Raw genomic sequence first — 52,616 nt, forward strand, 5'->3', positions numbered from 1 at the left:
TCACCGCCGTCCCGCTCACCCCCGTGGCCTCCGCCGCCGCGCCCTACAAGGGGGCCAACACCGCCGCCGTCCAGGACGACTTCAACGGCGACGGGTACCGCGACCTGGTCGTCGGAGCGCCCGACGCCGCCAACGGGAGCGTGGAGGCGGCCGGGGCCGTGGTCGTGCTGTACGGCTCGTCCGGCACGGTGAGCGCCTCCCGCCGCACGGTGATCACCCAGGCGACGGCCGGCGTTCCGGGCGACCCGGAGGACCACGACCTCTTCGGTGAGACGGTCGCCGCCGGCGACCTGGACCGGGACGGTTACGCCGACCTGATCGTCGGCACCCCGCACGAGGGGGTGGGCGCCAAGGCCGCACGGGGTTCCGTGACCGTCGTGTGGGGCGGGCCGAACGGGCTGAAGGGCGCCACCAGCGTCGCCCCGCCGGCCGGATACGGGGACGACAGGACCTACTGCCGCTTCGGGATGTCCCTGGCCACCGGTGACATGAACGGGGACGGCGCACCCGAGCTGGGTGTCGGCTCCGGCTGCGACGCCGCCTCGTACACCGGCCCGTTCACCCGCACCGGCGCGGCGGCTGCCGTCTCCCGGCAGGCGACGATGGGGGACGCCCGGGGCGTCGTCATGGGCGATGTGAACGGTGACGGACGCGCCGAGCGGTTCTGGCTGGCCGGTCCCACGGACGGCGACCTGCGCGGCCCGGTCTGGGCGGACAGCGGCAGCGGCGCTCCCGCCAAGCTCCCCTACGCCGACGGCCACGCCGGCCGGATCGGCGACCTCAACGCGGACGGCTACGGCGACCTGGTCACCGGCATCGCGGAGGACGAGTCCCTCGCGAACGAGGCCGGGGCGGCCCACCGGGGCGGCGAGATCCAGGTCCTCTACGGCGGCCCGCAGGGCATCACCGCCGGCCAGCACCCCCAGGTGTTCCACCAGAACACCGCGGGCGTCCCCGGCACGGCGGAGGACGGCGACGAGTTCGGGCAGTCCCTCGCCGTCGGCGACGTGAACGGCGACCGCTACGCGGACGTCCTCGTCGGCTCCCCCGGCGAGGCGGTCGGCACGCGGTTCCGGGCCGGGACCGCCGTCCTGCTCCGCGGCTCCGCCTCCGGGCTGACCACGGCCAAGGCCGTCGGCTACACCCAGGACACGGCCGGTGTGCCCGGCGCCGTCGAGACCGGCGACACCTACGGCGCCGCCGTCCACCTGGCCGACCTCGACAAGGACGGCAGGGCCGAGACGGTCGTCGGCGCGCCCACCGAGAACAGCGACGGCTGCGTCTGGGTCGCCCGCGGCTCGGCCTCCGGGCCCGTGCCGAGCGGCTCGCTCGACATCTGCGGCAGGAGCGCCGGCATCAGCACGTACGAGGTGAAGGGCTACTTCGGCGCGGCGACCACCAGCGCGCACGTGGAGATGTGACCCGCGCGCGGCGCCGCCCGGCTGCGCCGGGCGCGCCGCAGGGGCACCATCGACCCATGGACGCGACTGTGCACCTCGCCCAGGACCCCGAGGCCGACGCGCTGCTCGGCCGCAGCCCGCTCGCCGCGCTGACCGGGATGCTGCTGGACCAGCAGGTCCCGATGGAGTGGGCGTTCAAGGGCCCGGCGACCATCGCGGGCCGGATGGACGCCCGGGACCTGGACGCCCACGAGATCGCGGCCATGGACCCGGAGGCGTTCGCCGCGCTGCTCTCCGAGAAGCCCGCCGTGCACCGCTACCCCGGCTCGATGGCCAAGCGGATCCAGCAGCTGTGCCAGTACCTGGTCGAGCACTACGGCGGTGACGCCGAGGCCGTCTGGCGGGACGCCGGTGACGGGCCCGCGCTGCTGAAGCGGCTGGAGGACCTGCCCGGGTTCGGCAGGCAGAAGGCGCAGATCTTCCTGGCGCTGCTCGGCAAGCAGCTGGGTGTGCGGCCCACCGGCTGGCGGGAGGCCGCGGGGGCGTACGGGGAGGAGGGGTCCTTCCGGTCCGTCGCCGACATCACGGGGCCCGAGTCGCTGGCCAAGGTACGGGCGCACAAGCAGGAGGCGAAGGCGGCGGCGAAAGCCGCCAAGGCGGCGAAGACCGCGGGGAGGTAGACCTCAGCCGGATGGTCCCGCCCGGGTGGCGGGACCGCCGGGGACGATCCGAGCATGAACCATGACCGAGGCACCCAGCGGCGGCCCCTCCTGGGACCGTGAGTACGACGACCGCAGCGTCCACGGGGGCCACGCCCCGCAGGGACACCACGAGCCCGAACCTCCCCTCGAAGGGCCCCTGCACGCCCTCTCCCGGGCCGCCTGGCAGGTCGTCCTGGGCACCGGGATCGCCTCGCTGATCCTCGGCATCCTGGTGCTGATCTGGCCGGGCCCCTCCCTGCTCGTCGCCGGGGTGCTGTTCGGGCTCTACCTCGTCGTCAGCGGCGTCTTCCAGCTCGCCGCCGCCTTCGGCACCCACCAGCGGACCTCGCTGCGCGTGCTCGCCTTCATCAGCGGCGCCCTGTCGATCCTGCTGGGCCTGTTCTGCTTCCGCGGGCCGATGCAGTCCTCCCTGCTGCTCGCCCTGTGGATCGGCATCGCCTGGGTGATCCGGGGCATCACCCAGACCCTGGCCGCCGCCTCCGACTCCCGTATGCCCGCACGGGGATGGCAGATCTTCCTCGGGATCGTCACCTTCGTCGCCGGCATCGTGCTGATCGACTCGCCCTTCACCTCGGTCGCCGTGCTGACCCTGGTCGCCGGATGGTGGCTGGTGATCGTCGGCATCGTGGAGATCGTCACCGCGATCCGCGTCCGGGGCATGGCCCGGCAGGTCCCGCGCACGGTGTGAGGCCGGCGGTACTCCGAACGGGCGTATCCCGGGCGGCGCGCGATGCGGCGGGGTCGCCGGGCGGGCACAGACCCGGTGTGAGCAGGTCCGCGCGCATCCCCCGCAGCCGCACCTGGCTGCGGGTGCTCGTGCTGCTCCTGGCGGTGTGGGTGCCCGGCGCCCACGTGCAGGCCCAGCCGGCGCCCGCCCCGGCCGCGTCGGCCGTCACTTCCGAGCACGACCACCTGGACACCCTCCCGCGGCCGCCCGCCCGCGTCTCCCAGCCGGCCGGGACCCCCGAACGCCCCTCGCCCCTGCCCGGACCGGCGCCCGCCCCCGCGGCGGCGCCCCCGTGCCCCGCCGTGCCACGGCCGCCGGGCGCCGTACCCCTGCTGCGGACGGTGGTCCTGCGCTGCTGACCGGGCCCTTCCCCCAGCCCAGTCAGCTCTAGGCGAGGAACGACCATGCCCACAGACTTGTACGCGGTCCTGCGCGCCCTGCTGCGCGCGGAGGCCAGGCGCAGCGCGCCGGCCCGGCCGGAGGAGACGAACCCGCGACCACAGGGACCGGCGAAGGAGGACGGCCGCTGATCAGCAGGCGGAGGCGGTCACCGCCTCCGCCGTGCGGTACCGAACAGGGAGCGGGTGATCTCGCGGCCGATCTGGGTGCCGACCGAGCGGGCCAGTGACTTGAACATCCCGCTGCCCACCACCTGTTCGACCAGCGACGGTTCCTCCTTCGGCGCCTTCGCCTCCGGGCTGCGGGCGGCCTCCGGGGCCCGCGCGCTCTCCCGGGCGCGGCCCGGCGCCGCTGCCTCGGCCGCCGGCCGCTCGATCAGTCGCTCGTACGCCGACTCGCGGTCCACAGCCTGTGCATAACGCCCGTGGAGCGCGGACTCCCGCACCGCCCGGTCCAGCCCCGGCCCGTCCACCGGGCCCATCAGGGACTCCGGGGCGCGCAGCCGGGTCGCCGCGACCGGGGTGGGGGCACCGGTCTCGCTGAGCACGGTCACCACGGCCTCGCCGGTGCCGAGCCCGGTGAGGAGTTCCTCGAGGTCGTAGGCGGAGTCCGGGAAGGTCTTCACGGTCGCCTTCAGGGCCTTCTGGTCGTCGGGCGTGAAGGCCCGCAGCGCGTGCTGGACGCGGTTGCCGAGCTGGCCGAGGACGTCGGACGGCACGTCCTTCGGGGTCTGGGTGACGAAGAAGACGCCGACCCCTTTCGAGCGAATCAGGCGCACGGTCTGCGTGATCGACTCGAGGAACGCCCTGGAGGCGTCGCCGAACAGCAGATGCGCCTCGTCGAAGAAGAAGACCAGCTTGGGCTTGTCGGCGTCGCCCACCTCGGGCAGGTCGTGGAAGAGGTCGGCCAGCAGCCACATCAGGAAGGTGGAGAAGAGCTGCGGTCTGTCCTGGACGGCGGGGAGTTCGAGAACGGAGACGACGCCCCGCCCGTCCGGCGTCGTCCGCAGCAGCTCGGCCGTGTCGAACTCCGGCTCGCCGAAGAAGTCCGCCATGCCCTGGGCCTCGAAGGCGGTCAGCGAGCGCAGGATCACCCCGGCCGTGGCGGTGGACAGCCCGCCGATGTTCCTCAGCTCGGCCCTGCCCTCGTCCGAGGTCAGGAAGGCGACCACGGCCCGGAGGTCCTTGAGGTCGACCAGTTCGAGGCCCTTGGTGTCGGCGTAGTGGAAGATCAGGCCGAGGGACTGCTCCTGCGTCTGGTTGAGCCGGAGCACCTTGGACAGCAGCACCGGCCCGAAACTCGTGATGGTGGCCCGCACCGGGATGCCGTGGCCGAGCCCGCCGAGCGCGAGGAACTCCGCGGGGAAACCGGCCGGCGTCCAGCTCTGGCCCACCTCGGCCGCGCGCCCCCGGACCCGGTCGTTCGACACGCCCGGCCGGGAGATGCCGGAGAGGTCGCCCTTGACGTCCGCGAGGAACACCGGCACGCCCTGCGCGGAGAGTTGCTCGGCGATCAGCTGGAGCGTCTTGGTCTTACCGGTGCCCGTGGCGCCCGCGACCAGTCCGTGCCGGTTGAGCATGGGCAGCGGGATGCGCACCGGCGCCTGAGGGAGGCACCGTCCGTCCCAGAGCAGGGCGCCGAGATCCAGGGCGGGGCCGTCGAAGGCGTATCCGGCGCGGATCCGCTCGGCCTCGGCCGGGGGCGCCTCGCTGTCACTCATCCGCGACCCCTGTCTCCGATAGCACCCGTTATGAGCCTCTTCGCTCCGGCATTTCCAGCCTCGCACTGCGGCGCCATGGCTGCGCCCGGAACGTCTGGACCGGTAGGCTTTCCGTGTGATCTTCAAGCGCATCGGAAACGGCCGGCCGTACCCCGACCACGGCCGGGAAAGCACCCGGCAGTGGGCGGACGTCGCGCCGCGCCCGGTCCGCCTCGATCAGCTCGTGACCACCAAGCAGCAGCTCGATCTGGAGACCCTGCTCGCCGAGGACTCGACGTTCTACGGCGACCTCTTCGCGCACGTCGTGAAGTGGCAGGGCGACCTCTACCTGGAGGACGGCCTCCACCGAGCGGTGCGCGCCGCCCTCCAGCAGCGCCAGGTGCTGCACGCGCGCGTGCTCGAACTCGACTGACCCGCACGCCACGGCGGTTGCCCCTTTCGGGTTCCGCTGAGCGGCGTCTGCTGATCATCTAATAGGCATCGCCGCTCAGGCGCACTACGCTGCGTTCATGAGCATGCTGACTCCCCCGGGCATGGGCGGCCAGTACCGGATCACGGGGGACAAATACCCTCGGATGCGCCCTCCCCGGCGGCGCGGCAGGCTGGTGGCCGCCGTGACGGCGTCCGCCGCCGCGCTCGGCCTGATCGGCTGGGGCACCCTGCAGCTCATCGACGTCTTCACCGGGGGCGGCGACAGGTCGGCGGCGTCCGCCACCAAGGCCGGGTGCCCCGTCGCGAAGGCCTCCGCCGCGCCCGCCAGGGCCCTGCCCGAGCCCCGCGCGATCACCGTGAACGTCTACAACGCCACGACCCGCAGCGGCCTCGCCAAGGCCACCGCGGACGAGCTGAAGAAGCGCGGCTTCAAGATCGGTGACGTGGGCAACGCGCCCAAGGAGTACGACAAGAAGGTCAAGGGCGCCGGGGTGCTCCTCGGCCCCGCCTCCGCGCTGGACACCTCGCTGCCGGTGCTCGCCACCCAGCTGACCGGCGCCGAGCGCCGTACCGAGGCCGGCCGCAAGGGGGCCGGCCTCGACCTGATCATCGGTGACAAGTTCGGCAGCCTGACCGCGCGGGCGGCCGCCGACCAGGCCCTGGCCCGGCTGAGTGAACCGAAGCCGCCGACCGCCGCCTCGAAGAAGGGCTGCTGAGCCGTACAGGGCCCTACTCGGCCGCGCCGTACAGCCGGTCGCCCGCGTCCCCGAGGCCGGGGATGATGTAGCCGTGCTCGTTGAGGTGGTCGTCCACGGCCGCCGTGACGACCGTGACCGGGGTGCCCGCGAGCTCCCGCTCCATGACCTCGACGCCCTCCGGCGCGGCGAGCAGCACCACGGCGGTGACGTCGTCGGCGCCGCGCTTGATCAGCTCCTGGATGGCCGCCACCAGCGTGCCGCCGGTCGCCAGCATCGGGTCCAGGACGTACACCTGGCGGCCCGAGAGGTCCTCCGGCATGCGCGAGGCGTACGTGGAGGCCTGCAGCGTCTCCTCGTTGCGGATCATGCCCAAGAAGCCCACCTCGGCGGTCGGCAGCAGCCGGACCATGCCGTCCAGCATGCCGAGACCCGCCCGCAGGATCGGCACCACCAACGGGCGCGGCCGGGCGAGCTTGACGCCGGTGGTCCGGGCGACCGGCGTCTGGACGTCGACGGCCTCGGTGCGCACGTCCCGCGTGGCCTCGTAGGCGAGCAGGGTGACCAGTTCGTCGGCGAGCCGGCGGAAGGTCGCGGAGTCGGTGCGCTGGTCGCGCAGCGTGGTGAGCTTGTGAGCGACCAGGGGGTGGTCGACGACGTGGAGACGCATGCCCATAACAGTAACCGCGCTCGGCCGCGCTCCGCGCTGGCATCAAACCGGCCGTACGAGGGAAAGTGGGAGGGACGGACCCGGGGTGGTGTGACTGTGCCTGACCTGCCTGATCATGAGACCGACGCCCCCGTGGACGCCAGGAGCGCGACAGGCCCCCGGCGCACCGAGACGGACGCCGAGCGCCGGCGCCGGCGCGCCCAGTTCCTGCGCGACCTCGCCGAGGCCCGGGCACTGCGCGACCGTGTACAGCCCCGGCGCGCCAAGGCGGCCCGGTTGCGCCACGCCATGCGGATGCGAACCTTCCGCTGGTAGGGGGATTCCGTCGTACGGTCGGGTGGGAAGAGACCCGTGGGAAGACAGCCGGTGGGAAAGACCGGCGAACGCACCGGTGTTGCCCGGGTGGACGTGCGTGAGCGCCGGTGGGGCCGCGTACGATCCGCAGGTGGCGGCAACGGACGCACACGTGGGCCGGTCACGGATCCACGATCAAAACTGGCGGACACAGGGAGCCGAAGACGTCCCCTGAGCGTCTTGTTTCTGCCACGATTCCGAGTGGGCGGGGCCCGGAGCCCAGCTCCATCCGCCCAGAGACCTCCGCCGGGGGGACCCCCAACCGGCACGCCTACGACCAGTGGGAGAGTCACGGTGTACTTCGCCGCACTGCTCGCGCGCACCGAAGACGGGTGGGAAGCGAGCGACACAGAGCTCGACGATGTGGAGACCCTGTCGGATCTCGCCGACCTGGCCCGGGAAGCCTCTCCCGAAGAGGACACCGTGCTCGTCCTGATCGAGCAGGAGGACGCCTGGTTCGGCGTCGTCCGCGTGGACGGCGAGGACGACCCCCGCATCTACGTCTCGGACGCGGCCGCCGCCGCCCGCAGCGCCTACGGCGAGCTACTGCTCACCGATGAGCTGCTGGGCCGGGAGCCGGGCGCCGACGACGGCCCGGACCTGGATTCCCTGGACCTCGACGGCACGGAGGACGGCGAGTCCGACGGCGACGAGGACGACACGGAAGGCGTCGCCGCCGACGCGGTGCCGCACAGCCCGGTGGGTGACAGCGAGATCCTCGACGACCTGGGTATCGGCGAGAAGGAGCTGCGCACCCTGGAGGCCGACGACGCGCTGGGCACGATCGCCGAGGCCCTGGGCGCCTCGGAGGTGCTGGAGACCGTCCGCTGAGCACCGAGGACGAGACCGGCGCGCCCGACCCGGTTCGCGACCCGTGGCGCTCCGCGATGCGGCTCGCCCTGGACGAGGCCCGGCTGGCGGTGGAGGGCGGCGACGTCCCCGTCGGCGCCGTCCTGCTGTCCCCGGACGGCACGACGGTGCTGGCCGCCGGGCACAACGAGCGTGAGGCCACCGGCGACCCGACGGCGCACGCGGAGGTCCTCGCGCTCCGGCGGGCCGCCGCGATGCTCGGACAGTGGCGGCTGGCCGGCTGCACGCTGGTCGTCACGCTGGAGCCCTGCACGATGTGCGCGGGCGCGCTGGTCCAGTCCCGGGTGGACCGGGTGGTCTACGGCGCCCGGGACGAGAAGGCGGGAGCGGCCGGCTCACTGTGGGACGTCGTGCGCGACCGGCGGCTCAACCACCGCCCCGAGGTAGTCGAGGGCGTCCTGGCCGAGGACTGTGCCCGGGTGCTCACGGAGTTCTTCCGGGACCGCTGAATTCCGATTTCAAACCTTGCCCCACCTTGCTGTAGGGTCTCCCTCGGTAGCGTGTCCGAGCGGCCGAAGGAGCTCGCCTCGAAAGCGAGTGTGGCGCAAGTCACCGAGGGTTCAAATCCCTCCGCTACCGCTCCGAACGAGAGGCCCGGTCCAATGGACCGGGCCTCTCGCGTTTTCCCAACTCCCCGCGCACCGGACCGCGTTCCCGGTCCGCCACGACTCGCACACAATTCCCCGGCCGGAACACACGAGCGGGCGGATAAACTCACCGCCGACAACAGGGCACCGAAGAGTCGCAGCAGGTACAGGGGAGGCCGCGGTGGCGGTGAACGCCAAGAAGATCGCCGTCTACGTGCTCGCGGTCTTCGCGCTGTACGTGATCATCACCGACCCGGCCAAGGCGGCCGACTACGTCCAGATAGGCTTCGAGGGCATATCGGACGCGGCCAAGGCCATCGGCGACTTCATGACCTGGGTCGCCAACGGAGCACAGAGCTGAGGTACACCCCATGATCCGTCACCTGGTCCTCTTCAGGCTCAACGAGGGCGTCGAGCGCGACGATCCGCGGGTCGTGGCGGGCGTGGAGGCCTTCCGGGCGCTGGGCGGCCGGATCGAGGAGCTGCGGTTCTGGGAGTGCGCCTGGAACATCAGCGACCGGCCCATCGCCTACGACTTCGCGATCAACTCGGCGGTCGAGGACCAGGACGCGCTGCGGCGCTACCTCGAGCACCCGGCCCATCAGGCCGGCGTCGCGCTGTGGCGCGAGTTCGCCACGTGGGTGATCGCCGACTACGAGTTCTGACCCGCACACACGGAGAGCCCCCCACGGGAAAGATGGGGGGCTTTTCCGTGTCCCGGGCCCCGAACTGGGCGCCATTCGGCCACAACACGGCGTTATGCGGTGCTTGCACACAGTGCACATGTCTTGTGATGCTATGACCGCTTTTGACGGATGACTGACCGATGAAGAGGTGGCGTTGACCGTGTCGGCCAGTACTGCGCCGCCCCAGGACGAGGTGCCCAGCCCCTCCCCTCCGGCCCCCGAGAAGCGCCGCGGCGCCGACACCCGCGCCCTGACCCAGGTGCTCTTCGCCGAGCTGAAGGATTTGACTCCGGGCACGCCGGAGCACGACCGGGTGCGCGGAGCGCTGATCGAGGCCAATCTCCCGCTGGTGCGCTACGCGGCGGCCCGTTTCCGCTCCCGCAACGAGCCGATGGAGGACGTGGTCCAGGTCGGCACCATCGGTCTGATCAACGCCATCGACCGCTTCGACCCCGAGCGGGGGGTGCAGTTCCCGACCTTCGCGATGCCGACCGTGGTCGGCGAGATCAAGCGGTACTTCCGGGACAACGTCCGCACGGTCCACGTACCGCGCCGGCTGCACGAGCTGTGGGTGCAGGTCAACAGCGCGACCGAGGACCTCACCACGGCCTTCGGACGCTCGCCCACGACCGCCGAGATCGCCGAGCGGCTCAGGATCAGCGAGGAGGAGGTGCTCTCCTGCATCGAGGCGGGACGCTCGTACCACGCCACCTCCCTGGAGGCCGCGCAGGAGGGCGACGGAATGCCCGGCCTGCTGGACCGCATCGGCTACGAGGACCCGGCCCTGGACGGCGTGGAACACCGCGACCTGGTCCGCCATCTCCTGGTCCAGCTCCCGGAACGGGAACAGAGAATCCTGCTGCTGCGCTACTACAGCAATCTGACCCAGTCGCAGATCAGCGCGGAACTCGGGGTGTCCCAGATGCACGTATCCCGGCTACTCGCGCGTAGCTTCCAGCGGCTGCGATCCGCGAATCGCATCGAGGCATAACCGGCGCACGGGAGCACACTCCGGAAAACGCCAGCCCACGGCGGATCGAAAGCGGGATCGATCACTCACCGGTGAGAGCGAATCGCCCACCGGGGCGGTTCCCGACAGTTGTGCGTCGAAAGACCGTCAGACCCCTTCTTTCCAGGGCCGATTCAGGGCTGGCATGTCGACATGTCACTACAGCGTGTTGCCGACATGTGACATTCTGCGGGAAGCGCGTTTGCCGGAGCTCCGGCTCCGGTATTCAGGTGAGGGCTGCGTTGCTCGAAAGGCAGCGCCGCCGCGACCGTCCCGCGACCCAAAGGGGGTGGCATGTCCGCAGACCAGGGCAGCTCGAAGGTCCTCACGCCCACGAGCGAGGCAGCGCCCAAGGAGCTCCACGCTCTCGACGTCCTCGACGGCATCGAGGGCGTCACGGCCCTCGAAGCCGTGCCGGCCCAGGCCGACCCGGCCGCCGCCCCTGCCCCGGCCCCGCCGGTCGCGGCGGACATCGACACCCGGACCCTGTCCCGGTCCCTGTTCCTGCGGCTCGCCGCACTCGACGAGAGCAGCCCCGAGCGCGCCTACGTCCGGGACACCCTGATCGAACTCAACCTCCCCCTCGTGCGCTACGCGGCGGCCCGCTTCCGCTCCCGCAACGAGCCGATGGAGGACATCGTCCAGGTCGGCACCATCGGCCTGATCAAGGCGATCGACCGCTTCGACTGCGAACGGGGCGTGGAGTTCCCGACGTTCGCGATGCCGACGGTCGTGGGTGAGATCAAGCGCTTCTTCCGCGACACCTCGTGGTCGGTGCGCGTCCCGCGCCGGCTCCAGGAACTGCGCCTGGCCCTCACCAAGGCCAGCGACGAGCTGTCCCAGAAGCTGGACCGCTCCCCGACGGTCACGGAACTGGCCGCCGTGCTCGGCGTCTCCGAGGAGGACGTGGTCGACGGCCTCGCGGTCGGCAACGCCTACACCGCCTCCTCGCTCGACTCCCCGGCCCCCGAGGACGACGGCGGCGAGGGCTCCCTCGCCGACCGCCTCGGTTACGAGGACAGCGCGCTGGAGGGCGTGGAGTACCGGGAGTCCCTGAAGCCGCTGCTGGCCAAGCTCCCGCCCCGGGAGCGCCGGATCATCATGCTGCGCTTCTTCGCCAACATGACCCAGTCGCAGATCGGCGAGGAGGTCGGCATCTCCCAGATGCACGTCTCCCGGTTGCTCACCCGGACGCTGGCCCAGCTGCGGGAGGGCCTCATCTCGGACTGACGGGCTCACGGACAGGGCCGCCGAGGCGCCGTTGCGGCAGCGTCGGCGGCCTTCGTGTGTCCGGACGGCGGGGTGTCCTACTTGAGCGCGAGCCAGGCGACGGCGGCGACGACGACCACGGCCGCCACGATGCCGATGATCAGGCCGGCCCGGGGTCCGGAGGAGGCCGGCTGCTGCTGCTGGCGCCCCTGGGGGCCCTCGTCGACGAACGCGCGGAACATCTGGGTGCTGCCTGCGGGGTCGTAATTGCCCTGGGGGCCCTGGGTGTTAGCCATGGCCCGAGACACTAGCGAATCCGGTGGGGCGACCCAAGTGGGGGTCCACCGGGACAGACGTGGTGCGGGCGGCCACTCCGACCAGCCCATTTACGATCGCAATACTTGCCTTTGCCAAGTTTTTGCGTCGACTGGACCCCGGTTGTTTGCCTGCAGCAACCAACCTCCCTTATGGTTGCCCTAAGCAACGAATACGGGAGGTGTGATGGCCGAGCAGGCGCAGTACGAGGAGCTGGTGCGTCAGTTCAGCGCCTTCGGAGCCGTGAAACGGGACCTGGGGCGGATCCTGCCGTCCGAGTGCCCGGCCGGCTCGGCCGCCGTGCTGACCCTGCTCGGCCGCCACGGCGACATGCGCATGAGCAAGCTCGCGGAGCTGCTCTCCGTGGACATGTCGGTCACCAGCCGGCATGTCGCGCACGTCGCCGCGCGTGGCTGGATCGAGCGGCACCCGGACCCCGCGGACAAGCGTTCGCGCATCCTGCGCCTGACGCCCGACGGCCTGGAGCAGCTCGACGAGCTGTCCCGGCGGACCACGCACCTGCTGGCAGAGCGGCTCGCCGACTGGACCGACGAGGAGGTCGGCCGGCTCATCGAGCTGATGGCCCGCCTGCGCGCGTCCTTCGGCGACTGCCGCTCGACCCCGGCCCGGATCCCCGCGCCCGTAGTCGAAGAGACCACCCGTACACCCGCAAGCACGTAAGCAAAGGAAGCCCATGGCAACGACCACACCAGCCGGTGTGCGGGCTCACGCCAAGCACGGGGGAGGCCCAGGTCACGCCCCGATGACCCACCGGCAGATCATGGAGGCCCTGTCCGGGCTCATGCTCGGCATGTTCGTGGCGATCCTGTCGTCCACGATCGTCTCCAACGCCCTGCCGGAGATCATCGGCGACCTCGGCGGCGGTCAGTCCGCCTACACCTGGGTGGTCACGGCCGCCCTGCTGTCGATGACCGCGGCCACTCCCCTGTGGGGCAAGCTCGCCGACCTGTACAGCAAGAAGGCGCTCGTCCAGATAGCCCTGATCATCTACGTCGTCGCATCGATGGCGGCCGGCCTGTCGCAGAACCCCGGCATGCTGATCGTCTGCCGTGTGGTGCAGGGCATCGGCGTCGGCGGTCTGTCGGCCCTGGCCCAGATCGTCATGGCGGCGATGATCTCCCCGCGTGAGCGGGGCCGTTACTCCGGTTACCTCGGTGCCACCTTCGCCGTCGCCACCGTCGGCGGCCCGCTGCTCGGCGGTGTCATCACCGACACGTCGTGGCTGGGCTGGCGCTGGTGCTTCTACGTCGGTGTCCCGTTCGCCGTCATCGCGCTGATCGTGCTGCAGAAGACCCTGCACCTCCCCGTGGTCAAGCGCGAGGTCAAGGTCGACTGGGGCGGCGCGTTCTTCATCTCCGCCGCCGTCTCCCTGCTGCTCATCTGGGTCACCTTCGCCGGTGACAAGTACGACTGGGTGTCCTGGCAGACCTACGCGATGGTCGGCGGTTCGGTCGTGCTCGGCGCGCTCTTCGTCCTCGTCGAGGCGAAGGCGAGCGAGCCGATCATCCCGCTGCGCCTGTTCCGCAACCGCACCATCACCCTGGCGTCGCTCGCCTCGCTGTTCGTCGGTGTCGCGATGTTCACCGGCACGGTGTTCTTCAGCCAGTACTTCCAGCTGGCCCGCGACAAGTCCCCGACGATGTCGGGCGTGCTAACCATCCCGATGATCGGCGGACTGTTCATCTCCTCGACCGTCTCGGGTCAGTTCATCACCCGCACCGGCCGCTGGAAGGGCTGGCTGGTCAGCGGTGGCCTCCTGGTGACGGCCGGCCTGGCCCTGCTGGGCGGCATCCGGTACGACACCGACTACTGGAAGATGGCCATCTTCATGGCCCTGCTGGGTCTCGGCATCGGCATGATGATGCAGAACCTGGTCCTCGCCACGCAGAACCAGGTGGCGCCCTCGGACCTCGGTTCGGCCAGCTCCACGGTCACCTTCTTCCGCTCCCTCGGCGGTGCGGTCGGCGTCTCCGCCCTCGGCGCGGTGATGTCCCACCGGATCACGCACTACGTCATGGACGGCATCGGGGCCCTGAGCCCCAAGTACCAGGCCGCCATGGCCGGCTCGGGTTCCACCGACACCATCCCGGACATGGACAAGCTGCCGCTGCCCATCCGGACGCTGCTGGAGAGCGCCTACGGCCACGGCATCGCCGACGTCTTCTACATCGCGGCCGCCCTCGCCGCCGTCGCCTTCCTGATCACGCTGTTCATCAAGGAGGTCCCGCTGAGGACCAAGGGCGCGCTGGCCCAGGCCGCGGACGCCGAGGCGGCCGCCCTGGACCCCGCCGCCGCGCCGGTCGTCGCCGAGGCGCAGCCGGCCCCCGCCGCGGTCGTCGCGACCACCGGCACCGGGTCCGAGGGCACCGCTGCGGCGGCCACCGCCCAGCAGGTGACCGCGGTCGCCACGGTCGCGGAGCCCGGCACGGGCGGCGGCACTCCGGTGCACGGATTCGTCCGCGGCGCCGAGAGCGCCCCGGTCCCGCAGGCCGCGGTCACGCTGATCTCGCTGTCCGGCCGCCAGCTCGGCCGCTCGGTCGCCCAGGCCGACGGTTCCTACGCGGTGGACGCGCCGGGCACCGGCTCGTACGTCCTGATCGCCTCCGCCGACGGCTTCCAGCCGCAGGCCTCCACGATCGTGGTGGGCGAGGAGCCGCTGTCCTACGACATCCTGCTCAGCGGCACCAGCGGACTGACCGGTGTGGTCCGCTCGACCGGGAGCGCACTGCCGGTCGAGGACGCGATGGTGATCGTCACCGATGTGCGCGGGGACCTGCTGGCCACCGCCGCCACCGGTGAGCAGGGCGAGTTCGCCTTCACCGACCTGGTGCCGGGCGCGGTGACCGTCGCGGTCAACGCGAGCGGGTTCCGGCCGCGCGCGCTGCCGGTCGAGGTCGCCACGGCCGGGGTCACCCGGATCGAGGTCGGCCTGGACGCCGGCGCCCGGCTGCAGGGTGTCGTGCGGGCCCCGCACGGCCCGCTGGCCGACGCCCGAGTGACCCTGGTCGACCAGGCGGGCAACGTGGTCGGCACGGCCACCACCGGGACGGACGGGGCGTACGCCTTCACCGACCTGGACGGCGGCGACTACACCGTCATCGCGACGGGCTACCCGCCGGTGGCGACGGCCCTGTCGGTGAACGGCACCGGAGTCGACGGCCACGACATCGAACTCGGCCACCCCGGCGAGTAGTTCGATCCCCGGCCCGTGACGGCGCGCCCTTTGAGCGGAGACGCGCCCGTCACGGGCCGGTTTCATACGACCGATTTATCTGGCTTTTCAGGGAGAAGACGGGATGGGACTGACCGCGAGGATCCGTACCCGGGACGGATGGGCCGTGTCGCACGCGGTCGTCACGATGACCGACATGACCGGAACGCAGGTGCTGCGGGCCGATGCGGACGCCGAGGGTGCCGTACGGGACGGCACCGAGCTGGCGCCGGGGGCGTACACGGTGATCGTGACCGCCGTCGGCTACGCGCCCGCCGCCTCCAGCGCCATCGTCACCGCGAGCGGGCGGGCCGAGGTCGGCACCGTCACGCTGGCCCGGCAGGGCGGCACCGAACTGCCCCCGCCCGGCCCGTGGACCATCGACCCGGCGCACTCCTCCGTCGCCGCCGTCGCCCAGCACCTGGGGATCTCCAGTGTGCACGGCAGGTTCACCGAGTTCGGCGGGACCATCGAGATCGCCCCGGACGACATCACCAAGTCCCGCGTGGAGGCGGTGATCCGGGCGGCGTCCGTCGACACGGGCAACGGCATGCGGGACACGCACCTGCGGTCCGCGGACTTCCTCGACGTCGAGCGGCACCCGGAGATCGCCTACCGCTCCACGGGCGTGACGGTGGCCGGCCCGGACCGCTGGACCGTGCACGGCGAGCTGTCGATGCACGGCGTGGTCCGGCCGGTCGACCTGGACCTTGCCTACCTCGGCACCGGCGCCGACCCGTGGGGCGGCACCCGAGCGGCCTTCCGGGCGACCGCCGAACTGCACCGCGAGGACTTCGCGATGAACTACAACCAGGTCCTCCAGGCGGGCATCGCCGCCATCGGCACGACCCTCAGGGTCGAGCTGGACATCCAGGCGGTCCAGGGCGAGTCACTGCCCGGCGCCTGACGGCAACGGCCGACGGCCCGCCGCCACTCCACGTGGCGGCGGGCCGTCGGCCGTTCCCGGTGGCTCAGTTGTCGGTGGCGCCTACAATGCGCCGGGCCAGGTCCCGCAGTTTGACGTTCTCCCGCTGGGAGGCGCGCACCAGGCTCTCGAAGGCCGCCGCCGCGTCGATGTCGAGGCGCTCCATGAGGATGCCGGTGGCCTGGCCGATCAGGTCCCTGGTGTGCATGGCCTCGGTGAGCTGCTCCTGGACGGTCACCGAGTTCAGGGCGAGGCTGACGTGCGCGGTGAACAGGCGGCCGAGGCGGGCGGCGGTCTCGTCGAAGGCGCGCGGCTTGCCGGAGTAGGCGGTGAGCACGGTGAGCCGGCGCCGGTCGGCGCGCAGCCGCAGCGACAGCACCGAGCGCAGCCCCAGGTCCGGCAGCGGCCCCCGATCGGTCCCGGCGTCGTCGGGCAGCCGTACCACCGGCGAGGTCCACAGTTGTTCCCAGTGCGGCAGCTCGGAGGCCTCGGCGTCCCGCACGATGTCGTCGGTCCAGGCGACCGTACGGCGCCCCTCCCCGCGGTCGATCTCCTGGACGCCGGCGTGCTCGGCGCCGGGCAGCAGCTCCACGGCCAGCCGGACGGCGGTGCGCAATGTGGCCTGCGGAGTGGTGGTCTCGTGCAGTTGCCGAGCCGCCAGCGTGAGCGCCTCCGCCAGCTCCAGGCCGGCCGGAGAGCGGGTCACGTCGAAAAAGTCAGGGGAAGCCACCACGAACCTCTCGGATGTCACGGCCCTACGGCCATGCTCAGGAGAGCTCCGCAGCACATTCCTGACTGCGAGCACACGACATCTGCACTTTAGCTGCTCCGTTGCGGTGAAGTGACTCCCGGATGATCCTGCGCCCGACAGGGTCAGGCCGACCGGGCCCCACTCGCCCTAGGCTGCGTCCATGGCACCGAACATCGCGACGAACACCCGTGTATCGCGGGCCGAACTGCTGGACTTCGTACGCCCCAGGCACCGCGCCGTCCTGCTCACCCGCCGGGCCGACGGCAGCCCTCAGGGCTCCCCGCTCACCTGCGGGGTGGACGACTCGGGCCGGATCGTGGCCTCCACCTATCCCGAGCGCGCCAAGACCCGCAACGCCAAGCGGGACGCCCGGGTCAGCCTGATCGTCCTCAGCGACGAGTGGAACGGGCCCTGGGTCCAGATCGACGGCACGGCCGAGGTCATCGACACCCCCGACTCGGTCGAGCCCCTGGTCGAGTACTACCGCAACATCGCCGGTGAGCACCCGGACTGGGACGAGTACCGCGAGGCGATGCGCAAGCAGGGCAAGTCGATCATCCGTGTGACACCGGAACGCTGGGGCCCGGTGGCGACCGGCGGGTTCCCGGCCCGGCTGGCGGAGGGCGACTGACCGGGGCCCGCGGCGCGGCCTGTCGGCGGCGGCCGGGGCCCGCGGCGCGGTCCGTCGGCGACGGCCGGCCGGTGCTCCGGCGTGGCTGCCGGGCGCCGGTCTGTCGCCCCGGTCAGCCCCGGGCGACCATCGCCTCGATGCCGGCGATCAGCAGGTCGAGGGCGAAGCCGAAGTCCCGCTCCATCATCTCGTCGACCGTGTCGCCGCCCCGGGCCGCCATCAGTTCCCGGGACTCCCGGAACATCTCGGCGGTCCCGGGGTCCTCGGCGACCAGGCTCATGGCCTGGCGGTAGTACTCGTCCGCGGTCAGCCCGGTGTCCGCCGTCCGGGCGAGGAACTGGGCCTCGACCGTGCCGTAGCCGTACACGAACTGGAAGACGGCCGAGATGGCCCCGGTGACGCCGTGCGCGGGCAGCCCGGCGCGGCGGACGACCCGCTGGACCACGCGGGAGAACACCAGCGAGTTGGGGCCGATGTTGAGGTAGCGCCCGGCCAGAGGCGACAGCCAGGCGTGGCGCACCAGCAGCGCCCGGTACCCGCCGGCCAGCTCCCGCAGCTGCTCCCGCCAGTCGGCGGCGTCGTCCTCCGGGTCCGGCAGCCGGAGTTCGCCGTAGGCGGCGTCGAGGGCGAGTTCCAGGAGGTCGTCCTTGGTGTCGACGTACCAGTACAGGGACATCGCGGTGACGTTCAGCTCGGCGGCAAGCCGCCGCATGGAGAACCCCGCCATGCCCTCGGCGTCCAGGAGCCGCACGCTGACCGCGGTGATCCGCTCCCGGTCCAGGCCCGTGGGCTGGCCGCCTCGTCCGCCGCGCCGTGTCCTCGCCTCCAGCCAGACACTGCCCCGCGCCGACCCGTCACCGGTCCTGGCCACCGACGCACCTCTCTCGAACTCCGGGCACCGCCCCGGATGCGGGGCGCGCGGCCGTGTCGGTACGGGGCTCCGCCGCCTGGGCGCGGCCGACCGCACACCGCCCGCAGCGGCACGCATACCCAGGGCCGCGAGCTCTTAGGCGGTCCGTGCGGGAGCCGACCCGACCGGGGGGTGACGGACGTGCCGTACACCGCACGGCCGGGGCCCTGCGGTGTACGGCGGGTCGTCATCGGCTGTTCTTCGTCAGGCGCTCTTCGTCAGGTCGTAGAAGGTGGCCGAACCGGCCGTCGCCTTCTTGAAGTTGCTCTGCACCCACGAGCTGATCTCCGACGCCGAACCGCTGCCGCTGCCGCCCATGCCGCCACCGCCCATGCCGCCGCCGGCGATGAAGTAGTGGATCCTCCCTTCGGCCACGTACTTCTTGAACTGGGCCAGGGTCGGGGACGGGTCGGTGCCGTTGAAGCCGCCGATCGCCATCACCGGGTCGCCGGTGGCGAGCTGGTAGCTCGCGGAGTTCTGGGAGCCGATGGCGGCGGCGACCCAGGTGTACTCGCCCGCGTCCTTCTCCAGCAGCCTCCTGGCCGCGGAGCCGACCTGCGCGCCGTTCAGCAGGCCGCCGGCGCCCCCGCCGCCCGTCCGGCCGCCCTCGCCCATGGCACCGCCGCCCGGGAAGCCGTTCCCGTTCGGCCGGCCCTGGCCCTGGGTGTTGCCGTTCTGACCCGGCATGCCCCCGCCGGGGAAGCCCTGGCCCTGACCCGGCAGGTTTCCGTTCCCGTTCGGCCGGCCCTGCTGGTTCCGCTGCCCCTGGCCCGGCATCCCGCCGCCGAAGCCGCCCGGCATGCCGTCGCCGTTGCCGCCGCCCGGACGACCGCCGCCGAAGCCCATCGTGCTCGCGCCCGCCGGACCGGCCGTCGGGATGGAACCGGTGTGCGCCGAGTCCACCGTGCTGAGGGTGTACGCGGCCGGGCCCGCCAGCGCGGCCGCCAGACCCACCGCCGCCGCGCCGAGGGCCAGTTGCCGGGAGATCCGCCCGGCGAAGACCAGCCCGAACGCGGCCGCGAGGCCACCGACCAGCACCAGCCACCGCAGCCAGGGCAGGTAGTCGGAGGTGCGGTTGAGCAGGACGTACCCCCAGGCGGCCGCGGCCACCACGGCGGCGGCGAGCGTGATCGACGCCCAGGTCTCCCGGCGCCGCTCCCACAGCAGCCCGGCGCCCATGCCGGTGACGGCCGCGACGTAGGGGGCGAGGGCCACCGTGTAGTACTGGTGGAAGATGCCCGCCATGTAGCTGAAGACCACCACGGTCATGAGGAGCGAGCCGCCCCACACCAGGAACGAGGCGCGCGTGACCGACGTGCGCCGGAACCTGCGGGTCGCCCACAGGCCGGCGGCCAGCAGGATCAGCGCGGCCGGGATCAGCCAGGAGATCTGGCTGCCGATCTCGGCGTTGAACATCCGGTCCCAGCCGGTCTCGCCCCACTGGCCGGATCCGCCCGCGCCGCCACCGCCGCCGACGCTGCCGGTCTCGTCGCCGCTGATCCGGCCGAGGCCGTTGTAGCCGAAGGTCAGCTCGAGGAAGCTGTTGTTCTGCGAACCGCCTGTGTAGGGCCGGGAGGAGGCCGGCCACAGCTCGACGATCGCCACCCACCAGCCGCCCGCCACCACGAGCGCGACGGTCGCCAGGGCCAGTTGCACCAGCCGCTTCCGCAGCCGTACCGGCCCGCACACGGCGTAGACGATCGCCAGCGGCGGCAGGATCAGGAACGCCTGGAGGGTCTTGGCGAGGAACGCGGAGCCGATCGCGACGCCCGCCCACACCAGCCACCGGGTCCGCCCGTCCTCCACCGCGCGGACGACGAAGTAGCAGGCCAGCGACATCAGCAGGGCCAGCAGCGCGTCCGGGTTGTTGAACCGGAACATCAGCGCGGCGACCGGGGTGAGCGCGAGCACCGCGCCCGCGATCAGACCTGCGGCGGGACCGAACCGGCGCCGCACCCCGGCGTACACGACCGCCACCGTGCCGACGCCCATGAGCACCTGGGGCGTGAGGATCGCCCACGAGTTCAGGCCGAAGATCCGCACCGACAGCTCCATCGGCCACAGGAAGGCCGAGGGCTTGTCGACGGTGATGGCGTTGCCCGCGTCCAGCGAGCCGAAGAAGAACGCCTTCCAGGACCTGCTGCCGGCCTGGACGGCCGCCGAGTAGAAGGAGTTGGCGTAGCCGGAGGCGCTCAGGTTGTACAGGTAGGTGACGAGGGTGAGGGCCAGCAGGCCGAGGAGGGCCGGCCGCGCCCAGCGCGGGTCCTCGGGACGGCCGCGCCACACCCGGGACACCAAGGGCCGGCGAGGGTCGGCCGCTTCCGGGGCCGGCGGGGGAGCCGTGGGGGGCGGCCCCCAGGCGGCGGGGGCGCCCTGCTGGGCGGGCTGGTCGAAGTGCGTGGTCATCGGGGGTCCCCCGGCTCGGTGTCGTGAGGGCGCACCGGCTGGAGCGGCATGGTGCCGTCCCTCCAGGTGCCGTCCGCGGCGTCACCGGCGCGGACCTGGGCGGTGGTCGGGTATGGGCCGTACGCCGGGTGCGGCAGCGGGCGGCGCGGGAGCGGCCCGTCCGGCCGGTGCGGCGCGGGCGTCGCGTGGGCCGGCGCGGACGTCGTGGCGTACGTCGGCGAGGGCACCGTGGCGTGGGCCGGCGCGGACGTCGTGGCGTACGTCGGCGAGGGCACCGTGGCGTGGGCCGGCGCGGACGGGGAGTGCGCGGACGGGGTGTGCGCGGACGGGGTGTGCGCGGCGACCACGGTGGAGGCCATGCCGTCCTCCGGGCGGTCCGGGAACACCCAGGCCCGGAAGAGCAGGAAACGCAGCACGGTCGCCGCGAGGTTGGCGGCGATGAGCACCGCCAGCTCGGTGGAGTGCGCGGGGCTGCCGCCCGCCGCGTTCAGAGCGGCCAGGGAGCCGCTGGTCAGGGCGAGTCCGATGGCGAAGACGACCAGGCCCTGCGCCTGGTGCCGGACCGCACCGCCGCGGCCGCGCACCCCGAAGGTCAGCCGGCGGTTGGCGGCCGTGTTGGCGACCGCCGAGACCAGCAGCGCGAGCGCGTTGGCGGTCTGCGAGCCGGAGAACTGCCGGAAGACGCTGTACAGCAGCAGGTAGAACAGTGTCGACAGGCCGCCGACCACGCAGAACCCGACGAGCTGGCGGGCGAGGCCGCGGGGCACGTCCTGGATCTCGCGGTCACGCGGGTCGTCCCCGAAGGGCCGGGTGAGCCGGTCCAGCGGCAGCGAACCGGTGGCCAGCGCCCGGCCGATGCGCCACACGCCCTTGAGGTCGTCGGTCGCGGTCCGCACGATGTGCACGGTCGAGTCGGGGTCGTCCACCCAGTCGACCGGCACCTCGTGGATCCGCAGCCCGGCCCGCTCGGCGAGCACCAGCATCTCGGTGTCGAAGAACCAGCCGGTGTCCTCCACCAGCGGCAGCAGCACCTGTGCCACATCCCGCCGGATGGCCTTGAACCCGCACTGCGCGTCCGAGAAGCGGGCCTGCAGCGAACCGCGCAGGATCAGGTTGTAGGCCCGGCTGATCACCTCACGCTTGGGGCCCCGCACGACCCGTGAGGCACGGGCGAGCCGGGAGCCGATCGCGAGGTCGGAGTGGCCCGAGATCAGCGGGGCCACCAGCGGCAGCAGGGCGTTGAGGTCCGTGGACAGATCGACGTCCATGTACGCGAGGACCGGCGCGTCGGACGCGGACCACACCGTCCGCAGGGCCCGGCCGCGGCCCTTCTGCTCCAGCCGGAACGTGCGGACCTCGGGGAGCTGGGCCGCCAGCCGTGCCGCCACCCGCGGGGTGTCGTCCGTGGAGGCGTTGTCCGCGACGGTGATGCGGAAGGCGTACGGGAAGGTGCGCGCGAGGTGCTCGCGCAGTCTGCGCACGCACGGCTCGAGGTCTTTCTCCTCGTTGTAGACGGGGATCACTACGTCCAGGACAGGCGTACCGGCGTTTCCGGCCGGGAGGTGCTCCCGCGCCGGCAGGGTGCCGGGAGAAGAGTCGGTTCGCATGGCACCGACTCTCCTCAGGTGCCCTGTTCCGCCCGTGTGGTGGCGCTGTGCCGTGCCTGTGAGTGCGATTCCCAGTCCGTTCCGGCGGCCGGGCGTACCTCGGCGGGGCCCAGCGCGGGCAGGTGCACGGTGAAGACCGTCCGTCCCGGCACGCTGTCCACGGTCACGGCGCCGCCGTGCGCGGCCGCGACGGCCTGCACGATGGCGAGCCCCAGACCGGTGGACCCGGTGGCCCGTGAACGGGCGGAGTCCCCGCGGGCGAACCGCTCGAAGACGTGCGGCAGCAGCTCGGGCTGGATGCCCGGCCCGTCGTCCTCCACGTCGACGCACATCCACGCCCCGCGCCGCTGCACGCGCGCGGTGACGGTGGTCCCCGGCGGGGTGTGGTTGCGGGCGTTGCCCAGCAGGTTGACCAGTACCTGCTGCAGGCGGGCCGCGTCCGCGGACACCGGCGCCGGTGCGTCGGGCAGGTCGAGCCGCCAGTTGTGGTCCAGGCCGGCCGCGCGGGCGTCGCTGACGGTGTCGACGACGAGCGGCACGAGATCGGTCTGCTCGAACCGCAGCGGGCGCCCGGCGTCGAGCCGGGCGAGCAGGAGGAGGTCCTCGACGAGGAGGGTCATCCGTCCGGCCTCGGACTCGATACGGCCGAGGGCGTGCCGGGTGTCGGGTCCGACCTGTTCGCGTCCGCGTCTCGTGAGCTCGGCGTAGCCCCGGATGGAGGCGAGCGGGGTGCGCAGTTCGTGGCTGGCGTCGGCGACGAACTGCCGTACCCGGGTCTCGCTCTGCTGCCGGGCGTGCAGCGCGCCGTGCACATGGTCGAGCAGGCGGTTGAGCGCGGCGCCCACCTGACCGACCTCGGTGTGCGGGTCGCACTCCGCGTCGGGCACCCGCTCGCTCAGGTTCACCTCGCCGGTGTGCAGGCGCAGTTCGGCGACCCGGGTGGCGGTGGCGGCGACCTTGCGCAGGGGGCGGGTGGCGACGCCGACGAGCGCGTAGCCCGCGATGACGGCGGCGACGAGACCGGCCGCGGTGACGCTGATCTCGACGAGGATCAGGGTGTCGATCGTGTTGTCGACCGATGCCGTCGGTACGGCGACGTAGTAGGCGCCGTTGTCGCCGGTCCGGTACTCGACCCGGTACTCGCCGAGGCCGGGGATGTCGACGGTGTGCTGTCCCCCGTCCTCCCGCGGAACGGCCTGGAGGGCGGCCATCTGCGTCTTGGTCAGCGACTTCGCCTTCATCTCGAAATCGCTGGGGGACTGCTTGCCGCGCTTGGCCTCGGTGATCACACCGTTCTGGACCATGGCGGCGATGGTGCCCTGCGGCTGCGGGCCTCGGGTGACGAAGTCGGTGAGGACCGGGGGATGGGTCCGGCCGCCCGGTGCCATGCCGCCCCTGGGCCGCTCGCCCGGCGGGCCGAAGGAGCCGGACGCACGTGCGGCGACCTCGTCGAGCTGGCCGTTGAGCTGGTCGTACAGATGCGAGCGCAGTGCCAGCGTGGTGACGGTGCCGATCACCGAGCAGACCACGGCGATCAGCACCACCGACGCGACGACGAGCCGGGTCCGCAGGGTGCGCGGCTGCCCCGCTCGTCTCCGCGGACGCGGCCGTCGTCGCCCGCTCATGACACGGCGGGCTTGATCAGGTAACCGGCCCCACGCCGGGTGTGGATCATCGGTTCCCGCCCGGCGTCGATCTTCCTGCGCAGATATGAGATGTACAGCTCGACGACGTTGGCCTGTCCGCCGAAGTCGTACGACCACACGCGGTCCAGGATCTGCGCCTTGCTCAGCACGCGCCGCGGATTGCGCATCAGGAAGCGCAGCAGCTCGAACTCGGTGGCGGTCAGGTGGATGTTGTCCCCGCCCCGCGACACCTCGTGGCTGTCCTCGTCCAGGGTCAGGTCGCCCACGACGAGCATGGAGTCGGACCTCCGGTCGGCGGCGCCGGAGCGCCGGATCAGCCCGCGCAGCCGGGCCACGACCTCCTCCAGGCTGAACGGCTTGGTGACGTAGTCGTCGCCGCCCGCGGTGAGCCCGGCGATCCGGTCCTCCAGCGCGTCCTTGGCGGTCAGGAAGAGCACGGGCACGTCGGGCAGCTCGCGGCGCAGCCGCTGGAGGATGGTCAGCCCGTCCATGTCCGGCAGCATCATGTCCAGGACGACGGCGTCGGGCCGGAACTCGCGGGCCGTCTGGAGGGCGCCCTGCCCGTCGCCCGCGCTTCTGATCTGCCAGCCCTCGTAGCGAAGAGCCATGCTCAGCAGTTCGGTGATCGACAGTTCGTCGTCCACCACAAGCACGCGGACGGGGCTCCCGTCCGGCCTCAGCAGTTCGGTGCGCCCCAGGGGCGAGGTCGTGGTCATGGTGGACACCCTGTCGGGGCCCTCTGAGAAGACGCTTTCCCCAGTCTGTGATTTCCCTGAGAAACACACAGGAGGCTCTCAGGGAACACCTGGGAACCGCCCACCCCCGCCCGCGCCTTCAGAACAAACCGTCCGGCTCCCTGGCGAACTCTTTCACCGGCAGGCTGAGTTGACCGTGTTCCGATGACCGGGGAACCACCTCCCACCCGCTCATCAGCCGCGTGTCGAGGACGACGACCCCGCGCCGCCCACCGACCGCCAGATGCAGATCGGGCCCGGCGGCCGCGACCAGCTCCCCGCTCACGGCCCCGCCCGGCACCAGCTCCACCACATCCCCCGCGGCGGCCGCCGCCTCCGGGGTGAGGAGGCCGAACCGCTCCACGTGGTCCACCACCCGGCACGGCTCCCGGCTCAGCGACTCCGGCCACCCGCCGAGGGCGACGGCCCGCGCGTGCAACTCCTCCACCTCGGCCGCCCGTTCGGCCGCCGCTCTGGGCAACGCCGCCCGTACGGCCCGCTTGTCGGCGTACGGAATCCGGTCCGGCACCCGGAGCGCGGCCCTCAGCAGCTCCTCCGTCCGCCGGGCTGCCATCAGCGGACCGGCACCCAGCCAGGTGAAGCAGACGGCACCCTGCTCGAGCAGCCGAGCCGGACCGCGCTCGACGGCGGTGATACCGACCTTGACCATGCCGGGCCCGAACCAGGCCAGGTACACCCGGTACGGCCGCGGATCATCGGCAAGGGTGTCGGCGGCCACCGAGTGCGCCCGGTCCAGCCGCGCACACTCCTCGCACCGCGCCCCCCGGCTCCGCCCCGGCACCCCGGCCGCCACCGGACACGCGTTCCCCCTGGCCCCCACACACCGCCGCACAGCCCCTTCCGGCACCGCGAAGGCCACCCTCTTCCCCCAGGACAGCGCGCTGCGCCGGCCCCCGTCCCAGACCAGCACGGGACCATCAGCCGTCCACCGCAGCCCCGAACACTTCCACACGCGTCCCATCACCCGTGAGGGTAGAGGGGACCACTGACAGTGCCCCGGGTGCCTTGCCGGCCTGGGAGAACGGCGGGAGTGTGCTCTCCGAGCACACTCCCGACACACGCGAAGGCGCATCGGATCAAAGACGTTCCGCGGGCCGGCTCGACTTCGGGAGGCCGGCACACCGGACGCCGGCAGATCCCGCGCCGACGGCACGTTCTTACTCGACAGGAGACAGCCGTACCGATTCGGCGCCCGCCTCGCCCGGCACCACCACGGCATTCGCGCGCCGCCGCCCCCGTCCCGCCAGGCGGCAGCTGACGCAACCCGGGTGCCCGTCGCGGGCCCGGGTGTCCCGGAGCCGCATGCCCCACTGCGATCGCGGCCGCACGCCCGGGGGCTTGCCCCAGCCGGACAGGTGCAGCGCCCAGGTCACCAGGACGCTCGCGGCGACGACGGCCAGGCCGCCGGCCACCCAGGCCGCCGAGGCCGCGCACACGCCCCATCCCAGCACGCCGCTTCCGACGGTCGCGACACCGGCGCCGGTCCAGCCGGCGATCGTGTGACCCTCGTCGTACAGACTCATAAGGCCGCCTCCAGGGACAGCGACAGAACTTCCCTCATGGACTAAGACATTTACCACCCGAATATCTCACGAGCTAAGGGATTTAGGAAGATGGACGGCACGACCCGACCGCCCGCCGATCCGGCGCGGGCGCTGTCGGCGATGGACCACCTCATCGCCGCCCACCTGATCGGACAGCAGGAGCTGGCCCGGCGGCTGGGCCTGAACGTCACCGACCTCACCTGCTTCGGCTTCGTCCTGGAGGCGGGCGAGGAACTGCTCACGGCCGGCGACCTCGCGGCCCGGGCCCACGTGACCACCGGCGCGGTCACCGGAATCCTGAACCGCCTCGAACGCGCGGGCTACGTCACCCGCCGCCCCGACCCGGCCGACCGCCGCCGCGTCCGAGTGGCCCCCGTCCCGGCCGCGGTGAACCGCGTCGAGGAGGTGTACGCGGGCCACTACCAGCGCGTCACGGCCCTGTTCGCCGACTACTCACCCGAGGAGCTGTCGGTCATCACCGACTGGTTCACCCGGGCGACGGCACTGGCCCACGAGTACCTGGAGAAGCTCAACCGCAACGACCCGCGGGAGGAGTGCTGAGCGACCGAGCCCCTGATACGCCCTCCGGCTGACGAGTCATCCCGCGCATGGCCCGTGACGTGGCGATCACGTAGTCGGTTCGCGGCCAGGACCACTCGGATCAGCCTTCCTCCCGGCTGAATTCGTGCGTGCACCCCGGAAGTCACGTCCCGGGTGAAGCAGGCGACGAAGGAGTCCGGGACGCACACGCACCCCGGCCACAGCCTGCCCGGCCCACTGCCGCCTTCGGCGTGCGGGACACCGGGGACCGCACGGCCTCGTTGCCGTACTCAGCTGCTGTACGACCCCGAAACGCAGAAGGCCCCGGATCTCTCCGGGGCCTTCAACCTGTGTGCACTCGGCAGGATTCGAACCTGCAACCTTCTGATCCGTAGTCAGATGCTCTATCCGTTAAGCTACGAGTGCTTGTTCTTTAGTTTTCGTCTTCCGCTCCCGGCCCTTCCGGCCCGCTCGCGGCGACAGGAAGAACATTACATGACTGCCGCCGTCATGTGAAATCCGATTCGCATACCCCTTGTGACCTGCGAAAACGCGAATGAGGGCGGGTGGAGCCGACAACGCCGAAGCCCCGGTCCTGGGACCGGGGCTTCGGGATGGGCGCGGAGGCGGAGGGATTTGAACCCTCGATGGGCTTTAAGGCCCAAACCGCATTAGCAGTGCGGCGCCATAGACCGGACTAGGCGACGCCTCCAGCACAACCACTCACGCGAGCGCGCGACTGGTGCGTGCAGATGATGACACAGTCGAGCGTGCTGTCACCAATCGACCCCCACGGTACTAGGCACCGGGGTCACAGGGCAAAGGGCTTCGCCCGGCGGTGCGGCGCCGCAACGTCCGGGGGCCGTGGGCGTTGATCAGGGCATGGTCTCTGTCATGTCGGTCGTCCCGCGGGGCGTCCTGGTGTCGGCCCTCGCCGCCCTCTCGGTCCCGTCCCTGTCCGCCCTCGCCGCCGCACCGGCCACGGCCGCCCCGCCGGCACCGGCCGCCACCGCCGCGCACCTCGCGCCCACCCCGCCCGGCGTGGGTCTCATGCCACCGCCGGCGCGCCCCGAGGACGAGACCGGTGATCACCTCACCGTGGTCGTACGGCACGCGGGCCGCGGGCTGGACGGTACGTACGAGGTGGCCTGCCATCCCACGTCCGGGAACCATCCGGACGCGGCGGGAGCCTGCCGGGCGCTCGACGCGAACACACAGTGGGGCCGGGACACCTTCGCCCCGGTCGCCCCCGACAGCGTCTGCACCATGGTCTACGGCGGACCGGCCACCGCCCGGGTCACCGGCACCTGGGCCGGACGCCCGGTCGACGCCGCGTACGACCGGGGCAACGGATGCGAGATCGCGCGGTGGGACCGGATGGTGCCGCTGCTGCCGGACCTCGGTTCGTCCGCGTAGGCGGGATCCCGGCACGGCGGTGGCTCACGTAAAGGTCCCGCGAAGGTCTCGCGGAGCCGGTACGAGGGCGGAACGGGACCGGGACGCGGCCCGCCGCACGACGGACGCGTACGGTCACATGTTCGCCGTCACTTCGTCGTGCGACCTCCCTCTCATCCGGCGTCGCGAGCGCAACCCGTGCCCTTAGACTCCCTCGCGTGACACCCTGCGGGCCGGTTGGCAAGATGGCCCGAGCGGTAGGCAAGGTGCGGTAACAAGGAGGAAGCGTCTCGTGAGCAGCAGGCCATCCCGAGGCGCTGCTCGCCTCGCAGCCATACTCGACGCGCTGCCCGATGCGTTGGTCCTGGTCAACGCCAACGGAACCGTCGTCAACGCCAACACCATCGCCCTGGAGGCCTTCGAGGCGCCGGGGACCGCGCTCGTCGGGCGCGGGCTGCTCGATCTGCTGCCGCAGTTCGACTCCCGGCTCATCCCCGGGTCCATGCGGCGGCCCGATCACATGGACCCGCGCGGGCGGACCAAGCCGACCCGCATGATCGCGCGGCGGACCGACGGGACGGAGTTCCCGGTCGAGGTCACGAGCGCGAATCTGGAGAACGGGCAGCAGGCGTACGACGGTTACGGCTACACCGGTGACGAGCTGCTGATGCTCGTGGTGCGGGACCTGTCGGGAACCGTGGACACCGAGGCCGAGCTGGCACGCTCGCAGCGGCAGACCGAGATGATCCTGCGGGCGGCGTCGGAGGGTGTCGTCGGTACCGACACCGACGGGCGGATCGTGCTGGTCAATCCGGCCGCCGCCCAGATACTGGGGTACCGGGCCGGTGAGCTGGGCGGCAAGGAGCTGCACACCCTCGTGCTGCACTCGCGCGCCGACGGCTCGCCCTTCCCGTACGAGGAGTCCGCGCTCGCCGACACCCTGCGCTCCGGACGCAAGCACCGGGTGCGCGGGCAGGTGCTGTGGTCCAAGGGCGGGGAGCGGGTCTCGGTCGATCTGACCACCGCGCCCGTGCGCGACGGCGACCAGCTCGTCGGCGCCGTGATGACCTTCACCGACCGGCGGCCGTACGACGACCTCGCCGACGAGAAGTCCGCTCTGGAGAAGGCGCACGCCGACGAGTTGGAGCGGCTCTCCGAGGAGCACGCCTCCGATCTGACCGCGCTGCGCCAGGCGCACGTCACCGAGCTCGAGGAGCTGCGCGAGCAGCACCAGGAGGAGCTGGCGGCCGGCGAGGAGCGGTACGCCGCCCTCGGCGAGCGGGAGAAGGACCGTTACGAGGCGCTCGCCGGGCGGCACGAGCAACTGCTCACGCTGCTGGGCCGGTCGCTGCGCGGGCCGCTGGACGAACTGCGCCGCGAGCTGTCCGCCCTCGCCGCCGACGACGCCGGACAGCTGTGGCCCGAGGCCAACCAGGTGCTGCACCATCTGTCCGCCGGGTACTCGCGCATCACCACGCTGATCGACAACGTTCTGGGCTATCAGCACCTCGACGCGGGCACCGAGGACATCGCCCGGACGAAGGTGATGCTCGACGCCGTCGTCGCGGCCGGTGTGGACGGAGCCGTCGAGCTGATCGGGCCCGGCCGGGTGCAGTTCGCCGTGCACGCGCCGCCCATCGAGGCCGAGGTCGACGCGCAGCGGCTCGCCACGGCGCTCGCGCATCTCGTCGCGGACGTTGCCGGTGTCGACGCCACCGGCAACGCGCCCGTCTCGGCGGGCGGATACATGGACAACACGGTCGTGGTCGCGGCCGCCCAGCGCGGTGAGGTCGCGCGGATCGAGGTGCGCGGGCCGTACAGCGGGGGAGACCCGGTGCACGAGCCGATCGTGCGCGGGATCGTCCGTGCGCACGGCGGAGTACTGCAGACGCACGAGGTGCCGGGCATGAGCGGCAGCGCGTACGTGCTCGAAGTGCCGCTCGGCGGTGGGGCCGGGGCGGTCGCCGCCCAGGTCCCGGACGCCGGGGAGGCCGCCGCCGAGGGTGCCGGGCCGGCTGCCGGTGGCGGGCGGCGCCGGGCCCGCCGGTCCTCGACGGACGCCTTCCTGGATAGCGACGGTGAGTCCGGTGAGCCCGCCGACGACGGGTCGGAGTCGCCCTCGCCGACCGGGCGGCGCCGCAGGCGTGCGGCGGCCGCCGTCGAGGCGGCGGCGCCGGTCGTGGCCGAGGCCCATGACGGCGGGACCGGGCGGCGACGCGGCCGGGCCGCCGAGCCCGGCGACGGTGGCGAGGGCGTGAGCGAGGGTGCCGTGATGACGGCGGCCGAGCATGCCGCGGGTACCGCCGCCGCGGGCAACGGACTCGGCGGCGCCGTGCCGCCGCAGGGCGTGCCCGTGCCCACGGGCCGCCGTGCCCGGCGTGACTCGGACGCACCGCAGGCCGCCCTGCCGCCCGCGCTGCCCGCGGCCGGTGCGGAGCAGGCCCGGGCCGGTGCGGCCGACGACGCGCAGCCGACCGGTCGGCGCCGGCGGGCGCTGGCCGCCGCGCAGGAGCGGGCGGCGGCGCAGGAGTCCGGCGCCCGTACGGTCTTCGCCCTGCCGCCCGCCGAGGCCGACCGCTCGCCCGAATCCGCCGTGCCGGCGACGGGCACCGGTCAGCCGCCGGTGGTCGGTCAGACCCCGGTGGCCGTCGCGGACGGCACGGACGCCGGCCGGCACGACGCCGTGACGCCCGACCAGGCCGAGGACCACACCCCGCCGCAGCCGCACCCCACCAGTGCGCCGACCGGCCGCCGCCGGCGGGCCGTGGCCCAGCCGGGCGAGACGGCGGAGCCGGTTCAGGGCCCGGCCCCGGTTGCCGACGCTCCGGCCCAGGCGGTCCCGGCTCAGGCTGGTCACGCGCAAGCGGCTCCCGGTCAGGCCGTCACCGGGCCGGCCAGGCAGCCGGTTCCGGGGCACGGGATTCCGGCGCAGGGTACGGCCGCGCCGGCCAGCCCCGCCGGGCAGCCGGGCAGCGCGGTCCAGGCCGGTGTGCCCGCTCAGGCCGCCCCCGGTCAGACGATGGCGGCGGTGCCGCCCGCCGCCGTGCCCGCGCAGGGCACCGCCGGTGAGGCAGCGCCCGTAGCCCCCGGCCGGCCGGTTCCCGCGCAGGTGGCGCCGGGCCGGACCGTACCCGCACAGGGCACCCACGGCCAGGGCGTGCCCGTACCCGCGCAGGCCACCCCGGAGGGGCACCACGCCGCCCAGGGTCAGCAGCCCGCCGCCACGCAGGACACTCCCCCGGCCGGGGCCCCGGCCGCCCAGCCGCTGCCCGCCGAGGCGGCCGCCGGGCAGGCGCAGGTGGCACAGGGCGGCCCGGCCACCCCGGCCGCCGGTACCCCTGCGGCCGCCGTACCGCAGCAGTGGTCCGGTGCGGACGCCACATCCGGCGCGGGCGTGGCCGTACCCCCGGCGGGCCCCGCGGCCCGGCCCGGCACGGCCACCACCCCCGCCACCGGCACCCCGCTGCCTCCGGAGCACGCCGTCGCACAGCCCCTGCCGCCCGCGCAGCCCCTGCCCGCCGAGGCACCGGGGAACGCCGGCGACCCGAACTCCACCCAGGGCCGGGCGATCAGTGTCCGTACGCTCGGGCAGGGCGTGCCGTTCGCGCGGCAGGCCCTGCAGGTGCAGCAGCCGACGCCCACCCCGCCCCCGCACGCGCCCGGCGGTTCCGGCCGCCGGCGGAAGCTGGGCACGCCGCCCGACCCGGCCGCGCGCCAGGAGGCGCAGCCGGAGCAGGGCGCCCGGACGCATCCGCCGGCCGAACAGCCGCCCGCGCAGCCCTCGCTCGCGGGGCAGTCCCGGCTCGCCCCGACCGCCGAGGGCGGCGGACGGTCGTACGCCATAGGCGCCCCGGACGCGAACGCGGCCGAGGGACCGGAGCCGCTGGACGGTCCCGGCGGTGCAGTGGAGGTCGCCGACACCCCGCGTCCGCAGCCGCTGGACGACGAGCTGCCGCCGGAGCCGCTGGACAACCCGCGCCGGCTGCTGGTGTGGCCCGCGCCGGACGTGACGACCCAGCAGGCGCTGAGCGACCGCGGCTACCGGCCGGTCGTCGTGCACTCCCGTGAGGAGGTCGACGCACAGATCGCGGCGTTCCCCGCCGCGCTGTTCGTGGACCCGCTCACCGGGCCGATCACCCGTACCGCGCTGCAGTCGCTGCGCCAGGCGGCGGTCGCCGCCGAGGTGCCGGTGCTGGTCACGGCCGGGCTCGGGCAGGCGACGCGCGAGGCGGCGTACGGCGCCGACCCCGCCGTCCTGCTGAAGGCGCTGGCGCCGCGGGACAGCGAGCAGCATCCGCCGCGCGTGCTGCTGATCGAGGAGCACGCGGAGATCGCGCTGGCGCTGACCTCGACGCTGGAGCGGCGCGGGATGCAGGTGGCACGGGCCGCCAGCGACGGCGACGCGGTGACGCTCGCGGGGCAGTTCCGGCCGAACCTCGTGGTGATGGACCTGATGCAGGTGCACCGCCGGCAGGCCGGGTTCAGCGGGATCATCGACTGGCTGCGCGCGAACGGGCAGCTCAACCGCACCCCGCTCGTCGTCTACACCGCGGCCGTCGATCCGGCCGACCTGCCCCGGCTGGCCTCCGGTGAGACCGTGCTGTTCCTCGCCGAGCGGTCCACCAGCCCCGAGGTGCAGAGCCGGATCGTCGACCTGCTGGCCGGCATCGGGACGAACTAGCTAGGACGGCCCGCCGCCCCCGCCCCGCACGAACGAACAGCCCCCGGCGCGTGCCGGGGGCTGTTCGTCGTACGTCGGGCGTCAGCCGAGCCTGGTCACGTCCAGGCCGCCCTCCGCGTACTGCCTGCGGAGCACCTTCTTGTCGAACTTTCCGACGCTGGTCTTCGGGACCGTCGCGATGACCGTCCAGCGCTCGGGGAGCTGCCACCTGGCGATCTTGCCCTCCTCGGCGAGGAACGCGCGCAGCGTCTCGAAGTCGGCGTTCGCGCCCTCCCGGAGGACCACCGTGGCCAGCGGGCGCTCGCCCCACTTCTCGTCCGGTACGGCGACCACGGCGGCCTCCGCGACGTCCGGGTGGGACATCAGCGCGTTCTCCAGCTCGACCGAGGAGATCCACTCGCCGCCGGACTTGATGACGTCCTTGGCGCGGTCGGTGAGGGTGAGAAAGCCGTCGGGGGAGATGGTGCCGACGTCACCGGTCTTCAGCCAGCCGTCCTCGCTGAACTTGTCGGCGGGACGGAGCGGTTCGGCGTCGGGGCCGTTGTAGTAGGCGCCCGCGATCCAGGGGCCGCGCACCTCCAGTTCACCCGCCGACTCGCCGTCCCACGGGATGCGCTCGCCGCCGGGGCCGGTGAGCCGGGCCTCCACGCCGGCCGCGAAGCGGCCCTGGGTCAGGCGGTACCCGAACTCCTCGTCGGTGCCGACCGAGTGGGCCGGCGGGCGGGCCACCGTGCCCAGCGGGGAGGTCTCCGTCATGCCCCAGGCGTGGCAGACCCGCATGCCGAGCGCGTCGAAGGCCTCCATGAGGGACGGGGGACAGGCGGAACCGCCGATGGTGACCTGGGTGAGGGCGGAGACGTCACGGGGTCGGGCGGTCAGCTCGGCGAGCAGGCCCTGCCAGATGGTGGGGACGGCCGCCGCGTGTGTCGGCCGCTCCCGCTCGATCATCTCGGCGAGCGGGGCGGGCTGCAGGAAGCGGTCCGGCATCAGCATGTTCACGCCGGTCATGAACGTGGCGTGCGGCAGGCCCCAGGCGTTGACGTGGAACTGCGGGACCACGACCAGCGAGGTGTCCTGGTCGGTCAGGCCCATCGACTCCGTCATGTTGACCTGCATGGAGTGCAGGTAGATCGAACGGTGGCTGTACACCACGCCCTTGGGGTCGCCGGTGGTGCCGGAGGTGTAGCACATGGCGGCGGCCTGACGCTCGTCCAGCTCCGGCCAGTCGTAGGCGGTGGGCCGGCCGGCGATCAGTTCCTCGTACTCGTGCACGCGGGCGGTGGCGCCCTCGAGCGGGGAGCGGTCGCCGGGACCGGAGACGACGATGTGCTCCACCGTCGGGAGCTTGGGCAGCAGCGGCGCGAGCAGCGGGATCAGCGAGCCGTTGACGACGATCACCCGGTCGGCGGCGTGGTTGACGATCCACACCAACTGCTCGGCGGGCAGCCGAAGGTTCAGCGTGTGCAGCACCGCGCCCATGGAGGGGATGGCGTAGTACGCCTCGACGTGCTCGGCGTTGTTCCACATCAGCGTCGCGACACGGTCGTCGTCACGCACCCCGAGTCCGTCCCGGAGCGCGTGGGCGAGCTGTGCCGAACGGGCTCCGATCTCGGCGAAGGTACGCCGGTCCGGCTCGGCCTCCCCGGTCCAGGTGATCACCCGCGACGACCCGTGGACCGTCGACCCGTGGGTCAGGATCCTCGAGATCAGCAGCGGTACGTCCTGCATGGTGCTCAGCACGGCGTCCTCCCGGGCGACTTTGCCTACGCGGTGGTCGGGGTTGCGCTGATTCTGCGCACATACCGCGCGGTATGTCACTAGGAGAAGAGAAACAGTTTGACGACGGGACCCAGGGTCCTCCGCGACCGGACTGATCCGAACGAGAGGCCCTAGCGGACCAGGCCCAGCTCGGGGTCCTCGCGCAGCTTGCCCAGGGCCCGGGAGACCGCCGACTTCACCGTGCCCACCGAGACGCCGAGCACCTCGGCCGTCTGGGCCTCACTGAGGTCCTCGTAGTACCTGAGGACGACCATCGCCCGCTGGCGCGCGGGCAGTCTGGTGATCGCCCGCCACATGGCGTCGCGCAGCGCCTGCCGCTCGGCCGGGTCCCCCGCGCCGGCCACGGGCTCGGGTTCGGGCAGTTCGTCACAGACGAACTCGTCCACCCTGCGCTTGCGCCACTGCGAGGTACGGGTGTTCAGCAGCGCCCGGCGCACGTAGCCGTCCAGCGCCCGGTGGTCCTCGATCCGCTCCCAGGCGACATAGGTCTTGGTCAGCGCGGTCTGCAGCAGGTCCTCGGCATCGCTCGGGTTGGCGGTCAGCGACCGCGCGGTGCGCAGCAGCACCGGCCGGCGGGCCCGCACGTACGACGCGAACGACGGGAACGAGTGGGTCTGCCGCGCCGGTGCGGCGGCGACCGAGGCGCTGGTGCAGACGGGTGTGGTCATGGCTCCACGCTAGGAGCGGACCGGCCGCCCGCGGATCGGCCCCAGGTCCCGATGCCGCGTCCCCCTCAGGTTGTAGGGGCGGGGCCGTCCACACCTCCTGAAGGTGGACCGCGGGATGACGTCCTCTGCGGGTTCTCCCCTGAGGACCCGCCCGCGGGCCGCCGGGATCAGCCCCGGAACAGGCGCCCCGGGCACGGCCGCCACCGGGGCCCGCGAACCGGGAAACGACTGCGCGGCGACGCCGAAGCACCGCCGCGCAGCCGTCCTACGATTCCGAAGCACACCCCGCGGGGACCCTCACCACAAGGGCCCCCGCCCCCGGCTCACCACAGCGGGGTGAAGTGGAAGGCCACGCTCTCCGCGCCCTGCTGAAGGGACGTGAGCTCGGAACCGTTGATCTGTGCGACGTTCCCGCCGTTGTCGCCGCCGACGCCGCTGCCGGCGAGGCTCGCCACCCCGGCGGTCGATCCGTCGCCCGCGAGGGCGCCGTTGTCCGCACCCGCGACGCCGGTGAAGAGGGCGGCTGCGAGCGGTAGTGCGGAGACGGCGGCTAGAACGCGGGCGGTACGGATACTTGCCATGTTGTCCCTCCAGAACCGGGCACCCACCGGCCGATGCGGCCGGAGGTCCGTGAAGAAGTACGGCTTGCGCCAAAGCGGTTGGCCGACCGCCTCGGCTGTCATGAACGACGTCGCGCATCCAGACTTGCCCACCGAATCCCGACGAACCACCCCGGAAGCCGTCATTCGCACGCAAGCGTGATGACATGTCGATAAAACCCTTTCGCCACCTTTCGCCGCCTCGCGCCACACCGGTCCGGGGCACGGGCGTTCCACTTCCCGAGCCGCGCAAGGGGTGAATCGTTCCGCCCATGTCCGGCCGAACCACCCCCTCCGGGGGCGCCGCAGCGGCCACCCCTTTCCTTTTTCGAACGCACGTACGAACATGGAGCCATGGCCACCACCGACCGGCAGGCCACGACGCTGGCCCTCGCACACGCCCTGTCAGCCGCCGAACGCGGACTGGCCGTCATCCCCCTGTCCCGGAGCAAGCTCCCGGCCCTGCGCTCCCCCCACCACGACGACCCCGGTCCCACCTCCTGCCACGGCGAGTGCGGCCGTTTCGGGCACGGCGTGTACGACGCGTCCACCGACCCCGCCCGTATCCGCGAGCTGTTCGCCGCCGCACCCTGGGCCGGCGGCTACGGCATCGCCTGCGGGCTGCCCCCGCACCACCTGATCGGCGTCGACCTCGACACCAAGACGGGCACCGACTCCTCGGCCGCGCTGCGCGAACTGGCCCTGCGGCACCTGTTCACGATCCCCGAGACCGTCGTGGTGATCACCCCGAGCGGCGGGCGCCACCTGTGGCTGAGCGGGCCGCCGGACGTCATCGTCCCCAACTCCGCCGGCCGGCTCGCCCCCGGCATCGACATCCGGGGCGCCGGCGGCTACCTCGTCGGCCCGGGTTCCCGCACCGACCGCGGCGTGTACGCGACCGCCCCGGGGACCGCCCGCCTGGGTCCCGCCGCCTGCCCGCCGGCCCTGCTGCGCCTGCTCCTGCCCCCGCCACGCTCGGCGCACCCGGCGCCGTCGGCGGGCGAGCACGGGCGGGGCCTGATCCACTTCGTGCTCACCGCACACGAGGGCCAGCGCAACACCCGCCTGTTCTGGGCGGCCTGCCGCGCCTACGAGAACGGCATCGGCCCCGCCCTGCTGGCCCCCCTCATCGAAGCGGCCGTCGACACCGGCCTGACCGAACGCGAGGCCCGCGCGACGATCGCCTCGGCGGCCCGCATGACGGGCCACCGGCCCTGACGGCCGCCCGGTCCGCCGGCCACCGCGCCCGGGGCCGGTCCTAGTCCGTGGCGGCGGGTTCCGGCCGGGCCTCCGGACGCATACCGGGGACGGCCGGCTGTCGTTCCCGCCGCCCGCCCAGCGCGGCGAGGACCAGGGTCACGGTGACCGATCCGGCCGCCATCAGCGTCATCGCCGTGGCCGGGGAGGTCAGTTGGGCCAGCGTGCCCGCGAGGGCCGCGCCGACGCCCTGCAGGGCGGCCATGCCGGTGGCGTGCAGGCCGAGGGCCTGGCCGGTGAGCTCGTCGGGGGTGAGGGACATCAGGCGTTCCTGCAGGACCAGGCTGGCGGCGAAGCCGACGGAGGCGACCGCGGCGGCCACGGCCGACAGCGCCGCTCCGGGCCGCAGGACGAAGAACAGGTAGGGCACCGCCAGCAGCAGGCGCAACGGGGTCGCGAGCCGGGGGCGCACCGCGGGCGGCACCAGGCGGCCCACCGCCATGTCGCCCAGGAACATGCCCAGCGCCCCGCACGCGTACAGCGTGCCCGCGGCCGCGGGGGCGTAGGAGACGTAGAGCGAATCGCTGCCCACGATCAGCCCGTTGGGGACCCACAGGCCCAGGTAGGTGAGGCGGCGGGAGCGGGAGGACCACAGCAGGGCGTTGGTGCGCCAGGTCGCCGAGAGCGACGGGCGGCCGGCGGAGCGCGGTGGACGGGCCGTGAGTCCCAGACGGCTGACGAGGGCCGACATCAGGTACAGCGCGGCCGCGAGGAGCAGGCAGGCCCGCGGGGACAGCACCGCCAGCAGTGCGCCGCCGGTGGCGAAACCGGCGACCTGGGTCAGGCCCCAGAGCATGTTGTAGACCGAACGGCCCAGGACATAGCCGTCCTTGGACAGGATGTCGTTCAGCAGTCCCCCGCGCACCCCGCCACCGAGCGACGCGACCAGGCCCTGCAGCAGTACGACCGCGAGGACCGCCCGGACCGGCAGACCGGGCAGCGCCAGCACCGCCGTACCCGCCGCGAAGACGAGGGAGAGGCCGGTCAGGATCGCGCGCGGGGGCAGCCGGTCGGCGCCCGAGAGCAGGAACGTGGCCCCCACCAGCTGCGCGAGCTGTGGACCGAACATGCTCACCGCCGACAGGAGCGGGGAGCCCGTGGCCCGGAAGACCAGCGTGCCGAGGGCCAGGGCACCGATCGTCTGGGCCGCGGCGGAACCGGCGAAGGAGAGCAGGAAGGGGGTGAACTCCGGGGTGCGGAACAGGGTCCGGTAGCTGCGCATGCGGCAGAGTCTCGGGGCTGCCGGGCGGCCGTGTTTACTGTTTCGCCGACACGCGAAAGGTCGTACGCATGGGCTTGTGGCAGATCGACACCGACACCCTCGCCCGCAGCCGGTTCGTGCTCTCGCCGTTCGCCGAGACCTTCGCGAGCCTGAAACTGCTGCACGCGGGGACCGGTGCCCATCCGGGCGAGGAGACCTGGCTGCGCGCGCACCTGCCCGGCTACCGCGCGCGCCTGGCGGCCGACCCGGTGGCCGAGCCGCTCGTGCGGGCCGCCCTCGGCACGTCCTGGATCGCCGACTTCTTCTGCCCCACCTCGTGCGTGGGGGAGAGCTTCGAACAGACCGTGGCCCGGGTGCGGGCGGCCGGTGCCGGGGATGCGCGCGCCGACCTCCGCGTGTCCCTGCGGGGACCGCTGCCGGGCGCCCTGGAACGGGACGACCTTCCGGAACGGGCGGCCGCGCTCCTGACGTACGTGTGGGAGGAGACCGTACGACCGCACTGGCAGCGCAGACGGCGGGTCCTGGAGGCCGATGTGGCCGCGCGGACCGCGCGGGTCGGCCAGGGCGGCTGGGCGGCCGTGCTGGACTCGCTCCGCCCGGGGACGCGGTGGCTCGGGGAGAGCAGGTTCCAGGTCAACCTGAACGCCTATCCGCCGCGGGAGATCGCGACGGGCGCCGAGTTGCTGTTCATGCCGGTGACGCCGAGGACCGGGTGGGTGTCGTGGGAGGGACGGGAGCGGTACGCCGTCGTCTACCCGTGTCTCGGGGTGCTCGCCGAGGACCACGGCCACCGGCCCGTCCCGGCCGGCCTCCACGCGCTGGTCGGAACCGCCCGCGCCGGGCTCCTGGTCCTGCTGGGCACTCCGATGAGCACGACCCAACTGGTCGCCGTGACCGGCCAGGGCCTGGGATCGGTGGGCCGGCACCTGCGGGTGCTGCGGGACGCGGGCCTGGTGGAACGGCGCCGGGCCGGCCGCTCGGTGCTGTACGTGCGGACGGCGGCCGGCGAGGTGCTCCTGGAGGCCTCGGGTGCCGGTGCCGACGCGCTCGGGCCCGTCGGTCCCACGCGTTGAAGAGCACCCCGCCCAGCGTGGTGCCGGACAGGGGGCCGGCCTCCGGTCCCGGCGAATAACCGATAGAACGCGAACCCACCGCTGGCTAGCCTCGCGCAGATGGAGATTCGGACTTTCGAGGAAAGTGACTGGCCGCGGGCCTGGCCGCTCATCGAGCAGATCATCCGCAAAGGGGACACCTTCTGCTACGACCCGCTCCAGACCGAGACGCAGGCGCGCGATCTGTGGGTGGTACCGCCGCCGGGGCACGTCGTGGTGGCGGTGGAGGACGGGCGCGTGATCGGCACCTCCAACATGTATCCCAACCGGCCGGGCCCTGGTTCGCACTTCGCCAGCGGAAACTTCATGGTCGCGCCGGAAGCACGCGGCCGGGGCGTCGGCCGGGCTCTGGGCGAGTACCTGCTGGACTGGGCGCGCGGCCGCGGATTCGCCGGCGTGCAGTTCAACGCCGTCGCCGCCTCCAACGCACCGGCACTCAGGCTGTACGAACGTCTCGGGTTCTCCGTCATCGGCACCGTTCCCGGCGCGTTCCGGCATCCGGCGCTGGGCCCGGTCGGCCTGCATGTCATGTACCACGACCTGGAAACCCGCGGATAGGGCGCGGCGGGCAGCCCTCTCGCACCGCTCCCGGCGCTAACGTGGCCACGCGTCGACACCCGGCAGCGCCGAAGGAGCAACCGGCATGCAGATCGTGACGTCCCAGAAGATCACCACGTTCCTGATGTTCGAGGGGAACGCGGAGGACGCGATGACCTTCTACACCTCGCTCTTCGACGACGCGGAGATCGTCAGCATCACCCGCTACGGTGCCGACGGCCCCGGCGAGGACGGAAGTGTGCAGCACGCGACGTTCTCGCTGGCCGGCGGGCAGTTCATGTGCATCGACAGCCCCGTGAAACACGGCTTCACCTTCACACCCGCGATCTCCCTCTTCGTGCAGTGCGAGAACGAGGCCGAGATCGACCGGCTCTACGCGGCCCTCGTCGAGCAGGGCACCGCGCTCATGCCGCTGGGAAACCATGGCTTCAGCACCAGATTCGGCTGGGTCAACGACCGGTTCGGCGTCTCCTGGCAACTGAACCTGCCCGCGTGAGCGGGTCCGCGCCCTGCCCCAGCACGACGGCCCCCGACCATCAGCTCTGGTCGGAGGCCGTATTGCTCATCGTGCGGAGGCGGTGGGATTTGAACCCACGGTGACATCGCTGCCACGACGGTTTTCAAGACCGTTCCCTTAGGCCGCTCGGGCACGCCTCCCCGCGGCCGCCCGTGATCGGCGGCGCGCGTACACATTACCGGGCCGCCGCGGGGGCGTGGGTACACCGGGGTGCCGCCGGTTCCCGCGCGGCACCCTCTGCGCAAGCGTCAGCTGTCGCCCGCCCGGGAGCCCAGGGTGAGGTCCACCGTGTGCTCCTGGCCGCCCCGCTTGTAGGTGATCGTGACCTTGTCGCCGGGCTTGTGGGTCCAGATCTCGCCGATCAGGGTGGGGCCGCTGTCGATCACGTGGTCGTCGAGCTTGGTGATGACGTCGCCGGGCTTCAGGCCGGCCTTGTCGGCCGGACCGCCGGACTCGACCGCGGCGGAGCCGGAGGCGCCCTGGTCGGTGATCTTCGCACCGGCCGTGGAGTCCTCCAGGGACACGGAGGCGCCGATCTTGGCGTAGACCGGCTTGCCGCTCTTGATCAGCTGCTGGGCGACGTACTTGGCCTGGTTGATCGGGATCGCGAAGCCGAGGCCGATCGAACCGGACTGGCCGGAGCCGAAGCCGCCGCTGCTGCTGGACTGGATCGCCGAGTTGATGCCGATCACCGCGCCGGAGGCGTTCAGCAGCGGGCCGCCCGAGTTGCCGGGGTTGATCGAGGCGTCGGTCTGCAGGGCGCTCATGTAGGACGCCTTGCTGGAGGAGCTGCCGTCGCTGGAGGCCACCGGGCGGTTCTTGGCACTGATGATGCCCGTGGTGACCGTGTTGGACAGCCCGAAGGGGGCGCCGATGGCGATGGTCTCGTCGCCGACGGCCACCTTGTCGGAGTCGCCGAGTGCGAGCGGCTTGAGGTCGGAGGGGGCGTTCTTCAGCTTGATGACGGCGACGTCGTACCCCTGGGCGTGCCCGACGACCTCGGCGTCGTACTTCCTGCCGTCCGGGAACGTGGCGGAGAGCTTGCCGCCGTCCACCGCGTCGGCCACCACGTGGTTGTTGGTGACGATGTGGCCCTGGGTGTCGAAGACGAACCCGGTGCCCGTGCCGCCCTCGCCGCTGGTGCTCTCCGCCTCGATGGTGACCGTGCTCGGCAGTGCCTTGGAGGCCACGCTGGCGATGGTGCCGGGGGCGCGCTTGATCTGGGAGGCGCCGTCGGAGGCGGACACGGTGGTGGAACCGGCACCGTCGTTGTCCCTGGCCAGGGTGTAGCCGATTCCGCCGCCCAGGCCGCCCGCGACCAGCGCGGCCACCAGGACCGCGGCGACCAGCCCGCCGCGCCCGTTGCGGGGCTTGGGGGCGGGCTGCTGGTACGACGAGCCCCAGCCCGCGCCCGCCCCGCCGGAGCCGCCGTCGCCGTAGGCGGGCGTGGCGGTGGGCGGCGGCCAGGAACCGTCGGCGGCGGGGGCGGCGGGAGCGCCGTAGGGCTGGTGGGCGTCGGGGGCGGGGCCGGGAGCCCCGTGCGGCGGGCCCACGGGGCTCTGCGCCGCGGGTGCCGGGTACTGCTCCGGGGCGCCCGGGGTGCCCTGGGGCACCGGCGGCAGCGGAGTCGTCGGCGCGCCCCCGTCGGGCGCGGAGCCCTGCGGGGAAGCAGCGGGAGATGCCACCGGCACGGGAGGTGCGGACGGGGCCGGGGGTACCGCGTTGCCCTCGTTCTCGGTGCTCACAGCTCTTCTCCTCGATCCACGGCTGTTGTTCCAGGTCGCACTCGGACACACTCGCTCAGGCACGCTCGTCGTGGCGTGCACGCCGGTCGCCCGTGCGACGTGGGCCCGGTGCGACAGCTGCGCATGTTTCGGTGTTCCTCTTGTATGCGGTCAGCTTTTCCCATGGGCCGTCAGAGCACCATAAGCGGTGGCTGTGGGTCCAGGGCCACTCTTTATATAGGATCTTTCTCGCAAAAGTTTGACCGAGGTACAGAACGGATGCCACCGTTCGCCGCACGGACCGACCGGTGCCGCCCCCGTGTACCCCGCGTCGGTGGCACCATGACGCGGTGACCCACGCACCACACCACACCATCCAGGTCGTCGCCCACCGGGGGGCCTCCGAGGACGCGCCGGAGCACACCCTGGCCGCGTACAAGAAGGCGATCGAGGAGGGGGCGGACGCCCTCGAGTGCGACGTACGGCTCACCGCCGACGGTCATCTGGTCTGCGTCCACGACCGCCGGGTGAATCGGACCTCCAACGGCCGCGGGGCCGTCTCCGCGCTGGAGCTGGCCGATCTCGCCGCCCTGGACTTCGGCTCCTGGAAGACCCGCGAGGCCTGGCGCGGACGGGACGAGGAGCCCGACTGGGAGCACCGGCCGGAGGACCCGGCGGACACCTCCGTGCTCACCCTGGAACGGCTGCTCGAGCTGGTCGCGGACTCCGGGCGGCGGGTGGAGCTGGCCATCGAGACCAAGCACCCCACGCGCTGGGCGGGCCAGGTCGAGGAGCGGCTGCTGCACCTGCTGAAACGGTTCGGGCTGGACGCGCCGGCCTCGGCCGCCGAGTCGCCGGTCCGGATCATGAGCTTCTCGGCGCGCTCGCTGCACCGGGTGCACGCCGCGGCGCCGACGCTGCCGGCGGTCTACCTGATGCAGTTCGTCTCGCCGCGGCTGCGCGACGGGCGGCTCCCGGCGGGCGTGCGCATCGCGGGCCCCTCGATCCGCATCCTGCGCAGCCACCCGGCGTATGTGGAACGGCTGAAACGAGCCGGCCACCAGGTCCACGTGTGGACCGTGAACGAGCCGGCGGACGTCGATCTGTGCGTCGGACTGGGCGTCGACGCCATCATCACCAACCGCCCGCGCGCGGTGCTGTCCCGGCTGGGCCGCTGAGCGGAAGGGCGCCCAGGCCCCGGCACGGCCGTCCCACGCGGGACACAAAAGCCGGGTAAGGAGCGGTGCGCACCCCTTGACCCCGGGCGGAGTGCTGCAGCATCCTCCATTCTCGGCCACATCCACGAGATCCAGCCATAGAGTGACCGGCCCGTCACAGGGAGTGCTCCGGCGTATTCGTCGTCTGTGCAGACGTTGCGAATGCGTCAGCGGAAGAGGACTGGCCGGTTTCCGGTACAGGCCATTGGGGCATCCACACCGTGGCGTGGGGCGAAGGAGGTCTCGGGGGTGGCGTTGGTGGTGGCACAGGAGGTGCCCACGTCGTCGAGCATGGCCGTTCCCCATGGCCCTGCGGGCGTGGGGAAGGCGAGACACCGGATGCGTGCGCAACTGCGCAGCGGCGGGGTGTCGGAGTCGGTCGTCGACGATGCCGTACTGATCCTTTCCGAACTCCTGAGCAACGCCTGCAAACACGGGCGGCCGCTCGGGGAGGCCCCGGCCGGGGACGGCGCCGTGCGCGCCGCGTGGAAGGTGGACGCGAGCGGACGGCTCATCGTCGAGGTGACGGACGGCGGCGGCCCGACCCGCCCGGCCCCGGCCACTCCGTCGGTCACCGCGCACGGCGGCCGAGGGCTGAACATCATCACGGCGCTCGCCGACGACTGGGGTGTCCGGGACGACACCCAGGGCGAGGTGACGGTCTGGGTCGTGGTCCACGAGGACGTTCATGATCCGGACGCCGGGTGCCGGCGCGGGGGTTTCGCTACGCGCGTCACCCCGTCCCCGGTTCCGGCCATGGCCGAACTGGACTTCGCGGACGCGTTCGACGAACTGGGCTGAGCCGCGCGACCCGTCGGGCGGGCCACGGCCGTACGCCGTCGGCGTCGACCGCGTGTCCGTTGTCCACAGGTTCCCGTGGGTCAGGGCGCGAACGGCTAGGCTCCCGCCCGTACCAGACGAGCCGTAACCGGGAGACCCCACGATGGCCAAGAAGCGACCCCAGACGAAGGCCAAGCGCCCGCAGCAGGCAAACGGGGACATCCCGGTGGTCGGCGCCCGCGAGCCCTGCCCCTGCGGCAGCGGCCGGCGCTACAAGGCCTGTCACGGCCGGGCCGCCGCGCACGCCGTGACCGAGTTGGTGCGCCGCCCGTTCGAGGGGCTGCCGGGCGAGTGCGACTGGGTGGCGCTGCGCGAGCTGGTGCCGGCCGCCACCGTCGAGCTGACCCTCGCCGGCGGCCTGCCCGAGGGCGTCCCCTCCGTCACGCTGGCCACGGTGCTGCCGATGGCCTGGCCGGCGCTGCGCCGCGACGACGGCTCGGTCCTGCTCGGCCTGCAGAACGACACCCCCTCCGGTGACATCAGCCGCGACCTCGCCGACACCCTCCGGCGCGCGCTCGACGCGGCGCCGGGCTCGCCCGTGGAGGGCCGCCGCGCGCCCGCCGACGGCCCCAGGCTGCAGGAACTGCTCGACCCGGAAGGCCCGTTCGAGCCGGTCGTGCACAGTGGCTTCGAGTTCTGGGTGCCGGACGCGGAGAACGCCACGCCGGAGGTGGCCGCCTCCCTCGAGCGGGCCAACGCCGCCGCCATCCCGACCGTGAAGCTGTCCGGCGTGGACGCCGCCTACTGGTGCGAGACCCCGGAGAAGAACCACCTGCGCTGGGTCATGCCGCATCCGGAGGAGCAGCTTCTGGACGCTCTCGCCCGGCTGCACGCGGCGGGCCGGTCCAGCCTCGGTGAGGGCACCCGGCTGGTGGGCTCCTTCCGTGCTCACGGGCTCACGGTGCCGGTCTGGGACCTGCCGAGCGGGGTCACGGCCGAGGACGTGGAGAAGCCGGCCGCCGAGTTCGCCGAGCGGCTCGCCGCCGCCCTCGCGTCCGGGGAGCCGCTCACCCCCGAGGAGCGCCGGGCCCGCGGCGGACTGACCAACCGGCAGGTCACGCTCAGCTGACGTGCCGCGGCGCCCGTCTCACGGCTGACCGACCGGTCAGCCGTGAGACGGAACCGGCATCAGGTGACTCCTGTCACAACTGCCCGGCGCGCCGGTGGAATCGGTGTCCGAATAGCCGAGATCGAATTTGCGAACCGCCGATCTCTTGTTACCGTTCCAGTAGCCCGGTTGCTGGTGCATCCCCCGTCGCCAGCAACCGGGCCTTTCCATGTCCGCGTCCGGTGGACAGTACGCCGCTGTGCGTCAACTGCCGTCCGTCAGTTCGGAGTTGCTGCCCGAGCGCAGCAGCAGCGGCTCGTCGGAGCCGCGCATGGCGAACTCGGTGACGGCCGTGTAGGCGTCCGGCGCGCCCCGGGTGTGCTCACGGGGTGTCTCGCAGGTGGCGGGCTCGTCGTCGGAGCCGGCGGCGCAGTGGATCTGCACGGTCCGGCCGCCGGGTCCCATCATGCTCAGCACGGGGTCCATGGCCTCGCCGGTGGCGTTGCGGTAGTAGGTGCGCGCCCAGGTGTCCTCGCCCTGGGTCAGCACACAGGTCTGCGCCTCGACACCCTCCGAGGAGGAGAGTTCCGGCCCGCAGCGGGCCGCGGTGGCCAGCCCCAGGCCGAGCAGCAGGGGCGAGCGCGAGGGGGCCACGGAGGGCATCTTCGCGTCGCCGCCCGCCGGCGCACCGGCGACGTCCCGGCCGCCCGCCCGCCGGGGCGCCGCGGCGTCGCCCACCTGTCCCGTGGACGCCACGGCGAGCGGCAGGGCGAGCACGGCCACCACGATGCCCGCCAGGGCGAGCAGACGGAGCCTTCGGGAGTCCGGCCCGCCGCGGTGCGGCGACCGCGTGCGGTTGCCCCCAGAAATGCGCAGCATGTAGCGGAAGATAACGATCGCGGGCGGGCGGAAGCCGTGTCCGCGCCGGACACTCCTACAACTCGGGTGCGCTCACACCCGTACGAGTGAGGGCGTCGACCACGGCGTCCACCACCGCCTCCACGTCGGGCACCCAGGGCGAGGCCGACCCGGGCAGCGGGGCACGCTCCCAGCGGACCGCACCCTGACCGGTCTCGGACGGCGGCAGGGCGATGTAGCCGCCCTCCCCGTGGAAACGCAGGGAACCGGGCACGAAGTCCTTGGCGTAGAGCAGTTCGCCGAGCTGCTCCATGGAGTACGGCTTGACGAGCACCGCCCAGCGGGTGGGCGAGGCGACCACCGGACCGAGGCGCATGCCCCGCCGGTCGAGCAGGTCGAGGGCGCGGGCCGCCGCCGGCGCCGGCAGGCTGACCGCGCAGGGCGCCGCGCCTCCGGTGGCGAGGACGATCGGCGCGCCCGGCCGGTTGGCCCACCACCAGCGCACCATGCGCGCGTCGGTGGTGGCCGCGAGCAGACCGGGGTCGAAGGGGTGGGCGCCGGGCACCGTGCACTCCGGGTCCGGGCAGGCGCAGCGGGCCCGGCCCTGCGGGTCCGGGGCCACACCCGGGAGTACCGGCCACTGCCATTCCGTCGCGAAGGTCAGGGCCGCGCTGATCAGCTCAGGCCTCCCGTCGTTCCGCCTGGACAGGAGCCTGCGTCGCCTTCCGAGGATCTCGCGCATGAGCGCTCGTTCCTTTCCGTTGCACCGCTGGCAACACCGTGGACCACATCACACCATGTGTCGATCACTGCACTGTGCGTACCTGTTGGCGCATCACACCCCTGCGCACGGCAGGGGGACCCCAGGGGTCGGTCGTCGGCCGCTTCCTCAGTGCGTCCATCGGAAGCACGGGTGCGGCGCGGGGTGGCGAAGTATGGCGTTTTGCCGTCGCGCGTGTTTCTCTCCGCCTCCGCCACGGGAGGATGGGGCTCGGCCGTCGATGGTTATGACGTCCGGGTCCGGCGCCAGGTTCCGGGTGGCCCCCAACCACCCCTGGCCTTCATCGAGTACGTACCCATCACGACCGTTGTGACGCTCCGTGGAACGACGCCAGTCGACCGCAAAGAGCCGTTACCCGAGGCAGTTTTAGGCCAACTTGGCAGTAAGGCAAGGGTTTCGAGAGAAAGCCACTTCAAACCCATGGACACCAGGAATCCCCGCAGGACAATGCTGGACATCCCCTCACGAGTGCGTGTACATGTGGAGACACTGCTAGCGGTGCAGAATGACATGGGGGTTTGCGATGCTTCTGAGCAATACGCACCGGTCTGAAGGCCGGACGCCATGAACGCCCCCCATCCTCCGAAAGTGGCTGGAATCGATCCAACGGTTCCCACACCCGCACACACTGTCGCGCCCGCACCCCCCGCCCCGGACGCCGCCCACGCCCCGGACGCCGCGCTTCCGGCCAGAAGCACCCCGGCTCCCGCCGGCCCCGCCCCCGGGACGCTGCTCCAGGACCGGCTGGCCGGCTGGGTCTCGGACCTCACGACCCTCCACGAACTGACCGAACGCCTGTCCACGACGAACGCGCTCGAGCCCGCCCTCCAGGAGCTGCTGCGCGCCGGTTCCGCCCTCGTCGGCGCCCGCCGCGGCCTGGTCGCACTGGAACCCGCCGACGGACTCGGCCCCCGCACCACCGCCGGCCTGGGTCTCGGCCGCGCCGATCTCGGCCACCTCGAGACCGTGCCGCGTGACGCCCTGCCCCACGGCATCCTCCTGGACGCCGGCCGGGCCGCCGGCGCGCACGACGGGATCGCCCACCCCGACCTCTTCGCCGAGGACGGTCTGGACCCCCGCCACCGCGACGTGGCCGCCCGCCTCGGCTACGCCGCCAGCTACGCCCTGCCCCTGTCCACCGCGTCCGCCGGCCACCTCGGCGCCGCCGTGTGGCTCTACGACGAGCCCGCCGAACCGGACGAGCGCCGCCGCCACCTGGCCGGCCTCTACGTCCGGCACGCCGCGGAGCACCTGGCCCGGCTGCTGGAAGTGGAGCGCACGCGCGCGTGCATGGCCACCATCACCGAGGAACTGCTCCCGTCCCGGCTGCCCCGGGTGGCCGGGGTCCAGCTCGCCGCCCGGCACCGCACCTCCCCGCGCGGCGGCGGCGACTGGTACGACGCGCTGCCGCTGCCCGACGCCGCCCTCGGCCTCTCCGTCGGCTCGGTCACCGGCTCCGGGCCCAGCGCGGTGGCCGCCATGGGCCGGCTGCGCGCCTCCCTGCGGGCCTACGCCGTGATGGAGGGCGAGGATCCGGTCGCCGTGCTGTCCGACCTGGAGCTGCTGCTGCGGCTGACCGAGCCCGCGCGCTCGGCCACCGCGCTGTTCGCCTACTGTGAACCGGCGCTGCGCCGGGTCACCCTGGCCGGTGCCGGTCACAGCCCGCCGCTGCTGATCGGCGAACGGCGCACCGAGTTCGCCGAGACCTCCGTCTCCGCGCCGCTCGGCATGCTCGCCTGCTGGGAGGCGCCCAGCGTGGAGGTCCAGGCCGAGGCGGGGGACACCGTCCTGCTCTACACCGACGGGCTGCTGCACCGTACCGGCGACCCGATGGACCGCGCCTTCGCCCGGCTGCACGCGGCGGCCGCGAGCATCCCGCGCGCGCAGCGCCACGATCCCGAGGCGGTCACCGACCACGTGCTGCGCACCGTGCTGCCGGACGGCCGGGACAGGGCGGACAGCCCGGAGGACGTGGTCCTGCTCGCCGCCCGCTTCGACTGAGCACCGCCCGCTTCGGCTGAGGCCCGCCACGCGGCGTGGCCGGCCCCGGACCGTCTGGCATGACCGGCCATAACAGCCGTTCCGGCCCCGGTCCGCCTCCGGTGCGACCGTACGATGATGGAGGTCCCCGCTCGGCCACAAGCAGGAGCGTCGCGGGCCCGGGGGAGATCACATGGCGTATCGAGGAGGATCACGTGGCCGACGAGCTCAACCCGGCTGTCACCGACGAGGCCGCTACCGCGGCGGGTCCGGATGCCGAGGCCGAGGAGCCCATCAAGCAGCGGAAGAACGGCCTGTACCCGGGCGTCTCCGACGAGCTGGCCGAGAACATGCGGTCCGGGTGGGCCGACACGGAGATGCGTGATCTGCGGCCCGTTCCGCAGGCCGCCGAGACCGCGCGCCGCCGCGCCGCGCTGTCCGCGCGCTTCCCCGGCGAGCGCCTGGTCGTCCCCGCCGGCAACCTGAAGACCCGCTCGAACGACACGGAGTACGCCTTCCGCGCCTCCGTCGAGTACGCCTACCTCACCGGCAACCAGACCGAGGACGGCGTCCTCGTCCTGGAGCCCACCGCCGGCGGGCACAAGGAGACGATCTACCTCCTGCCCCGCTCCGACCGCGAGAACGGCGAGTTCTGGCTGTCCGGCCAGGGCGAGCTGTGGGTGGGCCGCCGCCACTCGCTCACCGAGTCCGAGGCGCTGTACGGCATCCCCGCCGCCGACGTGCGCGAGCTGGCCGACCGGCTGCGCGAGGCCACCGGCCCGGTCCGGGTCGTGCGCGGCCACGACGCCGGCATCGAGGCCGCCCTGACCGACAAGGTCACCGCCGAGCGCGACGAGGAGCTGCGCGTCTTCCTCTCCGAGGCCCGGCTGGTCAAGGACGAGTTCGAGGTCGGCGAGCTGCAGAAGGCCGTCGACTCCACGGTCCGCGGCTTCGAGGACGTGGTGAAGGTCCTCGACAGGGCCGAGGCGACGAGCGAGCGCTACATCGAGGGCACGTTCTTCCTCCGCGCGCGCGTGGAGGGCAACGACATCGGCTACGGCTCCATCTGCGCGTCCGGCCCGCACGCCTGCACCCTGCACTGGGTGCGCAACGACGGCCCGGTGCGCTCCGGCGACCTGCTCCTGCTGGACGCCGGTGTGGAGACGCACTCGCTGTACACCGCCGACGTCACGCGCACGCTGCCCGTCAACGGCACCTACAGCGAGATCCAGAAGAAGATCTACGACGCCGTGTACGAGGCCCAGGAGGCCGGTATCGCGGCGGTGAGGCCGGGCGCCAAGTTCCGCGACTTCCACGATGCCGCCCAGCGTGTGCTCGCCGAGCGGCTCGTCGAGTGGGGCCTGGTCGAGGGCCCGGTCGAGCGCGTCCTGGAGCTGGGCCTGCAGCGCCGCTGGACGCTGCACGGCACGGGCCACATGCTCGGCATGGACGTGCACGACTGCGCGGCCGCGCGCACCGAGACCTATGTGGACGGCACCCTGGAGCCGGGCATGGTCCTCACCGTCGAGCCGGGCCTGTACTTCCAGGCCGACGACCTGACGGTCCCGGACGAGTACCGGGGCATCGGCGTCCGCATCGAGGACGACATCCTCGTCACCGAGGACGGCAACCGGAACCTCTCGGCGGGCCTGCCGCGCCGCTCCGACGAGGTCGAGGCGTGGATGGCGTCCCTGAAGGGCTGACCGCACGCACCACACACCGCCGATGGCCGGGCACCCGCAGGGGTGCCCGGCCATCGGCGATCCCGGTGGGTCCGGGCGGCAGCAGGCCCCGGTCGGCTCCCGTCAGGCCGTGAGCAGGGACGGATCCCTCTTCCACTTGAGGATCTTGTCGAAGCTGACCACGGTCCCGCCCCGTCCCGGCTTGCCGCCGATGTGCACGTGATCGGCGAGTTCCCTGATCAGACAGAGCCCGCGGCCGTGCTCCGCGTCCGAGCGCGCGGGCCGGAGGTCCTGGGCCACGGTGAAGCCGGGCCCCGAATCGGCCACCTCGATACGGCACTTCTCGCCGTCGAGGTAGGCGGTCACCCGGTACGCCTCCGAGCAGCCCGCGGGCGCGCCGTCCCCGCCGTGCTCGACGGCGTTCGCGCAGGCCTCGCTGAGGGCGACGGACAGGTCGAAGGAGACGTCCGGATCGACGCCCGCGGTCTCCATCGTGCCGATGAGCAGCCGGCGGGCGAGCGGGACGCTGGCGGGCTCGCGGCGCAGATGGAGTGACCACCAGATGCTCATGCTCCAGCCTCCCGGCCGCGGCTCGACATACCGTTACCTATTGCCGCGCGTGCCCGGCCGTAAGCACAACGTTCACGTGACGCCGCCCATAAGGACGATGCGACCCGGACGGAAACGGTGTATGGAAGATCCGATTCCGGCGGAAGGGGATCTTCCGGTCAGGTCGGCGGCGTGCCCGCGGTGACCGAATCCGGCGACCTGCCGTGGGGCGCGGGCGGGTCCAGTGCGATGATGACCCCGCCATGACTGCCCCCCACCCCCGCACGGCACCCCCCGGAGCCGCGCTCCGGATGCTACGGGCCGCGGTGTTCGCCGCGGTCTGTGTCGTGCTGGCCGCGGCCGGGCACGCACTGGCCTCCTGCGCGCGCGTGCCCCTGTGGACGCTCGGCGCGGGATTCCTGGGGTCCCTGCTGCTCGTGGCACCGCTCGCCGGGCGCACGCGCTCGCTGCCCGGGATCGCCACGCTCCTCGCACTCGGCCAGACCGTGCTGCACACGCTGTTCGGACTGGGCGGGCACGGGAGCACGGGCGCGATGTCCATGGGCCCGATGAGCACACCGGCGAGCGACAGCGCGCTCGTCGAGCGGGCCGCCCGGCTGCTGTGCGGGTCCGGTGCCTCGGCGCTCACCCCCGGGCACGCCTACCGGCTCCTGCTCGACGCGCACCTCATCGACTCCTCGGGCGACCCCGCGGGCACCATGCCGGCCATGCACCACATGGCCGCCGGCTCCGGCGGCTCGCCGGCGTCGCTGCTGCCCTCCGTGCCGATGGTCCTCGGTCACGTCCTCGCGGCCGTCGTGACCGGCTGGCTGCTGCGCCGGGGCGATCAGGCCGTGCTGCGGCTGATCGAGCTGTCGGCGCACGGAGTCACCGAGGGGGCGCTCGTGCGCTCGCTGCGCGCCGCGCTCGCGCTGACCCGCGCACTGTGCGCCGGGCTGCTGCCCGCGGCCGAACCGCGCCCGCGCGCCCGCCGCGCCGCCCGCGACGAACCGCCCGCCCCGCGCACCACCGCACTCCAGCACACGGTGATCCGGCGCGGCCCGCCCGCCGCCGCGTTCCTCCTCGCCGCCTGACGCGACGCGAGCACCACCGCACCGGAGCCGGAAACGGACGAGCCGGACGGGAGTGGCCGCCGTCGCGCGGCGCGCGCGTGCGCACCTCACCCAGTGGCACAGCCGAACGGCACCGCCACGCGCACGCGTACTCCCGATCACCACCGGAACTCACCCGAAGTGGAGTGCTCCCTGCCATGAAGGCTTCTCGTATCGCCGCCGCCACCGCCGTCGCGGGCTCGGCCGTCCTCGCCCTGTCCGGCACCGCCTTCGCGCACGTCAGCGTGCAGCCCGAAGGAACCGCGGCCAAGGGCGGCTACGCGGTCATCGACTT

50 protein-coding genes and 4 tRNA genes (1 of these 54 running past the window's edge) are annotated in these 52,616 nt (G+C 72.8%); 32 read left to right on the top strand and 22 right to left on the bottom strand.

What is annotated here, in order from left to right; genetic code table 11:
* From ACZ6B1_RS32795 to ACZ6B1_RS32815, 5 genes are all read left to right on the top strand, one after another.
* Positions 1-1,421, top strand: the 3' portion of a protein-coding gene (locus tag ACZ6B1_RS32795; RefSeq protein ID WP_468784413.1) for a VCBS repeat-containing protein. The gene continues 40 nt to the left of window position 1, outside the view; 1,421 of the gene's 1,461 nt are visible here — the last part of the coding sequence; its start codon lies off the left edge, out of view; the stop codon is at positions 1,419-1,421.
* A 56-nt stretch (positions 1,422-1,477) separates the two neighbouring features.
* Positions 1,478-2,080 carry an HhH-GPD-type base excision DNA repair protein gene (locus tag ACZ6B1_RS32800; RefSeq protein ID WP_468784414.1) on the top strand — a complete coding sequence of 201 codons (603 nt, stop codon included), beginning with the start codon at positions 1,478-1,480 and terminating at the stop codon, positions 2,078-2,080.
* A 61-nt stretch (positions 2,081-2,141) separates the two neighbouring features.
* Entirely contained in the window at positions 2,142-2,810 is a 669-nt protein-coding gene (locus ACZ6B1_RS32805; RefSeq protein ID WP_468784415.1) for an HdeD family acid-resistance protein, read from the top strand.
* Positions 2,811-2,887: 77 nt separating this feature from the next.
* Positions 2,888-3,208: a hypothetical protein gene (locus ACZ6B1_RS32810; RefSeq protein ID WP_468784416.1), complete on the top strand. Its 321-nt coding sequence runs from the start codon at positions 2,888-2,890 to the stop codon at positions 3,206-3,208.
* A gap of 45 nt (positions 3,209-3,253) precedes the next feature.
* A complete protein-coding gene (locus ACZ6B1_RS32815; protein WP_468784417.1) occupies positions 3,254-3,379 on the top strand; it encodes a hypothetical protein in 126 nt (41 codons plus the stop codon).
* Between the two features lie 17 nt (positions 3,380-3,396).
* Here ACZ6B1_RS32815 and ACZ6B1_RS32820 read toward each other — a convergent pair whose 3' ends face one another.
* Positions 3,397-4,968 carry a helicase HerA-like domain-containing protein gene (locus ACZ6B1_RS32820; RefSeq protein WP_468784418.1) on the bottom strand — a complete coding sequence of 524 codons (1,572 nt, stop codon included), beginning with the start codon at positions 4,966-4,968 and terminating at the stop codon, positions 3,397-3,399.
* Between the two features lie 115 nt (positions 4,969-5,083).
* On the opposite strand from ACZ6B1_RS32820, the gene ACZ6B1_RS32825 reads away from it, so the two are divergent.
* Positions 5,084-5,380: a type II toxin-antitoxin system VapB family antitoxin gene (locus tag ACZ6B1_RS32825; protein WP_004943146.1), complete on the top strand. Its 297-nt coding sequence runs from the start codon at positions 5,084-5,086 to the stop codon at positions 5,378-5,380.
* A gap of 121 nt (positions 5,381-5,501) precedes the next feature.
* Positions 5,502-6,116, top strand: coding sequence for a LytR C-terminal domain-containing protein (locus ACZ6B1_RS32830; RefSeq protein ID WP_468784458.1), 615 nt, complete (start codon positions 5,502-5,504; stop codon positions 6,114-6,116).
* A 13-nt stretch (positions 6,117-6,129) separates the two neighbouring features.
* On the opposite strand, the gene upp is transcribed toward ACZ6B1_RS32830, so the two are convergent.
* Positions 6,130-6,765, bottom strand: a complete 636-nt coding sequence (gene upp / locus ACZ6B1_RS32835) for a uracil phosphoribosyltransferase (protein ID WP_199211140.1) — start codon at positions 6,763-6,765, stop codon at positions 6,130-6,132.
* Between the two features lie 96 nt (positions 6,766-6,861).
* On the opposite strand from upp, the gene ACZ6B1_RS32840 reads away from it, so the two are divergent.
* From ACZ6B1_RS32840 to ACZ6B1_RS32875, 8 genes are all read left to right on the top strand, one after another.
* A complete protein-coding gene (locus tag ACZ6B1_RS32840; RefSeq protein WP_468784419.1) occupies positions 6,862-7,080 on the top strand; it encodes a hypothetical protein in 219 nt (72 codons plus the stop codon).
* Between the two features lie 333 nt (positions 7,081-7,413).
* Positions 7,414-7,950, top strand: a complete 537-nt coding sequence (locus ACZ6B1_RS32845; RefSeq protein WP_468784420.1) for a tRNA adenosine deaminase-associated protein — start codon at positions 7,414-7,416, stop codon at positions 7,948-7,950.
* 56 nt (positions 7,951-8,006) lie between these two features.
* A complete protein-coding gene (gene tadA, locus ACZ6B1_RS32850) occupies positions 8,007-8,438 on the top strand; it encodes a tRNA adenosine(34) deaminase TadA (RefSeq protein WP_468784421.1) in 432 nt (143 codons plus the stop codon).
* A 45-nt stretch (positions 8,439-8,483) separates the two neighbouring features.
* Positions 8,484-8,568 (top strand) — tRNA-Ser (locus ACZ6B1_RS32855).
* Between the two features lie 189 nt (positions 8,569-8,757).
* Positions 8,758-8,937, top strand: coding sequence for a hypothetical protein (locus ACZ6B1_RS32860; RefSeq protein WP_199211143.1), 180 nt, complete (start codon positions 8,758-8,760; stop codon positions 8,935-8,937).
* Positions 8,938-8,947: 10 nt separating this feature from the next.
* A complete protein-coding gene (locus tag ACZ6B1_RS32865; RefSeq protein WP_392293101.1) occupies positions 8,948-9,241 on the top strand; it encodes a Dabb family protein in 294 nt (97 codons plus the stop codon).
* Positions 9,242-9,416: 175 nt separating this feature from the next.
* Entirely contained in the window at positions 9,417-10,253 is an 837-nt protein-coding gene (locus tag ACZ6B1_RS32870; protein WP_365122348.1) for an RNA polymerase sigma factor SigF, read from the top strand.
* 312 nt (positions 10,254-10,565) lie between these two features.
* On the top strand, positions 10,566-11,501 hold the full coding sequence (locus ACZ6B1_RS32875) for an RNA polymerase sigma factor SigF (protein WP_468784422.1): 936 nt from the start codon (positions 10,566-10,568) through the stop codon (positions 11,499-11,501).
* A gap of 77 nt (positions 11,502-11,578) precedes the next feature.
* Here ACZ6B1_RS32875 and ACZ6B1_RS32880 read toward each other — a convergent pair whose 3' ends face one another.
* Positions 11,579-11,776: a hypothetical protein gene (locus ACZ6B1_RS32880; RefSeq protein ID WP_468784423.1), complete on the bottom strand. Its 198-nt coding sequence runs from the start codon at positions 11,774-11,776 to the stop codon at positions 11,579-11,581.
* 205 nt (positions 11,777-11,981) lie between these two features.
* On the opposite strand from ACZ6B1_RS32880, the gene ACZ6B1_RS32885 reads away from it, so the two are divergent.
* From ACZ6B1_RS32885 to ACZ6B1_RS32895, 3 genes are all read left to right on the top strand, one after another.
* A complete protein-coding gene (locus ACZ6B1_RS32885) occupies positions 11,982-12,476 on the top strand; it encodes a MarR family winged helix-turn-helix transcriptional regulator (RefSeq protein ID WP_468784424.1) in 495 nt (164 codons plus the stop codon).
* Positions 12,477-12,558: 82 nt separating this feature from the next.
* Positions 12,559-15,009: an MFS transporter gene (locus tag ACZ6B1_RS32890; RefSeq protein ID WP_468784425.1), complete on the top strand. Its 2,451-nt coding sequence runs from the start codon at positions 12,559-12,561 to the stop codon at positions 15,007-15,009.
* Positions 15,010-15,112: 103 nt separating this feature from the next.
* Complete coding sequence (locus ACZ6B1_RS32895; protein ID WP_468784426.1) at positions 15,113-15,934, top strand: YceI family protein; 822 nt, start codon at positions 15,113-15,115, stop codon at positions 15,932-15,934.
* A gap of 64 nt (positions 15,935-15,998) precedes the next feature.
* Here ACZ6B1_RS32895 and ACZ6B1_RS32900 read toward each other — a convergent pair whose 3' ends face one another.
* Entirely contained in the window at positions 15,999-16,658 is a 660-nt protein-coding gene (locus ACZ6B1_RS32900; protein ID WP_468784427.1) for an ANTAR domain-containing protein, read from the bottom strand.
* Between the two features lie 205 nt (positions 16,659-16,863).
* Here ACZ6B1_RS32900 and ACZ6B1_RS32905 point away from each other — a divergent pair, with 205 nt between their 5' ends.
* A complete protein-coding gene (locus ACZ6B1_RS32905) occupies positions 16,864-17,334 on the top strand; it encodes a PPOX class F420-dependent oxidoreductase (protein WP_468784428.1) in 471 nt (156 codons plus the stop codon).
* Positions 17,335-17,446: 112 nt separating this feature from the next.
* Here the strand turns inward: ACZ6B1_RS32905 and ACZ6B1_RS32910 are convergent, their stop codons facing one another.
* The 7 genes from ACZ6B1_RS32910 to ACZ6B1_RS32940 form a co-directional block, all read right to left on the bottom strand.
* Positions 17,447-18,205, bottom strand: coding sequence for a TetR/AcrR family transcriptional regulator (locus ACZ6B1_RS32910; protein WP_468784429.1), 759 nt, complete (start codon positions 18,203-18,205; stop codon positions 17,447-17,449).
* Between the two features lie 243 nt (positions 18,206-18,448).
* Entirely contained in the window at positions 18,449-20,650 is a 2,202-nt protein-coding gene (locus ACZ6B1_RS32915) for a glycosyltransferase family 39 protein (RefSeq protein WP_468784430.1), read from the bottom strand.
* Positions 20,647-22,257 (bottom strand): bifunctional glycosyltransferase family 2/GtrA family protein, encoded by a 1,611-nt coding sequence (locus tag ACZ6B1_RS32920; protein WP_468784431.1) that lies wholly within the window; start codon positions 22,255-22,257, stop codon positions 20,647-20,649. Before ACZ6B1_RS32920 ends, ACZ6B1_RS32915 begins: the two co-directional genes overlap by 4 nt.
* Before the next feature lie 14 nt (positions 22,258-22,271).
* Entirely contained in the window at positions 22,272-23,882 is a 1,611-nt protein-coding gene (locus tag ACZ6B1_RS32925; RefSeq protein WP_468784432.1) for an ATP-binding protein, read from the bottom strand.
* Positions 23,879-24,619, bottom strand: a complete 741-nt coding sequence (locus tag ACZ6B1_RS32930) for a response regulator transcription factor (RefSeq protein ID WP_468784433.1) — start codon at positions 24,617-24,619, stop codon at positions 23,879-23,881. The genes ACZ6B1_RS32925 and ACZ6B1_RS32930 overlap by 4 nt, the downstream gene beginning before the upstream one ends.
* Before the next feature lie 118 nt (positions 24,620-24,737).
* Entirely contained in the window at positions 24,738-25,619 is an 882-nt protein-coding gene (locus tag ACZ6B1_RS32935) for a DUF2797 domain-containing protein (protein WP_468784434.1), read from the bottom strand.
* Positions 25,620-25,815: 196 nt separating this feature from the next.
* Positions 25,816-26,181 carry an HGxxPAAW family protein gene (locus tag ACZ6B1_RS32940; RefSeq protein WP_468784435.1) on the bottom strand — a complete coding sequence of 122 codons (366 nt, stop codon included), beginning with the start codon at positions 26,179-26,181 and terminating at the stop codon, positions 25,816-25,818.
* A 90-nt stretch (positions 26,182-26,271) separates the two neighbouring features.
* On the opposite strand from ACZ6B1_RS32940, the gene ACZ6B1_RS32945 reads away from it, so the two are divergent.
* Positions 26,272-26,763 (top strand): MarR family winged helix-turn-helix transcriptional regulator, encoded by a 492-nt coding sequence (locus ACZ6B1_RS32945; protein ID WP_468784436.1) that lies wholly within the window; start codon positions 26,272-26,274, stop codon positions 26,761-26,763.
* Positions 26,764-27,095: 332 nt separating this feature from the next.
* Here ACZ6B1_RS32945 and ACZ6B1_RS32950 read toward each other — a convergent pair.
* Positions 27,096-27,168: transfer RNA gene (locus ACZ6B1_RS32950), tRNA-Arg, on the bottom strand.
* 195 nt (positions 27,169-27,363) lie between these two features.
* Positions 27,364-27,454: transfer RNA gene (locus ACZ6B1_RS32955), tRNA-Ser, on the bottom strand.
* Positions 27,455-27,636: 182 nt separating this feature from the next.
* On the opposite strand from ACZ6B1_RS32955, the gene ACZ6B1_RS32960 reads away from it, so the two are divergent.
* Positions 27,637-28,158, top strand: coding sequence for an SSI family serine proteinase inhibitor (locus tag ACZ6B1_RS32960; RefSeq protein ID WP_468784437.1), 522 nt, complete (start codon positions 27,637-27,639; stop codon positions 28,156-28,158).
* Positions 28,159-28,429: 271 nt separating this feature from the next.
* A complete protein-coding gene (locus ACZ6B1_RS32965) occupies positions 28,430-32,818 on the top strand; it encodes a hybrid sensor histidine kinase/response regulator (protein ID WP_468784438.1) in 4,389 nt (1,462 codons plus the stop codon).
* 81 nt (positions 32,819-32,899) lie between these two features.
* On the opposite strand, the gene ACZ6B1_RS32970 is transcribed toward ACZ6B1_RS32965, so the two are convergent.
* The 3 genes from ACZ6B1_RS32970 to ACZ6B1_RS32980 form a co-directional block, all read right to left on the bottom strand.
* Positions 32,900-34,558 carry a long-chain fatty acid--CoA ligase gene (locus tag ACZ6B1_RS32970; protein WP_468784439.1) on the bottom strand — a complete coding sequence of 553 codons (1,659 nt, stop codon included), beginning with the start codon at positions 34,556-34,558 and terminating at the stop codon, positions 32,900-32,902.
* 149 nt (positions 34,559-34,707) lie between these two features.
* On the bottom strand, positions 34,708-35,265 hold the full coding sequence (locus ACZ6B1_RS32975; RefSeq protein ID WP_468784440.1) for a SigE family RNA polymerase sigma factor: 558 nt from the start codon (positions 35,263-35,265) through the stop codon (positions 34,708-34,710).
* A 323-nt stretch (positions 35,266-35,588) separates the two neighbouring features.
* Positions 35,589-35,846: a hypothetical protein gene (locus ACZ6B1_RS32980; RefSeq protein ID WP_468784441.1), complete on the bottom strand. Its 258-nt coding sequence runs from the start codon at positions 35,844-35,846 to the stop codon at positions 35,589-35,591.
* Positions 35,847-36,218: 372 nt separating this feature from the next.
* On the opposite strand from ACZ6B1_RS32980, the gene ACZ6B1_RS32985 reads away from it, so the two are divergent.
* Positions 36,219-37,082: a bifunctional DNA primase/polymerase gene (locus ACZ6B1_RS32985; protein ID WP_468784442.1), complete on the top strand. Its 864-nt coding sequence runs from the start codon at positions 36,219-36,221 to the stop codon at positions 37,080-37,082.
* Between the two features lie 40 nt (positions 37,083-37,122).
* Here the strand turns inward: ACZ6B1_RS32985 and ACZ6B1_RS32990 are convergent, their stop codons facing one another.
* Positions 37,123-38,343 (bottom strand): MFS transporter, encoded by a 1,221-nt coding sequence (locus ACZ6B1_RS32990; RefSeq protein WP_468784443.1) that lies wholly within the window; start codon positions 38,341-38,343, stop codon positions 37,123-37,125.
* A 68-nt stretch (positions 38,344-38,411) separates the two neighbouring features.
* On the opposite strand from ACZ6B1_RS32990, the gene ACZ6B1_RS32995 reads away from it, so the two are divergent.
* From ACZ6B1_RS32995 to ACZ6B1_RS33005, 3 genes are all read left to right on the top strand, one after another.
* Positions 38,412-39,416: an ArsR/SmtB family transcription factor gene (locus tag ACZ6B1_RS32995; RefSeq protein ID WP_468784444.1), complete on the top strand. Its 1,005-nt coding sequence runs from the start codon at positions 38,412-38,414 to the stop codon at positions 39,414-39,416.
* Between the two features lie 99 nt (positions 39,417-39,515).
* Positions 39,516-40,013 (top strand): GNAT family N-acetyltransferase, encoded by a 498-nt coding sequence (locus ACZ6B1_RS33000; RefSeq protein ID WP_468784445.1) that lies wholly within the window; start codon positions 39,516-39,518, stop codon positions 40,011-40,013.
* Positions 40,014-40,098: 85 nt separating this feature from the next.
* Positions 40,099-40,509, top strand: a complete 411-nt coding sequence (locus tag ACZ6B1_RS33005) for a VOC family protein (protein ID WP_468784446.1) — start codon at positions 40,099-40,101, stop codon at positions 40,507-40,509.
* Between the two features lie 74 nt (positions 40,510-40,583).
* Here the strand turns inward: ACZ6B1_RS33005 and ACZ6B1_RS33010 are convergent.
* Positions 40,584-40,670 (bottom strand) — tRNA-Ser (locus ACZ6B1_RS33010).
* A 108-nt stretch (positions 40,671-40,778) separates the two neighbouring features.
* Positions 40,779-42,275 carry a S1C family serine protease gene (locus tag ACZ6B1_RS33015; protein ID WP_468784447.1) on the bottom strand — a complete coding sequence of 499 codons (1,497 nt, stop codon included), beginning with the start codon at positions 42,273-42,275 and terminating at the stop codon, positions 40,779-40,781.
* 329 nt (positions 42,276-42,604) lie between these two features.
* Between ACZ6B1_RS33015 and ACZ6B1_RS33020 the strand changes: the two genes are divergently transcribed.
* From ACZ6B1_RS33020 to ACZ6B1_RS33030, 3 genes are all read left to right on the top strand, one after another.
* Entirely contained in the window at positions 42,605-43,432 is an 828-nt protein-coding gene (locus tag ACZ6B1_RS33020) for a glycerophosphodiester phosphodiesterase (RefSeq protein WP_468784448.1), read from the top strand.
* A gap of 201 nt (positions 43,433-43,633) precedes the next feature.
* Positions 43,634-44,272 (top strand): ATP-binding protein, encoded by a 639-nt coding sequence (locus tag ACZ6B1_RS33025; RefSeq protein ID WP_468784449.1) that lies wholly within the window; start codon positions 43,634-43,636, stop codon positions 44,270-44,272.
* Positions 44,273-44,414: 142 nt separating this feature from the next.
* The gene (locus ACZ6B1_RS33030; protein ID WP_468784450.1) at positions 44,415-45,380 is read left to right on the top strand and encodes a DUF5926 family protein; all 966 of its coding nucleotides are present in this window, start codon (positions 44,415-44,417) and stop codon (positions 45,378-45,380) included.
* A 243-nt stretch (positions 45,381-45,623) separates the two neighbouring features.
* Here ACZ6B1_RS33030 and ACZ6B1_RS33035 read toward each other — a convergent pair whose 3' ends face one another.
* Positions 45,624-46,238, bottom strand: coding sequence for a hypothetical protein (locus ACZ6B1_RS33035; protein WP_468784451.1), 615 nt, complete (start codon positions 46,236-46,238; stop codon positions 45,624-45,626).
* A gap of 55 nt (positions 46,239-46,293) precedes the next feature.
* A complete protein-coding gene (locus ACZ6B1_RS33040; protein ID WP_468784452.1) occupies positions 46,294-46,959 on the bottom strand; it encodes a bifunctional DNA primase/polymerase in 666 nt (221 codons plus the stop codon).
* Between the two features lie 603 nt (positions 46,960-47,562).
* Between ACZ6B1_RS33040 and ACZ6B1_RS33045 the strand changes: the two genes are divergently transcribed.
* Together ACZ6B1_RS33045 and ACZ6B1_RS33050 are read left to right on the top strand one after the other, a co-directional pair.
* A complete protein-coding gene (locus ACZ6B1_RS33045; protein WP_468784453.1) occupies positions 47,563-48,999 on the top strand; it encodes a PP2C family protein-serine/threonine phosphatase in 1,437 nt (478 codons plus the stop codon).
* A gap of 194 nt (positions 49,000-49,193) precedes the next feature.
* Positions 49,194-50,681, top strand: coding sequence for an aminopeptidase P family protein (locus ACZ6B1_RS33050; RefSeq protein WP_468784454.1), 1,488 nt, complete (start codon positions 49,194-49,196; stop codon positions 50,679-50,681).
* A 102-nt stretch (positions 50,682-50,783) separates the two neighbouring features.
* Here ACZ6B1_RS33050 and ACZ6B1_RS33055 read toward each other — a convergent pair whose 3' ends face one another.
* Positions 50,784-51,230 carry an ATP-binding protein gene (locus ACZ6B1_RS33055; RefSeq protein ID WP_468784455.1) on the bottom strand — a complete coding sequence of 149 codons (447 nt, stop codon included), beginning with the start codon at positions 51,228-51,230 and terminating at the stop codon, positions 50,784-50,786.
* Positions 51,231-51,472: 242 nt separating this feature from the next.
* Here ACZ6B1_RS33055 and ACZ6B1_RS33060 point away from each other — a divergent pair, with 242 nt between their 5' ends.
* Positions 51,473-52,303 carry a hypothetical protein gene (locus tag ACZ6B1_RS33060; RefSeq protein ID WP_468784456.1) on the top strand — a complete coding sequence of 277 codons (831 nt, stop codon included), beginning with the start codon at positions 51,473-51,475 and terminating at the stop codon, positions 52,301-52,303.
* The last annotated feature ends 313 nt before the right edge of the window (positions 52,304-52,616 follow it).

The organism is Streptomyces sp. NPDC041129, assembly GCF_055592265.1.

Excerpts from the sequence above, each read along its gene's own strand:
- ACZ6B1_RS32800 (WP_468784414.1), top strand. The coding sequence starts at position 1,478 with ATGGACGCGACTGTGCACCTCGCCCAGGACCCCGAGGCCGACGCGCTG.
- ACZ6B1_RS32805 (WP_468784415.1), top strand. The coding sequence starts at position 2,142 with ATGACCGAGGCACCCAGCGGCGGCCCCTCCTGGGACCGTGAGTACGAC.
- ACZ6B1_RS32815 (WP_468784417.1), top strand. The coding sequence starts at position 3,254 with ATGCCCACAGACTTGTACGCGGTCCTGCGCGCCCTGCTGCGCGCGGAG.
- ACZ6B1_RS32820 (WP_468784418.1), bottom strand. The coding sequence starts at position 4,968 with ATGAGTGACAGCGAGGCGCCCCCGGCCGAGGCCGAGCGGATCCGCGCC.
- ACZ6B1_RS32830 (WP_468784458.1), top strand. The coding sequence starts at position 5,502 with ATGGGCGGCCAGTACCGGATCACGGGGGACAAATACCCTCGGATGCGC.
- upp (WP_199211140.1), bottom strand. The coding sequence starts at position 6,765 with ATGCGTCTCCACGTCGTCGACCACCCCCTGGTCGCTCACAAGCTCACC.
- tadA (WP_468784421.1), top strand. The coding sequence starts at position 8,007 with ATGCGGCTCGCCCTGGACGAGGCCCGGCTGGCGGTGGAGGGCGGCGAC.
- ACZ6B1_RS32865 (WP_392293101.1), top strand. The coding sequence starts at position 8,948 with ATGATCCGTCACCTGGTCCTCTTCAGGCTCAACGAGGGCGTCGAGCGC.
- ACZ6B1_RS32875 (WP_468784422.1), top strand. The coding sequence starts at position 10,566 with ATGTCCGCAGACCAGGGCAGCTCGAAGGTCCTCACGCCCACGAGCGAG.
- ACZ6B1_RS32880 (WP_468784423.1), bottom strand. The coding sequence starts at position 11,776 with ATGGCTAACACCCAGGGCCCCCAGGGCAATTACGACCCCGCAGGCAGC.
- ACZ6B1_RS32885 (WP_468784424.1), top strand. The coding sequence starts at position 11,982 with ATGGCCGAGCAGGCGCAGTACGAGGAGCTGGTGCGTCAGTTCAGCGCC.
- ACZ6B1_RS32890 (WP_468784425.1), top strand. The coding sequence starts at position 12,559 with ATGACCCACCGGCAGATCATGGAGGCCCTGTCCGGGCTCATGCTCGGC.
- ACZ6B1_RS32895 (WP_468784426.1), top strand. The coding sequence starts at position 15,113 with ATGGGACTGACCGCGAGGATCCGTACCCGGGACGGATGGGCCGTGTCG.
- ACZ6B1_RS32905 (WP_468784428.1), top strand. The coding sequence starts at position 16,864 with ATGGCACCGAACATCGCGACGAACACCCGTGTATCGCGGGCCGAACTG.
- ACZ6B1_RS32915 (WP_468784430.1), bottom strand. The coding sequence starts at position 20,650 with ATGACCACGCACTTCGACCAGCCCGCCCAGCAGGGCGCCCCCGCCGCC.
- ACZ6B1_RS32920 (WP_468784431.1), bottom strand. The coding sequence starts at position 22,257 with ATGCGAACCGACTCTTCTCCCGGCACCCTGCCGGCGCGGGAGCACCTC.
- ACZ6B1_RS32925 (WP_468784432.1), bottom strand. The coding sequence starts at position 23,882 with ATGAGCGGGCGACGACGGCCGCGTCCGCGGAGACGAGCGGGGCAGCCG.
- ACZ6B1_RS32930 (WP_468784433.1), bottom strand. The coding sequence starts at position 24,619 with ATGACCACGACCTCGCCCCTGGGGCGCACCGAACTGCTGAGGCCGGAC.
- ACZ6B1_RS32935 (WP_468784434.1), bottom strand. The coding sequence starts at position 25,619 with ATGGGACGCGTGTGGAAGTGTTCGGGGCTGCGGTGGACGGCTGATGGT.
- ACZ6B1_RS32940 (WP_468784435.1), bottom strand. The coding sequence starts at position 26,181 with ATGAGTCTGTACGACGAGGGTCACACGATCGCCGGCTGGACCGGCGCC.
- ACZ6B1_RS32945 (WP_468784436.1), top strand. The coding sequence starts at position 26,272 with ATGGACGGCACGACCCGACCGCCCGCCGATCCGGCGCGGGCGCTGTCG.
- ACZ6B1_RS32960 (WP_468784437.1), top strand. The coding sequence starts at position 27,637 with ATGTCGGTCGTCCCGCGGGGCGTCCTGGTGTCGGCCCTCGCCGCCCTC.
- ACZ6B1_RS32975 (WP_468784440.1), bottom strand. The coding sequence starts at position 35,265 with ATGACCACACCCGTCTGCACCAGCGCCTCGGTCGCCGCCGCACCGGCG.
- ACZ6B1_RS32980 (WP_468784441.1), bottom strand. The coding sequence starts at position 35,846 with ATGGCAAGTATCCGTACCGCCCGCGTTCTAGCCGCCGTCTCCGCACTA.
- ACZ6B1_RS32985 (WP_468784442.1), top strand. The coding sequence starts at position 36,219 with ATGGCCACCACCGACCGGCAGGCCACGACGCTGGCCCTCGCACACGCC.
- ACZ6B1_RS32990 (WP_468784443.1), bottom strand. The coding sequence starts at position 38,343 with ATGCGCAGCTACCGGACCCTGTTCCGCACCCCGGAGTTCACCCCCTTC.
- ACZ6B1_RS32995 (WP_468784444.1), top strand. The coding sequence starts at position 38,412 with ATGGGCTTGTGGCAGATCGACACCGACACCCTCGCCCGCAGCCGGTTC.
- ACZ6B1_RS33000 (WP_468784445.1), top strand. The coding sequence starts at position 39,516 with ATGGAGATTCGGACTTTCGAGGAAAGTGACTGGCCGCGGGCCTGGCCG.
- ACZ6B1_RS33005 (WP_468784446.1), top strand. The coding sequence starts at position 40,099 with ATGCAGATCGTGACGTCCCAGAAGATCACCACGTTCCTGATGTTCGAG.
- ACZ6B1_RS33025 (WP_468784449.1), top strand. The coding sequence starts at position 43,634 with ATGCGTCAGCGGAAGAGGACTGGCCGGTTTCCGGTACAGGCCATTGGG.
- ACZ6B1_RS33030 (WP_468784450.1), top strand. The coding sequence starts at position 44,415 with ATGGCCAAGAAGCGACCCCAGACGAAGGCCAAGCGCCCGCAGCAGGCA.
- ACZ6B1_RS33035 (WP_468784451.1), bottom strand. The coding sequence starts at position 46,238 with ATGCTGCGCATTTCTGGGGGCAACCGCACGCGGTCGCCGCACCGCGGC.
- ACZ6B1_RS33040 (WP_468784452.1), bottom strand. The coding sequence starts at position 46,959 with ATGCGCGAGATCCTCGGAAGGCGACGCAGGCTCCTGTCCAGGCGGAAC.
- ACZ6B1_RS33045 (WP_468784453.1), top strand. The coding sequence starts at position 47,563 with ATGAACGCCCCCCATCCTCCGAAAGTGGCTGGAATCGATCCAACGGTT.
- ACZ6B1_RS33055 (WP_468784455.1), bottom strand. The coding sequence starts at position 51,230 with ATGAGCATCTGGTGGTCACTCCATCTGCGCCGCGAGCCCGCCAGCGTC.
- ACZ6B1_RS33060 (WP_468784456.1), top strand. The coding sequence starts at position 51,473 with ATGACTGCCCCCCACCCCCGCACGGCACCCCCCGGAGCCGCGCTCCGG.